Raw genomic sequence first — 57,671 nt, forward strand, 5'->3', positions numbered from 1 at the left:
ACGGGTCAGAGATACATGCCGGTGCGCTCGGCGCGGCTGACGCCCTTGTCGCCCTCGCCGAAGAACCGCTTGCCGCCGAAGTCGCCCTGCAGCCGGTCGTCCAGCTCGTCCGCCAGCCGCGTCATGACCTGCAGCGCGAGCAGCAGGTGGGTCGGCTGGAAGTCTCGCCCGAACACCGGCACCGAGGCCCACACGGTGCTCTCGGTGCAGTACAGCCGGCCGATCGGCATCCGCTGGGTCAGCTGGGAGAGCCGCTCGTAGAGCCGCTCGTCCGGCTCGACCTCGGTCAGTATCGGCGAGTACACATCGACCAGGCGCGGGTTGTCGTTGATCTTGACGAACACCATCGCGGAGCCGGCCCGCACGCTGAACTCACCGTCGTCGTCCGGGTTCAGCGCGTCGGGGTCGGTCTTCGACAGGCTCGCCACGACCGTGCGGACCTGCTCCTCCAGCGGGATGTCGTACGCCGCCACCGCCGACGACGGGGTGTGCGCGGCGAGCACCGTACCGGCGGCGACCGGACGGGCCGACCCCAGCGCGGGCAGCACGTCGTCGCCGCTCACCGTGTATGTCAGGAACGCCGGGTGCGGTGCCCCGTACACGTCGCGCAGGGTGCGGGTGACCACGCTCGCGACGCCCGGCGCCTCGTCCATCGGCACCCGAAGGCCGAACCGGTCCGCGGTCTCCTCGACCACACCCGGCGGCGACCAGCCGAGCGCCACCAGGTCGCCCACCGCGACCCGGTCCAGCCGGTACTCCTCCGGCAGGCCCGCGTTGCCCACCGCGTCGGCGTGCACCACCGACTGCGGCAGCACCCGCAGGACCACGTCGTACACCGCCTCGCCGGTACCGGTGGCGGTCGGGTCCAGGGTCACGGTGAGCCGGCTGCCGACCGGCATCGCCGGCAACGCCGCCTCCAGCGCGGTCCGGAAGTCGGACCAGGCGCCATCGACCTTGCCACGCAGGTCGACGGTGGCCGGATCGCCGATCACCGTGCGCTGGGTCAGCGTCGCGCGCGCCGCACGCGCAGCTTCGGGCCGCTCGCTCACGTGGCTCTCCCCTCCCCGGGTCGACCCGCCACCGAGCGCCGCCGGCGGGCCTCACGCGCCCACCCTATCCACTCGCCTCCGCCCCGCAGTCGGCTCGGTGCCACCCGGACGATCACGGCGATATCGGACGCCAGCCCGCCGCGCCGCCACGCGGACGGGTTCGGATCACCGGCCCGACTCGGCCGGCCCCGGCCGGTTCGGCCGGGCACCGCGCAGCGTGGCAGCGGCGCGGGCGGCGGCATCGGGGGTGTCGCAGTCGTACCAGGGCGGGGGATCGGCGGAGGCAACGACCGGCACGTGTCGCAGCGGGGCCAGCAGTGCCCGGACCGAGCTGCCGGCAAGCGCTTTCCCTGCTACCCCGCCGGCCTCGGCGCAGCGCCGCACCAGCGCCGGCAGTCGCCACACGCCGCACAGCAGTTGCGGGCGACCGTCGTCGACGTAGACCGCACCAGCGATGCCGGCCGGGGCGGACCGCAGCGCGTCGAGCAACACGGTCACGGCCTGCTCCGACAGCAGCGGCTGGTCACCCGCGAGCACCGCGACGCAGGAGGGCCCGTCCCCTGGTCGACGGGAGCGGCCGCCGTGGCGGACCGCGGCCAGCACCGCACCGGCGCCGGCGGCGATCGCCGCAGCCGGGCCACCGAGCGGCGGGTCCTCCCGCACCACCACGACGTCGTGGGGGACCGCCTGATCGGGACCGACCACGACTCGGGGCCAGGCCCGGGGCACCGCGGCCAGCACCCGGTCGAGCATCGGGGTGCCCGCCACCGGGATCGCCGGCTTGTGCCGGCCACCCCACCGCCGGGCGGCGCCACCGGCGAGCACGATCGCCGCAAGGTCCAGGCTCACGCCCCGAGCCTATGGCCCGGACCGCAGGCTCGTCCGGTGTCGGCGTGCGGGGTGTTCGGGAGTCGATCCGGGGGTGGGGAAGCCGACGCCGAGGGCCGGGTGTGCGGGATCGCGGGGGACGACCCTCGGCGTCGGGGCTGGTGCGACCGGACGGCGCGGGCCGCCCGGCGGCCGGTGGGCCCGCCAGGACGGTGTGGCCGCCAGGCCGGTGTGGCCGCCAGGCCGGTGTGGCCGCCAGGCCGGTGTCGGCCGCGCGGGCAAGGTGGCAGGGCGAGGCGATGCGGTCTAGCGTCTGGTGGGTGGGCAGGATGACGGACCGGCGGCCGACCGTGCGGATCGTCGACGACCGGGAATCGCACCGACCGGACACGTTGGTGGTCGAGGAGCCGCTGGAGATCAGGGTGGACGCAAGTCCGCTCGCGGTCACCATGCGGACGCCTGGGGACGACGTCGATCTCGCGGTTGGTTTCCTGTGCACCGAAGGCGTGGTGCGAAACAGGGACGACGTGCGCACCGCACGGCACTGCTCGGGCAACGTCGTCGGCGAGGCGAACGCCGGCAACGTGCTGGACGTGACACTCGCTCCCGACACCCCGGTGCCCAGCGTCGATCCGACCCGGAACTTCTACACCACGAGCAGCTGCGGGCTGTGTGGCAAGGCGAGCATCGACGCGGTGCGCACCCGCACCGCGTACCCGGTCGCGGACGACGACCTGCGGGTGTCGGTGGAGACCCTCGCCGCGCTGCCGGACCGGCTGCGGGAGGCGCAGCGGATCTTCGATCGCACCGGCGGGCTGCACGCGGCCGGCCTGTTCGCCCCGGGCGGTGCCGCGTGGTGCGTGCGCGAGGACGTCGGCCGGCACAACGCCGTCGACAAGGTGATCGGCTGGGCGCTGCGCAACGACCGGCTGCCGCTGCGCGGCAGCGTGCTGCTGGTCAGCGGTCGGGCGAGCTTCGAGCTGGTGCAGAAGGCGTCGATGGCGGGGATCCCGATGCTCGCCGCGGTGTCCGCGCCGAGCACGCTGGCGGTCGACCTCGCCGCCGAGGTCGGCATGACCCTGGTGGGCTTCCTGCGCGGTAACCGGATGAACGTCTACACCGGAGCCGAGCGGGTCGTGGCCGATCACGAGTCGACCCCGTCCGACGTGGAGGTCGGCGTGGGCCGCCAGGCGGTGGGCGGCAGGCCACCGGCCAGCGCCTGAGCCAGCAGTAGCGCCATCGAGTAGCTCGGATCCACCGCGAGGGCCCGGCCGAGCGCCATCATGCCGACCGCGCCGTCGCCCTGCTGCCAGCAGACGAATCCGGTCAGCGCGGCCGGCGCCGCCAGGTACTCGTCGGTGACCCTGCGCAGCACGTCCGTCCACAGTGCCCGGTGACCGGCCAGGTCGCCCTCGGCGAGCAGCCACGCCTCGTCTCGAACCTGGGTGGCGGCGAGCACGATGCCGAGCCAGGCGACCTCGTCGTCGGTCAGCCGGACGGCCGGGTCGGTGCCGTACCGCCGGGCGGCGTCGCGCACCGCGGCCAACCCGTCGGCGAGCATCCGCTCGGCCGCGGCGGCCGGGGTCGGTGCGGTGTCGAGCAGCGACTGCAGGCGCAGTTCGGCCCGGTGCGTGGCGCGCTCCATCGCCACCCGGGCAGGGCCGGTGACCGGCGCGAGCTGGGCGGCCAGCGCGTCGCGGGACGGCAGGGCGACGAGGCCGGCGAGCGTGGCCTCGGCGGCGACCCGGGACGGCACACCGAGCGGCTGCCCGTCCGGCGGGCAGCAGTCGGACCGGCGGCAGGAGTCGGACCAGAACCGCCCTGCCTCCGTACGCAGCCGGTCCAGCACCGGTCGGCCCGCGTCGGCGAGCGCGGCCGCGACGGGTTCGCTGATCGGGTCGACCCGCTCGGCCGGCCCGTAGCCGATGATGATGACACCGGTCAGCGACTGCGCCGAGAGCATGGCGGCGATCCGGTGCGGCGCGGGTGGGTCGGCGAGGTCGGCTCGGAAGCAGAACGCGATCCTGCCTTCCCGCAGGCCGACCACGACCAGGCTGTCGGTGGGGTGGAAGCCCAGCAGGTAGGGGATGACCGCGAGCAGGTCGGCCGGTCCGGCGAGGCGGATGGCCGGCGCGGTGTGTGGTGCGCCGGGCGGGGTGGTGTCGGGTGCGCGGGTCATGCGGCCCAGCGTCCGGCGGCGGCGCGGGCCCGGCCAGCGAGCACCGTGACCTGTGGACAAACTGTCCACAGGTCGCACCGTCCGTGACCGCGATGACCGCTGCGCCAGCGTGGAGCGGCGCAGTCAGCTACCGCCGGTCACTACCTCCATCGTCCACTGTGGACGATCAGTACCGGAAGCGGAGGTCGTGCAGGTCGATGCCGTCGCGCCAGGCCCGGCCGGACTCGGTCAGGTCCAGCGTCAGCGTCAGGTGCGCCAGCACGTCGTACCCGGCGCGATGGAAGGAACGGATCGCGTCCAGGTTGCGGGTCGACGGCGAGATGGACAGCTCGCTCAGCCGGCGCCGGCGCGCCTCCGCGGCCACCCGGTCCAGCAGCGCCCGCCCCACCCCGGCACCCCGGTACGGGCCGGCCACCACGATCGGGTCGACCTCGCCGCGGCGGCCGTGCAGGATCAGCCCGGTGAAGCCGATGACACCCGCCTCGGCATGGTCGGCGACCCACATTCCGGACAGTTCCAGCCGCGCCATGAAGTGTTCGAACCCGGCGCCCGGGTCGTCCTGGCGGGGCGCGTCGTAGCGGCGCCGGTCGTCGTCGGTCAGTTCGGCCCACAGGTCACGGCAGGCCCGATGGTCCAGCGGGCGGAAGGACCGGATCGTGGTCTGCGCGTTGATCGGGGTTCCCGTCGCGGTCTCTGCCATTACTTCTGCATACTCCCCCGCGGCCGTTCCCGCCTGTCGTTGCCCGTCCGCACCGGACAGCGAATTCGGCCGGCACAGCAGGGCGAACCGGATTCCTGGGTACCCTTCCGGCGTGGACCTCGGTTATCTGCGCGAGCATCCGAACCAGCTCGCGACGTTCCTCAAGCACCAGCGCATCCGCACCACACCGGTCGCCGGCGGCTCGATCTGCCAGGCCGAACGGCTCACCCTCGACGACGGTACGGACGTGTTCGCGAAGAGCCGCCCGGGCGCGCCCGACGACTTCTTCGCCATCGAGGCCGCCGGACTGCGCTGGCTGCGCGACGCCGCCGGCGCACCCGTCCCGGAGGTCCTCGCCAGCACCGCGGACATGCTGGTGCTGACCTGGGTCCAGCCGGCCGAACCGACCCCCGCGGCGGCCGAACGGTTCGGCCGGGAACTCGCCGCGACGCACCGGGCCGGGGCGCCGTCGTTCGGCGCCGAGCGCGACGGATACCTGGGCACGCTGCCGCTGGACAACACGACCGGCAGCGCCTGGCCGGCGTGGTTCGCCGAGCACCGGCTCCGCCCGTACCTGCGGCGGTCGGTCGACAACGGCGCGCTGGACGGCACCGACGCCGGCCGGATCGACGCGGTACTGGACCGCATCGAGACGCTCGCCGGCCCACCGGAGCCGCCGGCCCGGGTGCACGGCGACCTGTGGCCGGGCAACGTGCTGTGGTCGGCCGGCCGGGCCTGGCTGGTCGATCCGGCCGTGCACGGCGGCCACCGGGAGACCGACCTCGCCCTGCTCCGGCTGTGGGGCGGGCTGCCCCACCTGGACCGGGTGCTCGCCGCCTACCAGGAGGCGTTTCCGCTGGCCCCCGGCGCCGCCGACCGGGTGCCGCTGCACCAGCTGTACCTGCTGCTCGCGCACACCGCACTGTTCGGCGCGGCGTACCGCGGCGAGGTCCTCACCGCCGCCACCGCGCTCCTGTAGCGAGGCACATCTCGCCGCGGCGGTGGCGGTGAGTTCGTTGCCTGGGCGTGACCGGTGAGCCACCTTCGAATATCTATCGTGCGGCATGCGCAGGTTCACGGGGATTCTGCTGGTCACGGTGGCACTGCTCGCCGGCTGCGGTACGGCGAGCGGGGATGGCGGCCCGAGCCGGTCGCCGCGCGCCGCGCCGAGCCCGAAGGTGAGCTGCCCGGAGGCGGGCGGCCGGCGGATCAGCTTCGGCGCCGACCACGCCACCGGCCCGCTGTACGGGTCGGGCAGCAGCGGCGTGGTGCTGGTCAACCAGAGCGACCTGGACTGGTGCGGCTGGTTCCCGCTGCCGAAGGCGATCGCCGGCAAGGGCCGGATGTACCTGGGCTTCGACACCGCCAAGGACGGTACCGTCGCCGACATCGGCAACGCGGTCGCCGAGTTGCGGCGGCGCGGCGCGAAGCACGTCGTGGTGGTGGGCGCCTCGGCCGGGGCGCGCGACTCGCTGGTGGCCGCCTCGAAGATCACGCCGCGGGTGGACGCGGTGATCGCGCTCTCGCCGGAGCGGCGCGACTACGTGCTGGCCGCGGTGCCGAAGCTGCGGGTACCGACGTTGATCGCGTCGGCGCGGCAGGACAGCTGGGTACCGGCCGCCGACGCCAAGGCGATCGCCGCGGCGGTGCCCGCCCGGTACCGGCATCAGGCGCTGATCGACGGGTCCCGGCACGGCATCGACATGGCCACCTACGACGCGCCGAAGTCGGTGCTGCGCACGATCTCGGCGTTCTTCGCCAGGTACGCCCCGGCCGGCTGACCGCCACCCGGGGCCAGGTTCAGCTGGGCTGGGTGCGCAGGTAGCGGGCGAAGTGCGGCACGGTGAAGGCGACCGTGCCGCGCTCGCCGGAGTAGATCAGCCCCTTCTTGATCAGCGAGTCGCGTGCCGGGGACAGGCTGGACGGCTTGCGCCCCAACGACTTCGCGATCTCGGCGGTGGCCACCGGCGCGTCGGCGTCGGCGAGCTCGGCCATGCTGCGCATGTACTCCCGCTCGGCCGGGGTGGCCCGGTCGTAGCGGGAGCCGAAGAAGCCGACGGCGAGTTCGCTCTCCGCCGCGGGCCCCGCGACCCGGACGTCGGCCGCGGTGATCGGCGAGATCGGCGCGTGGTCCCAGGTCGCCTTCCCGTACGCCTGGACGAAGTACGGGTAGCCGCCGGACAACTGGTACAGCTCGGCCAGCGCGGCGGGCTCGAAGTCGACGTCCTCCCGGTCGGCCGGCGCGGTGAGCGCGCGGTCGGCGGCCTCGCGCTCCAGCCGGTCGATCCGGGTGTACCGGAACAGCCGCTCCGAGTACGACTTCGACGCGGACAGCACCGCCGGCAGGTGCGGCAGGCCGGCGCCGACCACGATCAGCGGCCCGCCCAGCTGGGACAGTTCGTGGCAGGCGGCGCACAGCGCGGATGCGTCGGCCGGCCCCACGTCCTGCATCTCGTCGATGAACAGCGCGATCCCGGTACCGACGTCGGTGGCGATCGCGGCCGCGTCGGTGAACAGCTCGACCAGGTCGATCTCGATGTCGCCGGAGTCGGCCCGCCCGGTCGCCGCCGGTACGTCGATGCCGGGCTGCCAGCGGTCCCGCAGCTTCGCGCCGGCCGGGTTCGACCGCAGCGCGAACGCCTTGAGTACGCCGACGAACTCGTCGATGCGATCCGGGGCGCGGTGCCGCGACGCGAGTTCGCGGACCGCCATGTGCAGCGCGGCGGACAGCGGCCGGCGCAGCTGCTGGTCGGGGCGGGCCTCGATCTTGCCGGTGCCCCAGAGCCGGCCGATCGCCTGGCTGCGCAGCGCGTTGAGCAGGACCGTCTTGCCGACGCCGCGCAGGCCGGTCAGCACCAGGCTGCGCTCCGGCCGCCCGCGGGCGACCCGCTCCAGCACCACGTCGAAGGCGGTGACCTCGGTGTCGCGGCCGGCGAGTTCGGGCGGTCGCTGGCCGGCGCCGGGCGCGTACGGGTTCCGGATCGGATCCACGTCTCGCACCGTATCGCATCATCTAGCCCTGACACTAGATTCCGCTAGATGGGCCTATCGGACCCGGTCGGCGGGGTGTCGGTGCCCGTCCGTGCCCACCTCCTGGACACGTCGCGCAGGCCGGCGGTGAGGGTGTCGATCAGGACCTGGTAGCTGTCGTCGAGCTTCTCCGGCAGGCCGAACCCGCCGCCGATCTCCAGCAGGACGAACCCGTGCGCGGCGGCCCGCAGCCCGCGGGTGACGTGGATCGCGTCGGCGCCGTCCAACCCGTACCCGCGCAGCACGGCGAGGAAGACCGCCACCGCGCGGTCGCCGGCCCGGGCCAGTTCCGGCTCGTCCGCCGGCTGCTGCGGCAGGGCGGCGTAGCGGTGCGGGTGCTCCTGCCCGTACCGCCGGTACGCGTGCAGCACGGCGGCCAGTGCGGCGTCGGTACTGCGGCCCATCGCCGCCTGCTCGCAGTTCGTGGCGAGCTCGTCCAGTACCCGGACGGCGACCAGGTCGCGGAGCGCGCCGAGCCCCTTGACGTGCTTGTACAGCGAGGGGGTGGCGACGCCGGCGTGCACGGCGACGGCGGCCAGGGTCAGCCCGTCGACGCCGGCCTCGTCGAGGACCGCCAGCGCGGCGTCGACGACCGCGGTCGGGTTGAGGCCGGCCCTAGGCATCGAACGCCTCCTTCAGCAGCTGCAGCGTGGCCGGCGCGACGACGTCCGGCGCCTCGGTGGCCGGGTAGTGCTTCACCCCGTCCACGATCTGCACGGTGGCGTGCGGGAGCAGTTCCTGGGCCCGCTTCGCCTGCGCGGCCAGGTCCGGGAAGTCGGGGTCCTTCGACCCGTACAGGACCAGGGTCGGCACCGTCACCCGGGGCAGCGACGCGTTCGCCTCGGTCTTGTCCGCGTCGCCCATCGCCCGCACCGCGGCCATGCCGGTCCGGCCGAAGCTGCGCTCGACCAGCTCGCGGTTGGCGGCGAAGTCGGCGGGGACCGTCGTGAACAGCGACTTCCAGTACATCAGCCAGAGCGCCCGGCGGCTCATCACCTGGCCGCTGACCAGCCGCATCACCGGGTTCATCGTCGGGTTGTCGGTGAACATGCTGAGCAGCACCAGCCCGGCGACCTGCGCCGGCGCCTGCACGGCCGCCCAGGCCGCCGCGCTGGGCGAGAACGACGTCGCGACCAGCACGGCCGGCCCACCGAGGTGCTCGATCAGCGCCAGCACGTCGGCGCCGACCGCCTCGGGCCGGTAGCTGTCCCAGCCGGTACTCGACTCGCCCTGGCCGCGCAGGTCGACGCTGGCCACCCGGTAGCCGGCGTCGGCCAGCCGCGGGGCCAGGAACCGGTAGCTCTGCCGCAGGTCGCCCATCCCCGGCAGGGCGATCACCAGCGGGCCGTCGACCGGCCCGACCACCTCGTACGCCAGCTGTCCGCCCGGCACGTCAAGAAACTCTGTGTTCGCCATAGCCAATAAGCTAATGCTATTAGCTTCACTTGTCAACCGTGGGTCAGCAGGTGCACGTTGATGTCGGCCACCTCGGCCGCGAGCTCCGGCAGCTGGAGCACCGTCACGCCGGCGTCGGCCAGCACCCGGGCACCGTCGCCGGCGACGAAGATCGCCGGCTCCCGCCAGGCGAACACCACCCGCGCCACCGCGGCGGTACTGATCAGCTCGGCGCAGGTGTGCGGCCGGGACGCCCGCTGCGAACACGGCTCCAGCGAGCTGAAGACGGTGCTCCCCGGTGGCACCCGGCCGACCCGCTGGCCACCGGACAGCTGCACCGCGGCCGCCGGGTCGGCGTCGGCGAGCTTCGCCAGCGCCGACTCCTCGGCGTGCACCTTCTCGTCGCCCTCCCGCGAGTACCCGCGGGCCAGCTCCGCGCCGTCCGGCCCGACCACGATCGCGCCCACCGAGAACGCGGTCGCCGACGGCGGGCAGCGCCGCGACTCCTCGATCGCCGCGGCCAGCCAGTCCCGATCAGTCACCGTCGTCTCCCAGCAGGTAGCGCAGCAGCACCACGTCGTCGAGCTGGCGCACCTCCGCGAGCCGCATCCGGTGTTCGGCGTCCCACCGGTACCGGCCGGGGCCGGCGAACCGTGGCGCCGACTCGGCGCCGACGAACAGCGGCGCCACCACCAGCTGCAACTCGTCCGCCAGCCCGGCGGTCAGGAACGCCGTGTGCACCTCGCCACCGCCCTCCACCAGCAGCCGGCCGATGCCGCGGTCGGCCAGGTCGGCGAGCAGGGCAGGGAGTTCGACCGAGGCGCCGGTGTCGATCACGGTGGTGGAGCCGTGCAGCCGGTCGGCGAGCGCGGCGGCCGCCCCGCTCGGCGCGTACACCAGCTTCGAGGCGGGGCCGAACGTGAAGAACCGCGACTCCGGCGGCAGGTCGCCGGAGCCGGTCAGGGTCACCTTGACCGGCTGCGCGGGGCGCCCCTCGGCGGTGCGGTGCTCGGCCCGTACCGCGCCGACGACCAGGCGCGGGTCGTCGGCCCGGACGGTACCCGCGCCGACCAGGATCGCGTCGCATTCCGCCCGTACCGCGTCGACCCGGTCCAGATCGGCCGGACCGGACAGGATGAGCCGGTCGTCGCTGGTGTCGTCCAGGAAGCCGTCGACCGACATCGCCGCGCTGAGAATCACGTACGGCCGTGAATCAGGCATCCCGCCGCCCCCCGACGGCCGCCGCCGGCCCGCCGCGCCGGACCCCCGACAAACTCGGGGTCGATTCAGGGTGCCAGCACCATGGCGAAGCCGCCTCGAGCACGCACACTGGAGTCATGGGTACCATCATCGACCTCATCGCCACGGTCGTTGCCGTTGTCGGACTGCTCGTCGCGCTCGGCCACGACGGTTACCTGCTGTTGCTCGGTTCTGCCGCGAAGAAGCGGGCCGGCGGTGAACCGGTGAGCCGGTTCGTCCGGGGACGCGTGCCGATCGCCGTGCTCGCCACCCTCGGCGCGCTGATCGCCCTCGCCTTCACCGGCGGCGGCGCGTTCGCCGACATCGTCGGCCTGCTGATCGGCGCCGGCAGCGGGTACGCCGCTGCCAAGTCGCTGCAGAAGACCAGGAAGAAGTTCCTCGACGGCCCGGGATACCCCGAACTGCCGGGTCGGTGACCCGACCCGACACCGAGCCGCCCGGCCGTCGAGGCCGAGCGGCTCGATGCCTGTCGGGCCGCGCCCGCCAGGCACGCCGTACGGTCGGGCCGGCGACGGGCGCGCAGCCGTTGCGATGCGCCAGCCAGCTGCGGCGCTGCGGTCAGCCGAGGCGCCAGGGGGCGCCGGCCGGTTCCCGACGGCTGGCCGGCAGGAACCAGGACGACTCGCGGACCGCGCGCATCGCCTTGCGGCGCTCGGTCGCGTCCAACCGGTCCAGATAGAGCAGGCCGTCCAGGTGGTCCGTCTCGTGCTGCAGGCACTGGGCGAGCACGCCGGTACCGCTGACCACCACCGGCTCGTTGCGCAGGTCGACGCCGCGGCACACCGCCCGCACCGCGCGCACCGTCGGGAACCACAGATCCGGTACCGACAGGCAGCCCTCGTCGATCTCCTGCCGCTCCTCGGACAGCTCCACGATCTCCGGGTTCAGCACGTACCCGAACTGGTCGTCCACGTTGTAGCTGAACGCGCGCAGGCTCACCCCGATCTGGTTCGCGGCGAGGCCGGCCCGGCCGGGCAGCTCCACCGTCTCCAGCAGGTCGGTGACGAGCTCCGCGGTACGCGGGCCGAAGTCGGTGACCGGGTCGCAGATCGTCTTCAGCACCGGATCGCCGAAGTGGCGCAACTCCTGAACGCTCATGAATGCTGGTCCTTCGTCTCGGGCGGCAGTGGGGTCTCGGGTAGCAGCGGGAACAGCCGCAGGACGGAGCCGACCGGCCCGGCGCCGGCGGGGCGGGCGGCCGGGTCGTGTTCCCGCCCGGTGTACCGGTGCAGCACCGTACGGATCTCCCCGGCCAGGGCCTGCAACTCGGCCGGGGTCAGGTAGAGGACCGCGCTGTCGGCGGCGTCGACCCGCCACTCCGGCGGCGCGTCGGCGCGCTGCGCGAGCCAGCGCCGGTACCCCTCGTCTTCCAGCTCCCGGGACAGCTCGCCGAGCCCGGTCACCGCGCTCGGCTCGGGGGCCGGCTCCGCGCCGCGCAGCCGCCACGGCCGCACCCGGCCGCGGGCGGGCGCCGCTTCGAGGTAGCCGTACCGGGCGAGTTGACGCAGGTGGAACGAGCAGAGACCGCTGCTGTGACCGAGCCGGCGGGCCGCCTCGGTCGAGGTCACGGTGCCGAGCTCGCGCACCAGGTCGAGCAGCTGGGCCCGGATCGGATGGCGGAGTGCCGCGCCGTCGACGCGCCGGGCCTGCTCCTCCTCCGCCATGCTTTGCAAAGCTACCAGCTTTGCAAAGAACCCTCGATGCGGGGCCGATCAGGCCCGGTCGAACGTCGTCAGCAGGTGCAGGTCCTTCGCCGGTCCGGTGACCGTCCAGTCCTGGACGAACGTGTCGGCCGAGGTCACCCGGAACTCACCGGCGTAGCCGTCCGCCCGGCACGGGTGCGTCACCGACCAACCGCCGCCCCGCAGATCGAGGTCGTGGAAGAACCGGCCGTCGTCGAACTCGACCCGAACCAGCTCGCCGTCACTGCGGTACCGCAGCCGCCGCCACGCCGGCCCCCGGTGCGGGCCGAACGTCAGCTCGCCGCGTTCGGCGTAGTCGAGCCCGCCGGGCACCGGCACGAACTCGCCGACCCCGGTGAACGTGCCGGTCTGACCGGCGCGAGCGTCGGTGAGCCGGCGATCCAGCCGCCACCGGCCGGTCAGGTAGCCGAGCGTGTCCGGCACCGGGTAACGCACGTCGTTCACCGTTCCAGCGTCGCACCCGGCCCGGCCGCCAGCGGCCCCGGCACCGGGTATCGGGCCCGGCCGGCGGGCCCGATACCCGGTCATGCGGCCCGGCCGGCGTGCCTGGCACCGGGTCATGCGGCCCGGTCGTCGTCCAGCACGGCGGACGACGCCGCCGGCAGGTTCCGTACCGACCGGCTCAGCAACCCGGCCGCCACCGTCACGGCGACCACCACCGCACCGAGCCCGGTCACCGCCCGGGCCGGGAACGCGGCAGCGAGCCAGCCGGCCGCCACCTGGCCCACCGGCAGCGCGACGAACGAGCCCAGCGCGTCGTACGAGGAGACCCGAGACAGCGCGGTCAGCGGCACGTGGGTGACGAGCGAGGTCTCCCAGGCGACCTCGAACAGCCCGATACCGAACCCGCCGGCCAGCGCCAACACCAGCAGCAACGGCCAGCCGTGCGGCCAGACTCCCAGCGCCGCCATCGCCGGTACCAGCCCGAACACCCCGACCATGCCGACCAGCAGCGGCCGGCGCGGCCGGTACCGCAGCATCACCAGCATCGCCACCAGCAGCCCGGCCGACTGTGCGGAGACCGCGAGCCCCCACACCCGCCGGCCGAACGACTCGTCCGCGATCACCGGGCCGAGCGTCGTCCAGGCGCCCGCCTCGATCGCGTTGATGACGCCGAACGCCAGCACCACCACCCACAGCCAGGTCCGGGAGGCGAACTCGCGCCAGCCGTCCCGCAGGTCGCGCAGTACCGAGGTGACCTCGGCCCGGTCCGCCGCCGGCAACCGGAGCCCGATCAGCAGCAGCGCACTGACCGCGAACGAGGCGGCGTCGACGGCGAGACCCCAGCCGGAGCCGAACGCGGCCACCGCGACACCGCCGAGCGCCGCACCGGCGACGCTGCCGCCGTTCTGCGCGAACCCGCCGAGCGCGCTCGCCTGCTGCAACTGCTCCCGCGGTACCAGCTGGGGCAGCACCCCGGTCATCGCCGGCATGATGAACGCGACGGCCGTACCGTTGACCGCCTCGATCACCGCGAGCTGCCAGATCTGCGCCGCGCCGGTGAGCACCAGTACGGCGGCGACCGCCTGAGTGGCGAACGAGACAAGGTTGGCCGCGACCATCACCAGATGGCGCGGCAGCCGGTCCGCGAACACGCCGCCCAGCAGCAGGAACACCACCAGCGGGAGGCTGCGGGCGGCGAGCACCAGGCCGAGGTCGGCGGACGAGCCGGTCAGGTCGAGTACCGCGAAGGCGACCGCGATGGTGGCGAACCCGCTGCCGAGCACCGACACCAGCCGGGCGCCCAGGTAACGCCGGAACCCGGTGCTGCGCAGCGGCCCGAGGCCGTGGAGCGACCCGGGACCGCGGGTCGACCCGGGCTCCCCCATGGAGCGCAAGGCTAAGCCGCCCGCCGGGGGAGCACCATCCGATTACGGGGCGGTCACTTCTGGGTGGCGAGGCACAGCACGAACGACTTCTTGCTGTCCGAGTAGGACGTGAACTTGTACGTGTAGTTCGTCTGCGGCTTCGGGCACTTGGCGTCGTTGGTGGTGCCGTTGATCCGGTCGATGACCTTCAACGCGCCCTTGGCCGAGCACTTCGCCGGGGTGACGCTGTTGCCGGTCTTGGGCGGCACCACGCAGTCGCCCTTCTGCACGCCGGCCGCCTTCACCTCGCCGCTCGGGCTGGTGGACGGGCTCGCCGAGCCCTTGCCCTTGTCGCCCTTCGCGTCGGTGGTGGAGTGCGACTTGCCCGGGCCGAGGAAGAAGTACCAGCCGGCTCCGCCGCCGCCCAGCAGCACCACCACGATCAGCACGATGACCAGGACCAGCGGGCCCTTGCCCTTCTTGGGCGGCTGCGGCGGCGCCGACATCGGCACGCCACCACCGTCCCACGGCGGCGGGCCACCGGCCGGGTTCGGCTCGAAGCCGCCGAAGCCGCCCTCCGGCGGCGGAGCTCCGAAGCCGGGGCCTGCCGGAGCGCCGCCGAAACCGGGGTCCGGCGGCGGGGCGCCGAACCCGCCCTGCGGTGGGGTCGGCGGCGGGCCGCCGAACGGGTTCGCCTCGTCCGGCATCGGCCCGGGCGGACCGGCCGGCGGGGGACCGCCGAAACCGCCACCGGGCTGCCCACCGAACGGGGACTGCTCCGGCGGGCCGGGGGGTGGCCCGGGCCAGGACCCGTCCGGCTGCCCGTACGGTCGGTCACCACCTGGCGGCCCGTAGTGCGACATCGATCCTCCTCGACAACATCCGCCTCCGCGCGAACTGGACAGCAACGGTAACCGGCGCTGTCAGGTCTCCCGGTGCCGGTACGCACACCACACCGCCCGTCGGGAACGATGCTCGACGGACGGTGATGGTGCTGCTATTCAGCGTGTGGTCGCAGGTTCAGTCCTGCTTCTGCAGGCAGAGCACGAAGTCCAGGCTGGACAGGTCGCTGCCGAACTTCTGGTAGTAGCTGCTGTCCGAGCCGGCCACGTCGTTGCACTTGTCGGTGTCGTGGGTGCCGCGGAACCTCTTCAGGACCTTGTACGTGCCCTTGGCGCAGTCGACGATCTTCAGGTTCGGCTTCGAGTCGGTGCCCTCGTTCTTGACGCACTGGCCCTCCTGGACCGAGTACGCGTCGCCGCCCGGCAGCGTCGCCGACGGCGTCGGTGACTCGGACGGGCTGGGGCTCTCCGAACTCGGCGACGGGCTCGCACTGCTGCGCTCCGCGGTCGGGGTCGGTTTCGGGTCGGGGCTGCCACCGCGCCCGGCGATCGCCCAGGCGCCGACGCCGACCACCGCGAGGAGCACCACCGCGACCACGACGATGATCGCGATCATCGGTCCCTTGCTCTTCTTCGGCGGCTGGTTGAACCCGCCGGGGCCCCAGCCGCCGCCCCCGCCGTACGGCGGGGGTCCGCCACCGGGCGGCATGCCCGGACCGCCGGGGCCGGGCGGCATCGGCGACGTCTGCCCGTACGGATCCTGACCGTACGGGCCTGGTTGCCCGTATCCGGGCCCGCTGGGCTGGCCGTAGCCGGCGCCGCTGGACGGATCCTGCCCGTACCCGGGTGGCCCGCCCGGCTGCCCGCCGTAGCCGGGGCCGCCGGACTGCCCGCCATAGCCCGGGCCGGACGGCTGCCCGCCATAGCTCGGGCCGGACGGCTGCCCGCCGTAGCCGGGGCCGGACGGCTGCCCGTACGGCGGCTGCCCGGGCGGGTTCGCAGCCGGATCGGGCGGCCCGTACGGCGAGGAACCGCCGGGCTGGTCGCCACCCTGCTGCCACGGGTCCTGCGGCGCTCCCGGGTAGCCGCCGGGCGGTCCGTAGTTCGACATCGTTCCTCCTCGCCACGGTCGCCGGCCCGAGGCGCCCCGCCGCACCCCGCGTCGGTCGCCACACCAGCGCGAGGCATGCGACCGTTGTCCACGTCACGGTAACCGGCCCGCACCGCCCGGCCGGAGGCTGTTGGCGATCTCATGGTCGGCGCGGCTCGGCCCGTCCGCCCGGCCGGCCGGGGCCCGCCGCCGCGAAGCTGGTCGGAGAGCCCGGCCCGAGCGGAGCCCCCAACCGGCTCAGATGAGCCGGAGTTGACGCGCCTGCGGCTTTGCCGGCTCGGGGTCGTCGCCGAGCCGGTCGTACAGCCGGTGGTCGATCGCGGCGAGGAACGGTGAGGCGGCCACCGGACGCGGTTCGGTGTCGCCGCGACGCTGCCGCCGGGCCGCGTGCGAGAGGTACAGCCGGTCCTTCGCCCGGGTGATCCCGACGAACAGCAGCCGGCGCTCCTCGGCGAGCTGCTCGTCGGTCGGCGGCCGGCCGGGCAGCCGGTGCGGCAGCAGCCCGTCCTCGCAGCCGACCAGGAACACCACCGGGAACTCCAGCCCCTTGCTGGCGTGCAGGGTCAGCAGCGTGACCCGGTCGGCGCGCGGGTCCCAGGTGTCGACCTCGGCGCCGGTCGCCAGCTCGGCCAGGAACGTCTCCAGGTCGGCGCCGCAGCGGGCGGCGAGCGGCATCAGCAGCTCGACCGCCGTGTGGATGTCGGCGTCGGTCAGCTGCGGGTCGGGCAGGTCACCGCGACCGACCAGTACCTGCGCGGTGAGCCGGACCCGGGCCGCGATCGCGCCGTCGATGCCCGTCGCGTACCGCAGCTCGTCGACGATGGCGGCCACCCCGGGGCGATCCAGCAGCCGGTCGTGCGAGCGCTTCTGTACCGGCACCCCGGAGCGGGACAGTGCGTCGATGATCGGCCCGGCCTGCGCGTCGGTGCGGTACAGCACGGCGATGTCGGCGAACGACACCCCGCCCAGCGGGCCGTGCTCGCGCGAGTCGACCCGCCCGGAGTCCAGCGCGTGGAACGACGAGCCACCGACCAGTGCGTCGATGGTACGGGCGACGAAGTCGGCCTCGTCCGCCGGCGACGACGCCGAGTACCGGGTGATCCGGGCGCCGTTGATCGCGCCGCGCCGGGCCGGCGCCAGGCTGCGCCCGGCGACGAGGGTGTCCGGCGCGATCGCCTGCACGGCGGCGGCCAGGATCGGCGCGGTGGACCGGTAGTTGCGGGTCAGCCGGACCACCGTCGCGGTCGGGAAGTCCGCCGCGAACCGCAGGAAGTAGCCGACCTCGGCGCCCCGGAACGAGTAGATCGACTGGTCCGGGTCGCCGATCGCACACAGGTTGCCGTCCGGCGGGCAGAGCAGCCGCAGCAGCCCGTACTGGGTGTCGTCGACGTCCTGGTACTCGTCGACGAACACGTGCGTGTACCGCTGCCGGTAGGCGGCCACCAGCGCCGGCTCCTTGCCTAGCAGCTGCACCGGCAGCCGCACCAGTTCGTCCAGGTCGACCAGATCGCGGGCGCGCAGCGCCGCGGTGTAGTCCTTGACCAGGTCGGTCAGATCGTCGGCGGGCTCGGGGCGCGCGGTGTCGGCGGTCGCCGGATCGGGCCGGCCGGCCGCCGCCTCACCGGGGGCATCGGCGCGCAGCCGCCCGGCGGTACGGCGGAACTCCTGGAGCTGGCGCAGCAGCCGCCGAGCCTGGGCGGTCTCGTCGTCCGGCAACCCCGCCGCCTCACCGACCGCGTCGAGCTGCTCGTCCGCGTCCGCGATCCGGAACCCGGCGGTCAGCCCGAACCGGTCCGCGTGCTCGCGCACGATCGACAGCCCGAGCGCGTGGAACGTACTGACCGTCGCGCCGGCGCCGGTGGCCGCGTCGCGCTGCTCCGGCTGCGCCGCCGCCAGCAGGAACCGCAGCCGCTCGCCCATCTCGTCCGCCGCGCGCCGGGTGAACGTGATGGCCAGGCACCGCTCGGCGGGCACCCCGCACTCGGCGATCAGGTGGCCGAGCCGCTGGATCAGCGTCCGGGTCTTGCCCGTGCCGGGGCCGGCGATGATCAGCACCGGACCATCGGTGACCTGCGCGGCCGCCTTCTGATCGGGGTCGAGCAGGTCGAGCAGCCCGGTGCCGAGCCGCTCCATCCCGGTGATCACCGGCTCCACGTGGTCGAGCCCGGCGAGCGCCTCGGGCGGCGCCGTCCCGTCCGCGGCGAGCAGCTCGTCCTGCGCCGGCACGGCGCGCTGCCGCGGCACCGACCGCGCCCTGGTACTCCCGGCGGGACGTTTGCGCGGCGCCGCGTTCGGGTCCGGCGCCAGGTCGAACAGCGCGCCCGCGGACCGGTCGGCCAGCTCGCCCGGCTCGAACAGCTTCACCGTGCCGTACTCCCCGTCGTACCCGCCCTCCCGGCACACCTCGCCGCGGCGCAGCCGGGCCACGGCCTCGCCCAGCTCGGCGCCGCCGGCCCGGGTCACCTCGTCGATCGGTACCTCGGTGAGGATGGACAGCTCCGAGCCCAGCTCGGCCACCAGCGCCACGACCTTGCCGTCCACGGTCTTGCTCTTCGGCCCGACACCGTGGATCTCGCCGAGGATCTCGGGCAGCGGTACCAGGTTGCGGAACGGCGCCGCCCGCTCCGGCCGGTGCCCGTCGGGCCGGTCGGCGAGCGCCTCCACCCGGTGCAGCACGCCGACGGTGAGCGGCTTGTCGCAGGTCGGGCAGCGGCCGTCGAGCTTGCGGGTCTGCTCCGGCTCCAGCCGTACCGCGCACTTGCGGTGCCCGTCGAGGTGGTACTTGCCCTCCTCGGGGAAGAACTCGACCGTGCCGGCGAGCCCGTCCCGGGTGCGCAGCGCGTCGCGTATCGCGAAGAAGTCGTACGGGGTGGCGAACATCGTCGCCTCGCGGCCCAACGCCGGCGGCGAGTGCGCGTCCGAGTTCGACACCAGCGCGTACCGGTCCAGCGCGGACACCCGCCAGTTCATCGGCGGATCCGACGACAGCCCGGTCTCGATCGCGAAGATGTGGTCGGCCAGATCGGCGTAGCAGTCGGCGATCGCGTCGAAGCCGGACTTCGAACCGAGCGCGGCGAACCACGGCGTCCACACGTGCGCCGGCACCAGGTAGCCGTCCGGCGACGCCTCCAGCGTGATCTCCAGCAGGTCCCGGGAGTCCAGGCCGAGGATCGGACGGCCGTCCGAGCCGAGGTTGCCGATCCGGCCCAGCGCCGCGTTGAACCGGCCCACCGCGGCCAGGTCCGGCAGGTACACCAGGTGGTGCACCTTGCGGGTGGCGCCGTCGCGCTTGTAGATCGTGGAGATCTCCACGCTCAGCATGAACCGGGTGGTGCCCCGGCAGGACGGCGCGAGCTTCTGGTCGACCGCCCGCTCCAGCTCCGGCCGCAGCCGGTACAGCCCGGGCTCGGCCTCGACGAGCTGCTCGGTCAGCGCCGCGTACCACGCCGGGTGAGTGAAGTCACCGGTGCCGACGACGGCGACGCCCTTGCGCCGGGCCCACCACGCCAGGTGTTCCAGATCGCAGTCCCGGCTGCACGCCCGCGAGTACTTCGAATGCACGTGCAGGTCTGCGACCAGCGCCCTCGCGCTGGTCGCAGACGCGGCGGTCCGGCGCTGGGGCTCGCCCTGGGACGGTGCCGGGGAGGCCGCTGTGGTGGGCAGGGTGATCCGGGGGATCGGGTCGCCCGAGGCGGGGGCACTGTCGTGCGGCACGCCCGGCATCCTGCCATGAAACTCTGCGTCACCTACCGGGGCTCGCCGGTACGGCACCGCCGGGCGGGCCGGACGCTCGTTTCCCTCGGTACCGGGCCGGGCGCCGTCGTCACGCCGGGCGGGTGGCTGCCGGCGGTGTGGGGCCGGTACGAGAGCATGGGTGAGGTGGATGTGCTGGTGGACGGGGACCTGGCGGTACGGCCGATGGGCGAGGGCGACTTCGCCACGATGGCCGGCTGGCTGTCGGACCCGCGCGTACTGAGCTGGTTCGGCGGCCGGGACCGCCCGATGTCGCTGCTCGACATCACCGCGAAGTACACGCCGCGGCTCGCCGGCACCGTGCCGATCCACTGCCTGATCGCCGAGTACCACGGGATGCCGGTGGGCTACCTGCAGTTCTACCGCTGGCGTGACTTCGCCTCGGACGCCGCGGTACTACGACTGTCCACTCTGGACAATCCGTACGGGGTGGATCTGTTCGTCGGCCGACCCGAGCTGTGGGGCGCCGGACTCGGCACCCGGATGCTGCGGCTCACCCTCGACCACCTGTTCGGCACCCTCGGCGCCCGGCGCGTCGCGCTGTCCGCGATGTCACACAACTACCGGGCCCAACGGGCCTACCAGAAGGCCGGCTTCCGGCGCGTCCGCCTGGTCCCCGACGCCGAGGTGCACGAGGGCATCGCCCGGGACGAGTGGCTCATGGTCGCCGACCGCAACTCCTACGCCGCGCCGGACCGGCCGCAGACGTGACCCGGTGACGACCGGTCAGTCGCAGTCGAGGAGGTTGCGGGCGGCGGGTGGGGCGGTGCTCAGCGCGTGACACGGGTACGAGCCGACCGCCACCGCGCGCCAGCCGCCGGTGCCGTGCTGCAGCACCACCCGGATGGTGCCCACCTTCGGCGCCGACAGGTCCGCCACCAGGTACTCGTCGGCGCACCGGCGGGCCGCCACCGTGGTACCGGTGGGCAGCCCGTCCGTCGCCTTCAGCGCGGCGAGGGTGAGGATCGTCCGGTCGCTCGGCGCGTACGCGGGGCACGCCGTCACCGCGGGGGCCGGCGCACCGCCGATCGGCCCGGTGCCGGTGGGCAGCGGAACCGTGGGGTCCGACGGCAGGCCGGTGCCCGGCTGGCTGGGTGTCGGCGATGCGCTCGGGCAGCCGGTCTCGCCGGGCACGCCGGGGTTGGGGGTACCGATGCCACCGCCGGTCGGCGCCCCGGGCGTCGTCGTGGTACCGCCCGGCGGGCGGTAGGTGCCGGTCGGGTACGGCGGGGCGGTGGCGGTCGGCGGCACCGGTCCGTCGGTCTCCCCGCCGCCGGCGCCCGGCTGCGCCCCGGCCGTCGGCAGGACGCCCCCGGGCGTGCCGCCGTCCGCCCCAGGTGTCGAGGCGCCAGGTGTCGAGGCGCCAGGTGTCGAGGCGCCGGGAACCGAGCCGTCGGGGGTCGAGCCGTCGGGGGTGACGCCGAGGCCGGGCATGCCGGTCGGTGCGGCGCCGCAGCTGCTGCCCGCCGGCGCCGGCGACTTGCTGATGACCGGCGACTCGGGCAGGTAGGTACGCACGCAGCCGGTGGCGGCGAACAGCACGGCGGCCAGCGGCACCGCGCACAGTGCCGCCCGCCGGACGCCGCCTCCCATGCCCTGTGTGTACCGCAATCCACGCCGAGCCGAAAAGACCGCCCCGATCTCATTCCGATAAGAGCCGTTCTCACCCACCCAGTAGGTCAGGTACAGGTGTTCCAGCGGTGCGCGTCGAGGCCGGCACAGATCTGGGGGCGGGCGCTGTTGTAGCCGCCCCGGGCGGTGCCGCTGGCGGACACGGTACGGCCGGCGTCGGTCAGGGTGATCGTGCAGCTGACGTGGCCGCTGCCGGCCAGCTGCGCGGTGATCGAGTAGTACCGCGCCGAGGCCGTGAGCCGCTCGTGCGCGGTGAAGGGCAGGCTGGTCGCCTGCGATCCGCCGGTGGACGGGCCGTAGGAGATGTCGATCCCGGTGGGCGCCGAGCCGGTGCACCGGTAGGTCACGCCGTCGGGCGCCGTCCCGGTCGCCGACGGCGATGCCGCGCTCGGCTCGGCGGGCCCGGCGCGGGTCGTCCCGGCGGTCGGCGTCCGGGACGCGGTGGAACGGTCGGAGGGCGACGCGCCGACGGACCCGGGCGCGGCCTCGGATCCGCGCCGCTGCACCAGCGCGACCGTGATCGTGCTCGCCGCCCCGATCAGGGCCGCCGCGATCGCGCCGATCAGCGCGATCTTGGCACCGGTGATCGTCGGATCCGGTTTGGCCGGGTATCGCGCCTTCGCACCAGTCGAGCGGCTCATCGACCAATTGTCCTGCCGCGTGGGCGGTACCGACGGCTCCGGAGCCGGATAAGAAAAGCCCGGCCGGGCTGTGGGCGTCCACCAACGCGCGGCGGGCGCCCACGGCTCGATGCGGTCGTACGGAGGCGCCCGCGGTGGCCGCGGCCGGCGGGTCAGCGGTCGACGACCACGACCAGGCGCGCGGTGTCGGTCTTGCCCTGCTCCCGGCCGGCGACGCCGACCTGCTCGTTCGCCTTCACCGCGGACGCCTCGGCGCGCTCCCGGTGGGCGCGGACCCGGGTCGCGTCGGTCAGCCGCCACGTCTCGGTGAAGCCGTCCGAGGACTTCACGGTCAGTTCGGTCGAGGTCACCGACACGACGGTGCCCCGCTGTACCGCTACTGTCTGTGGGCCCTTCTTGGTCTGCACCGTCACGCTGCCGTGCAGGGTGTGCTTGCGCAGGTACCGGCGCAGCCGCGGGTGCCGTTGCCGGGGGTGTTGCCCGTCCGGCGAGGCCGACGCGCTGGCACCCGTCGTGGACACGTCCGAGGTGTCCGTCGTCGAGATGCCGAGGGCGGACATCGCCTGCTGGTCGACCGAGTCCGGGTCGGTGCCGGTCGCCGCCGCGCCGCAGCCGGTGAGGACGACCAACCCGGCCACGCCCGCCGTCGCGGCGAGTGCCCAGCGCCGACCCGTACGATTCCTGTCCCGCACCGTTCCTCCTTCGCCCGGTGCCGACCGGAAGGGCTGTCGGCACCGTGTAGCCGAACACGACAGCGACAGCCTGCCGCCCGCCGACCCGGCTGGCGTCAGGCGAATGTTCGGATCAGGTAAGGATCGGCAGCGTCACGGTGAAGGCGGCGCCACCCTCGGCGGCGTGGCCGGCGGCGATCCGGCCGCCGAGCCGGGCCACCAGCCGGGCCGCGAGCGCCAGCCCCAGCCCGGTGCCTACGCGACGGACCCCGCGGTACTTCCGGTAGAGCCGGCCTCGCTCGAAGGCGGTCGCCAGGTCGTCGTCGGACAACCCCGGCCCGCCGTCCCGCACCTCCAGCACCGCCGACCGGCCGTCGGTGCGTAGCGCGAGCACCACCGGTCCGCCAGCCGGTACCACCCGGAGCGCGTTCTCCATCAGGCCGTCCAGCACCTGCCGCAGCCGGCCCGGATCGGTGCGCACGCCGACCGGACCCGGCGGTACCTCCGTGCGCAGCTCCAGGCCGCTGGTCCGGCACCGCGGGACCCAGGCGGCGGCCGCGGCGGTGACCAGGTCGACCAGGTCGACGTCGACCAGTTCGATCGGGAAGTCCTGCGCGGCCAGCCGGGCCAGCGCGAGCAGGTCGGTCACCAGCCGGTCCAGCCGGGCCGACTCGGCGAGCACGGTGGCGCCGGCGGAGCGCACGGCCGCCTCGTCCGGCAGCACGCCGTCGGCGAGCGCCTCGCCGTAGCCGCGGATCGCGGTCAGCGGGGTACGCAGCTCGTGCGACACCGACAGCAGGAACTCGCGCTGCCGCCCCTCGCTCGCCGCCAGCGCGCCGGCCAGCTGGTTCAGCGCCGACGACAGCTCCGCCACCTCGGCCGGATCCTCCACCGGCAGCCGTACGCTCCGGTCCCCGGCGGACATCCGCCGCGCCGCACCGGCCGCCCGCCGGATCGGGCCGGACAGCCGCCGGGCCAGCAGCACCCCGGCGAGCAGACCCGCGATCAGCCCGGCGACCAGCGCCAACGCCAACGGCAGGACGGCCGCGCCCGGGAGCAGCCGCGGTACCGGCTGGGCCAGTACGACGCCCTCGCCGGCGCCGGTGGGCCGGCCGGCGAGCAGCAGGCGCCGCCCGCCGCGCCGCGCCGAGGTGTCCACCGCCTCGCCGCGGCCGAGCCGGCGCGCCACCCGGGACGGCACCCAGTCGCGATCCGCCGTGCCGTGCGTGACCACGGCGAGTTCCACCCCGGCCGCCCGCAACCGGCGCACCAGCACCGCGGTACGCACCGGGCGCTCGGTTCGCTTCGCCACCAGCGCGGCGACCACGTCGGCCTGCTGGCCGAGCCCACGCCGCTCGGCCCGGGCGCCGGCCGCGCGCGCCAGCGGTACCGCGACGGCCGCCGTCACCAGCACCGAGATCACCGCGACCGCGCAGGTCACCAGCATCGACCGCCCGACGATCCCGCGCCGTCCCACCGCCCGATCCTCCGGCCCGGGCCCACCGGCCGATCCGGCCACCGAAGGCGGTCCGGACGCCGGCGGCGGCGGCCCCGGCGGCGAGGGCGGTCGCAACGCACCCGGCGGAACGGGCGGACCCGGAGGACCCGGCGGAGAGGGCGGCCCCGGCGCCCCCGGCGGACCCGGAGGATCCGGCGGCGACGGCGGAAGCGGCGGGCGCGGCGGGTCCGGCGGAGAGGGTGGCGGCTGGGTCATGACGGGCTCTCCGCGGCGTAGCCGACGCCCCGGACCGTACGGATCGGGCTGGCCGCGCCGAGCTTGCCGCGCACCTGGGCCACGTGCACGTCGACGGTACGGGTGCCGGCCTGCGCGGCGTAGCCCCACACCGCGGCGAGCAGCTCGTCCCGGGTGAAGACCCGCCCGGGGCGCGCCATCAGGTGCGCCAGCAGATCGAACTCGGTGGCCGTGAACGGCACCGGCGCGTCGTCCAGGCTGACCCGGCGCCGCTCGGTGTCGACGCTGACCCGACCCAGCCGGTACACCCGGTGGGTCGCCGGGCCGGCGGTGCGGCGCAGCACCGCGTGCAGCCGGGCGACCAGCTCGCGCGGGCTGAACGGCTTGGTCAGGTAGTCGTCCGCGCCCAGCTCCAGCCCGACCACCCGGTCCACCTCGTCGTCCGCGGCGGTCAGGAACAGCACCGGGGTCCAGTCGTCCGCGGCCCGCAGCCGCCGGCACACCTCCGTACCGTCGATGCCGGGCAGCCGGATGTCGAGCACCACGGCGACCGGTCGCTCCCGTCGTACCGCGGCCAGGCCGGCCTCGCCGTCGCCGTGACAGCTCACCCCGAACCCGTCCCGGACCAGGTACATCCGGACCAGGTCGCTGATCGCCGGCTCGTCCTCGACGACCACGACCAGCCCGCGACGCTGCGTCTCGGTCAGCACGTCCTCCCCGGCAGTACGGCCCGCGCCGGCTCGGCCGCCGGCGCACACACCCCGGTCATCATCCGCCGAACCGCGGCCGAAGGATCCTCGCCGAACCGGATGACGATCCGGTCACGAGTGCGTACGAGCCAGGTCAGCTCGCGCGTACGGTGCCGCGGTCCGGCGCCGGGACGGTGCTGCGACCAGGCGCCGGGACGGTGCTGCGGTCAGGCGGGACGGTGCCGCGGTCAGGCGCCGGCGACGGTGGCGGGGCCGGCGACCCGGTTCCGGCGGGCCCGGACCGCGTCGGCCAGCCGGTGCAGCACCGGTACGGTCGACTCCCAGCCCAGGCACGCGTCGGTGACGCTCTGCCCGTAGGTGAGCTCGCCGGAGCCGCCCTCGATGCCGAGCGACTGCTTCCCGTCCACCAGGAAGCTCTCCAGCATCACGCCGACGATGCCGCGCTGGCCGGCCGCCAGCTGGCCGGCGATGTCCGCGGCGACCAGCGGTTGGCGGGTGTGGTCCTTGCCGCTGTTGCCGTGCGAGCAGTCGACGATCACCCGCTCCGGCAGCCGCGCCTCGCGCAGCTGAGCCAGCGCCGCGCCGACCGGCTCGGCGGCGTAGTTCGGGCCGGACCGGCCGCCGCGCAGGATGACGTGGCAGTCCGGGTTGCCGGCCGTCTGCATGATCGCCGCCACGCCGTGTTCGGTCACGCCCGGGAACACGTGCGGTACCGCCGCGGCCCGCACCGCGTCGATCGCCACCCCGACGCCCCCGTCGGTACCGTTCTTGATCCCGATCGGCATCGACAGGCCGGACGCGAGCTGCCGGTGCACCTGGCTCTCCGCGGTCCGGGCGCCGATCGCGCCCCAGCTCACCGTGTCCGCGAGGTACTGCGGCAGGATCGGGTCGAGGTACTCGCAGCCCACCGGCAGGCCGAGCGCGCCGATGTCCAGCAGCAGCCGCCGGCCGATCCGCAGCCCCTCGTTCGCCTCGAAGGAGCCGTCCAGCCGCGGGTCGTTGAGCAGGCCCTTCCAGCCGACCACGGTGCGCGGCTTCTCGAAGTACACCCGCATCACGATCGCCAGGTCGTCGCGCAGCTCGCCGGCCGCGCCGGCCAGCCGCCGGGCGTACTCCAGCGCGGCCGCCGGGTCGTGCACCGAGCACGGGCCGACGATCACCAGCAGCCGGTCGTCGGCACCGGACAGCACGTCGGTCACGGCGCGCCGGCCGGCCCGTACGGTGGCGGCGACGGGTTCGGTGATCGGCAGCTCCTCGGCGAGCAACGCCGGTTGCACCAGCGGGCGGACCGAGGCGATGCGGCGATCGCGGAGCGGTTCCATGTACTGACCTTTCCGCAGGCCGCACGCGGTCCCATCCGGCCGGCCTGCTGCGGGAAACAGGAAAGGCAGGGGAGAATCCCCTGCCTTTGCCGGCTCTGGATGGTTGTCGAGGCGTCAGTGCACGGTGGCCCGCCCGACCCCACCCAGGGCCGGCGATGTAAACCACCGATACAGACGCGTCACGACGGCGACTCTACCAGCAGCCCTCAGCGCTGCCGGGGGATGTTCCGGCCCGGCGCGTGCCGGCGCGCGGCCAGCTCGTCGGTGCCGGCGGCGAAGGTACGGCCGAACACGCTCACCAGGTGCCCGAGCTGCTGCCGGTGCGGTGCCCGGACCCACAGGTGGTGCCGGTCACCGTCGACGGCGAACCGCAGGTCGAGCAGCCCGATCCGGTCCCGCGGCGTCCAGTCGATCTCTGCCAGTTCGGTCAGATCCGCGCTGATCAGCGGCCGAACCCGGTCGAACAGCCGGCTCTGCCGGGTGACCACCAGCCGCCGCCGGGTCAGCAGCAGGACCAGCCCGGCGTTGATGAAACGGTTCGGGTCGACGCACTGCGCGACCGCGAGCGTCGTGTCGTGCCGCCCGACGTCACGCCGGAACACCGGTACGTGCCGGCTGACGGTCAACGTGTCCAGGCCGGCATCGGCCGCGGCGGGCAGCAGGGAGAGCGAGAACGTGTCCATGAAGATCCTCCGGCCGTTACAACGCGGCGGCCGAGGGTCCCGTCACGCGGGTCGACCGATCCGGTGACGGACACGCCGCGGGCCCCGCACGTCGTGTACGGGGCCCGCGGTCGTGCTGCGCTCGCGCGCTCAGGTCAGCTTGTCGAGCGTGCCCTTCGCGCTCTCGATGGCCTGGTCCCGCACCTTGTCCAGGTCGGAGTCGGACCACTTGCTGTCGTCCGAGTGGAACACCATCGGGCTCATCTGCAGCATGAAGTTGCCCTTCAGCACCTGCACGTACAGGATGGCGCCGCCGTCCGAGCCGTCGCTCGACTCGCTGACGTACGAGCAGGCCTGGTCGCCGATGTCGGCGTCCTTCATCGAGCCGCTCTTGACGTTGCTGGCGTCGTCGCCGCAGTAGTACTTGAACAGGTTGCTCGCGTCGCTCGCGGTGTCGAAGTACAGCCCGGCGACCGACACCGAGGCGTACGTGGAGCCGCTGTAGCTGCCGAACGTCTGGGTGGCGCGCACCTGCGTCATGGTGTCGTCGCTGGACTTGCTGTTCGACACCGAGCCGGACGACTTCCCGTACGCGTCCTCGAACGGCGACCAGTCGACCTTGTCGTCGATCTTGTCCGGCGGCTCGCCGGTCGAGCCGCTGTCGTCGCCGCTGTCGCTGTCGCTCGGGGCCGGCGACGCCGACGCCGACGCCGAGGTGCTGTCCTTGGCGACCGGCGGGTTGTCGTCCTTGCCGGACTTCGTCACCAGCAGCACGGTGACGACCACGATCGCCACCAGCACCAGCACGCCGCCGCCGATGATCCCGCCGATCAGCGGGCCCTTGTTGCCGCCGGAGCCACCGGTGGGCGGCGGCGGGTAGCCCTGGGCGCCGTAGCCGGGCGCGCTGGGCTGCCCGTACGCCGGACCGCTCGCCGGGTTGGCCTGGTAGCTCGCGTACGGATCCGGGCCGTAGCCGCCGGACACCGGCGCGCCCGAGTTCGGCACCCCCGAGTAGGGAGCGCCGTCCGGCTGCTGCCAGCCGGGGTCGGGCTGGCCGTACCCGGTCTGGTCGTACGACTGGGGTTGCTGACCGTACCCGGGCTGCTGCTGACCGTATCCGGGCTGCTGCTGACCATAGTCGGGCTGCTGACCGTAGCCCGGCTGGTTCCCGTAGCCGGAGTACGGATCGTAGGGGGGCTGCGTCACGGCGATACCTGAGCTTTCGGACGGGTGGTACGCGATGGGGGTCTGGCGCGCCGCGGCCAGAGGGCCAATGGCCCCGACGGCGGCACCGCCGGAGGCCCCGTGCGGACTCACCCTAGACAATCCGCGCCACTACCACATCATCGGCAGGCCGAGCCGGGACCAAGGACCCGGGATCAAATCGGGCGTCGATCACGCGAAGAGCGGAAACTGCGCCGCTGCGGGCCCCAGCACGTCACGCTCCGTCGCGCTCAGCGGAGTTCGGCCGGTGCCCTTCAACACATAGTCACGATCCACCCAGCCGGGGCGCCGCACGCCGGCACCGAGCAGCCCGTCCAGCGTGCGCCGGGTCAACGCCAGCGGCAGCGGGTCGGGCTTCGGCGCGTCGGCCAGCTCCACCGTCATGTCCAGCCCGTGCACGCAGGCCTCCACCGCCAGCGTGGCGAGCAGGTCGGGCAGCATCAGCACGTGCTGCTGGGTACTGAGCCGCAGGTCGGCATCGGCGGCCCGGGCGGCGTGCACCGCGGCCGTCGCCGTCTCCTGCCAGAGCTGCACCAGGGTGCGCGGGCGAAACGCGGACGCGGCGATCCGGACCGCCCGGGCGTGCTCGTTCGCACCGATCCGCGGGGACGCCGGGAACGACCGCCAGTACGAGATGTAGTCGGTGTCGGCGACCCGCTCGTCCGGGGTGGCCAGCGCGATCAGCGCCCGCTGCGCGTCGAGCAGCACGTGGTAGAGCACGTCGAGCACCGACCAGCCGGTACACCGGGTGGGCCGGATCAGGTCGGCGTCGGGCCGGCCCTGGACGACCGCGGTGAGCTGCCGGTAGGCGACGGCCAGCGCGGCGAGCGCCTGTTCTCGGGTCACCGCGGTGGGCTCCGCCGCCGGTACCGGGTCGGAAGGACCGGGCGGTCGGTGGTCGGCGGGCGCGTCGGCAGGACGCTGCGTGTCGTTTCCATCGTGCGGGGCCCCGGCCGCTCTCCTACCGTGCATGCGAACCAGCCCCGTTAGAGTTGACAACGACCGATATGGGAAGAATATCCAGCCAGCGGTACCGCTCGACTTTCGCACACCCGACCGGGCGGCGATGTCATCGGCATGACAGATCCGTCGCGCCCGGGGTCAGCGTGATCGGGCAGGGAAGCTTACCGTTACCGAGGTCGAGGCGGGACCAAGCGAGGCGCCGAGGCGGAGCCCGCCGTACGGAGGGGCATCATGTCACGCATGCCGGAAACATACCGTCGTTACCGATATCAGCTCCACACTGGGGTGGAAACCGCGGACGTGCTCTGGCGTGTGCGTTGTGGCCCGGTTGGTCGATCGGGCACCCTTGAGCCGTGACGACGCAGCGAGACAGCGGCGTCGCGCCAGCCGGGGGGCGACGGTTCACCGAGACAGGTCGGCAGCCTGACGAGCCAGGCGACAACCGCCCGACGGACACCACGGAACCGACCGGTTCCACGCATCGACCGTACCCACCCGAGCCGGCGCGCGCCGAGCGCCGGGAACCGACGGAGCACCATGCCCCGCCGGCCGCCCCGGACGACCTCGGTAACCAGGTGCTCGGCGAGGCGCTGCAGCAACTGCGGACCGCCGTCGCCGGCGCCCGGTTCAGCCTGGCCACGGCCGGCGCCGCGGAGGCCCGGCAGCTGGCCCGGCGGCTCGCCGGCACGCTCGACGACTACCTGTCCCCGCGGCTCGCCGAACTGGCCGGGCCACTGCTCGTCGTCGTCTGCGGCCCCACCGGCGCAGGCAAGTCGACGCTGGTCAACAGCCTGGTCCGAGCGCCGGTCAGCCAGGCCGGCGTGCTCCGGCCGACCACCCGGGCGCCGGTCCTGGTGGCCAACCCGGCGGACGCGTCCTGGTTCGGCCGGCCGCGGCTGCTCGCCACCTTCGCCCGCACCGGCGGTACCCCGCCGCAGGGCCGGCACCTGCAGGTGGTGGCCGCCCCCGCGCTGCCGCCCGGGCTGGCGCTGCTGGACGCGCCGGACATCGACTCGGTCGCCGCGGACAACCGGGAGCTGGCCGACGAACTGATGGGCGCCGCGGACGCCTGGCTGTTCGTCACCACCGCCAACCGCTACGCGGACGAGACGCCCTGGCAGCTGCTGCGCACCGCCCGCGACCGCAACGCCGGACTCGCCGTCGTCCTGGACCGGATGCCGGTCGGCGAGGCCCGCCGGATCCGCAGCCACCTCAGCCGGCTGCTGGCCGAGGACGGGCTGGCCGACGTGCCACTGTTCGAGCTGGCCGAGTCCGCCATGGACCACGAGCGGCTGCTGCCCGCCGAACAGGTCGCCGCGCTGCGCGACTGGCTCGAACGGCTCGCCGCCGACGGCGCCGCTCGCGCCGCGGTCGCCCGGCAGACCCTGGACGGCGCGATCGCCACCCTGCCGGCGAAGCTCGCCGAGTTGACCACCGAACTCGCCGCGCAGCACCGCGAGTCCGACGCGCTGCGCGCCGAGGTGCGTACCGCACACGCCCACGCGCTGTCCACAGTGGACGATGCGGTCCGGGGCGGCGGACTGCTCGGCGGCGAGCTCGCCGCCCGATGGCAGGAGCTGGTCGGCGGCGGCGAGCTGGTCCGCGCCGTACAGTCCCGCTCCGGGCGGCTGCGCGACCAGCTGCTGGTCTCGCTGGCCGGACGCGCTCTGCCCGGCCGGCAGTTCGTCCCGGCAGCCAGGGCGGCCCTGCACAGCCTGGTCGACGAGACGCTCGCCGACTCGGCCCGCCGGATCGCCGATGCCTGGCAGCGCGGCCCGGCCGGCACCGCACTACTGTCCGATGTGGACAGCTACACCGGGCCGGACCTGGTCGGACAGTGGTTCGACGATCTGGACGAGTGGATCCGGACCGACGACGGGCAACGCTCGGTGGCCCGCCAGACCGAGTACACGATCGCCGCGGTACGGCTGCTCGTGCTGGTCGCGGTGCTCGTCGCGCCGGCGCGCACCGATGCCACCGGCTCCGAGCGCGCCATGCTCGACACCGTCCTCGCCGACCCGGTGGTACGGCGCATCGCCGGTACCGCCCGGGACGCGCTGGTCGGCCGGCTCCGCGAGCTCGCCGACCAGCAGCGCCGGCGGTACGACGCCGCGCTCAACCGGGTCGCGGTGGACGACACCGCGGTGGTTGCGCTGAGTACCGCGGCCGCGGCGCTGGTGCCGGCCCGTACCGCGGCCGCGCTGGTCACCGAGCGCCGCTCGCTGCCACCGGCGACACCGCCCGTACCCCCGGCGTCGGCACCGACGACCGGCCCGCTCCCCGGCCCGGACAGTCCGCTGTTCCACCCGGCGACCGAGTCCACCGGTACTGACGGGGTCGCCCCGGCCGCCGCCGGGTCCATCGACACCGGTACCGGGGCCGCCGAGTCCACCAGCACCGCGACGACCCGACCCACCGACCCAAGGGCGATCGAACTCACCGGCACCGACGGGCCCACCGACACCGAGCCTGTCGAGTTCACCAGCACCGAGACGACCGGACTCACCGACAGGGAAACGGTCGGACCCACCGCCACCGAAGCTGTCGAGTCCACTCACACCGAGGCGACCGGACCCTCCGACAGGGGAACGGTCGAGCAGACCGACACCGACGGGCCCGCGAGCACCGAGTCCGCCGAGTCCACCGGCGCCGAAGCGAACGGAGTCCCCGGCGCCGAGGAGACCGAGACCCCGCGCACCGAGGAGGTCCGAACCGGCGGCGCCGGAACGGCGCCCGACGCCACCACCGATCGTGCCGGCGCCACCCCACCGGCAGCCGGCGCCGCGGCTGCGCCGGACGCTGCCGCACCCGTCGATGCGGGACCGGGCGGTACGGCACCGGGCGACGAGGTACCGGGCGACGGGGTACCGGGCGACGCGGTACTGGGCGACGCAGTACCGGGCGAGACCGCCTCGGGCGAGCCCACATCCATCGACGCCGGCTTCGCCGAACCCGCCCCGTCCGGCGCCGGGTCGATCGAGGCGGGTGCCGCCACGGCAGCCGGCGGCGCGATCGATGACGGTACAACGGACCGAGCCGTCGCCGACCCGACGGCGGACGCCTCGGGTCCGGCGAGCCCGGCGGCGGTAGGCGAGGGTACGGCCGAGACCACCGAGGCGACGACCGAGGCCGGGGCGGAATCCGTCCCGCCGCTGGACGACGCCGTATCGCCGGACGAAGGCGCCTCCGGCCCTGCGTCGGAACATGCCGAGGCCGCGCCGGCCGACGCCGCACCGGGCCACACCGACAGCGAGCAGAGCGAGTCCGACAGCGAGCAGGGGCGGTCCGTCCGCCAGTCGGGTACCGACACGGAACCCCGTGCGGACGCCCGCGAGCAGCGGCAGGACGGGACCGAGTCGCTGCACGCCGCGGCCACGGTCGCGGCGGCCCGGGCCGGCGGCGAGTCGACCGGCCCCGACGCCACCGAGCCGGCCCCAGGCGACACGACACCAGGCGCCGCACCGACCGGCGAACCAACGACCGACGGCCGTGCCGCGCCGATCGACCACATCGCGGCGCCCACGGCCAGCGACCCGACCGAGGACGGGGCGAGCGGCCCCGCGGCCGAACCAGTCCCTGGCGTACCGGCGAACGTCGAGGCCACTGGCCCCGGCAGCACGACGAACAACGAGGCCAGTGCCGCAGGCAGCACGACGAACAACGAGGCCAGTGCCGCAGGCAGCACGACCAACGACGAGGGCACCGAACCGGCCCCCGACGACGTGACGAACGAGCACGTCACCGGACCGGACAACGACGTCACCATGCCCGACGTGGCTGGAGAGAGCGGCGATGCGGCGACCGGGCCGATCGACGACATCGCGACATCCCCGGCCAGCGAGCCACGCGAGGACGCGGCGAATGAGGACGCGACCGGGCCGGCCCATGGGTTCGCGATGCCCGAGGCTGCGGCCGAGGGGACGAGCGGAGGCGGTACCGAGGGGCTGGGCGCCGAGACGACGTCCGGCCTCGGGGATTCGATCGACGCCGAGGCGACGGACGGGGCACCCGGCGGCAAGACGACGGCCAAGGCCCGCGGCAAGGCGACGGACCGGGCACCCGGCAGCAAGACGACGGCCAGGGCCGGCGGCAAGACGACGGCCAGGGCCGGCGGCAAGACGACGAACAAGGCCGACGGCAAGACGACCGACAGGGCCGGAAGCACGGCGACGGGCACGGCGGGCGGCAAGACGACGAACAAGGCCGACAGCAAGACGACCGACAGGGCCGGAAGCACGGCGACGGGCACGGCGGGCGGCAAGACGACGAACAAGGCCGACAGCAAGACGACCGACAAGGCCGACGGCAAGGCGACGGACAAGGCCGACAGCAAGACGACGAACAAGGCCGACAGCAAGACGACCGACAAGGCCGACGGCAAGGCGACGGACAAGGCCGACAGCAAGACGACGAACAAGGCCGACAGCAAGACGACCGACAAGGCCGACGGCAAGACGACGGACAAGGCCGACAGCAAGACGACGGGCACGGCGGGCGGCAGGACGAGGGACGGGCAACCCGGCGGCAAGACGACGGACAGGGCCCCCGAGGACGCGCTTGGCGACGACGACGCGGAGGGTACGGACGGCACGGGCGCGGGGGACGGCGACGCCGGGCCGAGCGGCGCAACGGATGGCGCGACCCCCGGCGAGCGGCCGGCCACCGACGACGAGACCGCGACGGGCGGCGGGCGGGTGGCCGAGGACGGGCGTACCGACCGGGCGGGCGTAGCGGACGAGACCACCGACGGCACCGGCCAGGAGGACACGTGAGCCGGCCAGAAGCCGCGCGAACCGGCGCGGACGACGACGCCGATCCCGAGATGACCGCCTGGATCCAGCAGCTCGCCTCGGACGAACCACTGCCGGACCCGCACCGGCCGGCGGCCGACGCGGCAGCGGAGCCGGCAGCCACGCCGGCGCCGGACGCGGTCGAGCCGACCGCGGTACCGGACCGTGCCGGCCGGGCACACCGGGGCTCGCACCGCCGCGGCGGTAGGACCAGGGCGGCGGCCAGCGGCGCCACACGCCCCGACGGCATCCCGACCGAAGCAACGGCCGGCGATGGGCCCGCGGCGCCGACCGCCGGCACCGTGACCGACCACGGCACCGACCGGCCGACTCCCGACGGTGGAGAGCCCGCTGCCACCGGCGCAGCGGACGGCTCCATCGCGGTCGAACCGCAGCATCCCGCCGACCGCGCCCACCACCCGGCCGGCCCCGCGCGGTACCCGACAGGCACCGCCCAGCACCCAACCGACACCCGGCAGCGCCCGGACAACACCGCCCAGCACCCAACCGGCACCCCGCAGCACCCGACCAGCGCCGCGCAGCACCCGGCTGCTACCGCACCGCATTCAGACGACGCCGCGCAGCGCCCGGCCTACGACGCGATGCACCGCGCCTCCGGCGCCGCGCCGCATCCCGCCGGCCTCACGGAACACCACCTCGCCGGCCCGAGGGGCGCGGACAGCGAGACCGGTTCGGCGTCCGACGGCTCGGCGCGGCATCCGGTCGATCCGGCGACGCAGGGGGCGACCGAAACCACGTGGGCGGCGTCCGCGCTCGACGGCGGGTCCGAGCCGAGCCTGCCCGTACCGACCGATCCGGCGCAGCCGGCCACGCCCGGCGGCGGCGCGGCCGGGCGTGCGGCCACCGGCGATCCGGCAACGCACCACGGCCCCGCCGGGCAGACCCGGCACCAGGCAGGCATCGCAGCGGCCGGGCGCCAGGCCACCGCCGAGCCGGCCGAGCGCACGGACGACATCGGACCAGCCGCCCAGGTCACCGCAAGGCAGACCCGGAACCCGGCAGGCATCGACGCGGCCAGGGACAAGGCCACCGCCGAGCCGGCCCAGCGCGGGGACGGCACAGCCGAGCAGCAGATCGTCGCCGGGCAGATCCGGCACCAGGCAGGCATCGCAGCGGCCGGGCACGAGGTCACCGCCGAGCCGGCCCAGCGCAGGGACGGCATCGACGCAGCACCGCACCAGGGCCCGGCCGGGCAGCCCCGGTACCAGGGAGGCATCGCAGCGACCGGGCAGCAGGTCACCGCCGAGGCAGGCGGGCACCGGCGCGGTACCGGCGCGGTCGACCCGACGACGCAGCCCACCAGCGACGGCGATGCGGGACCGGAGACGACCCAGGATCCGGCGGTGCCCCAGGAGGTTCCGCTCGGTGACCTGCCGGCGCGACTGCGTGCGCTGGGTGAGTTCGCCGCAGCGACCGGGACGCGGGTGGACGCCGACCGGCTCGCCCCGGTACACGCGCTGCTGGCCCGCGCCGACGAGCGGCTGGCGCTGTCCGAGCGACACACGGTCGTGGTGCTGGCCGGTACCACCGGGAGCGGGAAGTCGCGGCTGTTCAACGCGCTGACCGGGCTGGACCTGTCCCGGGTCGGTGCCCGCCGGCCGACCACCGCCGATCCGCACGCCTGCATCTGGGAACCGGCGGGTACGGGGCCGTTGCTCGACTGGCTCGGCGTGCCGCCGGAGAACCGTACCGAGCGGGAGAGCGTGCTCGACGGTGACGCGCAGCGGGCGCTGCACGGGCTGGTACTGATCGACATGCCCGACTTCGACTCGATCGAGCGCGGGCACCGGCCGATGGTGGAGCGGCTGATCGGCTCCGCCGACATGGTGCTGTGGGTGCTCGACCCGCAGAAGTACGCGGATCGCACCGTGCACGAGCGCTACCTGTCGTCGCTGGCGGACCGGGACGCCGCGCTCACCGTCGTCCTGAACCAGGTGGACCGGTTGCCGGAATCCGATGTCGACCAGCTGGCCGCCGATCTGCGCCGGCTGCTCGCCGAGGACGGCCTGGCCGCCGTGCCGGTGCACCTGGCCTCGGCACGGACCGGTCTCGGCGTGGCGGCGCTGCGGTCCGCGCTCGCGGACGCGGTCGCCAGCCGGCAGGCCGCGACGGTACGGATAGCGGCCGACCTCACCGCGACCGCCGACGGCCTGGTCGACCTGACCGACACCGAGCCGCCGGCCGGCGTGGCCGTGGACGAGCTGGCCGATCGGCTGGCCGCGCACGTCGGGGTGGCCGGCCTGGTCGACGCTGCGGAGCAGGACATGCGCCGCCGCGGCCGGCGGGCGACCGGCTGGCTGTTCGTCCGGCGGGCGCTGGGTGGTCGCAATCCCGACCGCATCCTGGCGCAGGAGCGCTACGACCTGGAGTGGCTCGACGACACCACACCGGCCGACCCGACCGCGGCCGGCACCGCAGGCGCGATGGCCGGCGTAGCGACCGCAGGGGCAGCAGCCTCCGGCGGCACCGGAGGCCCCGCGCACGCCGATCGCGGAACCGCCGGCACCGCCGAGCCGCCCGCGGCGAAGGCCGGAGCGGCCAGGACGGCGGGGCCCGGCACCGGCGCTGCCGGAGCGGCCGACACCCGCGGCGCCCAGGCTGGAAGCGCTCCGGCCGCAGCCGCCAACGCCGGCGCCGGCACGACCGGACCCGCCAACTCCGGCGGCGCCCCGGCCGGAGCTGCCGCAGAGCTGGCGGTGGACCGTGGCCCCGCGGTGCGGCCGAGCGGGGCCGGCGGGCGGCACGAGGCGAACGACGACGCGACCCGGCCGGTACCGGACCGGGAGGCGCCGCGGCGGATCGGCCTCGGCGGCGTGCTGCGCGCCAGCCTCGGGCCGGTGCTCGAGCGGCTGCCGGCGCCCTGGCGCGACTCGCTGCGCGCCGTGCTGACCGAGCAGGTACCGACGCTCGCCGGGCGGCTCGCGGCGCTGCCGGCCCAGGCCGCCCGCGGTACCCGGCCGGCCTGGTGGACGGTGCTCGGTGTGCTGCAGTGGGTCTTCGGGGTCGGCGCGGTGGCCGGCGCCGCCTGGTTGATCGCCGCGGCGGTCTCCGCCTCGGTACCGGATCCGGGACTGGCGGCGCTGTGGCTGCTGGCCGGCGGCGTGCTCGCCGGCGTACTGGCGTCGCTGGTGGCGGTGCCGCTGGTGCGCCGGGCGGCGCGGAACGAGCGGTCCGGGGTGGACGCGGCACTGCGCGCCGCGGTCGCCGCCGCCGCGCGCGACTGCGTGCAGGCACCGGTCGAGGGGGAGCTGACCGCCTATCGCGCCGCGCACGCGGCCCTCGCCGCCGCCCGCGGCCACCGCTGAGCACCGCCGCCCCAAAGGGTGCCGGTGAGCACCCGCCGCCCGAAGCCACTGCCGAGCACCGCCGCCTGCGGGCGCTGGTGAGCATCGTCGCCCGAAGCCACCGCTGAGTACCGCCGCCGGCCGCCGCCGCTGAGCGGCGCGGTCCCGGGGCCGCGCCGCTCGGCCGCGTTCGGCGGCGCCGCTCGACGACGGTGCGGGGGTACCGGCGCGGGTGCACGTAGGCTGGGCGGATGTCCGTCTCGGGGAAGCAGCAGGAATTCTTCGCGCCGATCCTGGCCGCGTGCGCGCCGATCGCCGCCGTGGACACCGCATTGGACGCCGAGTTCGCGGTCTCCGCGCTGCTCGGCGGGGCGTACGCGGCGGCCGACGAGCAGCGTGCCGCCGCGGTCGCCCGGTTCGCCGAGGACCTGGTAGAGGTGCTGGACGGTCGGGAGGACGCGCTGGCCGGTGCGCTGCTGGCCGGGCTGGCCGGGGTGGCGCCGGCCGAGGTGGCCGATCGTGCCCGGGCCGCGTCGAACGCCGGGACCCAGCCGGTCTGGGCCGCCGAGATCGGTACCGCCCGGTGCACGGACGCCTGGGCGATGAGCGACGTCTACGGCGATCAGACGGAGTTCGTCCTGGTCTTCGAGTTCTCGGACCGGGATCGTGGCGGCGCACCGCACGCCTGCTGCGTGTTGACCGACGCGAATCTCGGCGTGGTGAAGGACTGCTGGACCTCCACCGAACCCGAGCGGGTGCTGGCGGACTGCCGGCGCAGCGCGGCGAGCAACGACGACCTGCAGCTCGCCGAGGTCGCACCGAGTACCGCCCGGGCCGCGATCGAGCCGCTGCTTGCCCGCACCGACGAGCTGCTCGAACTGCCCGACTCGACCGAGTTCGCCGAGGACCGGGCGTTGCTGCTGGCCCGGCTGGCCACGCTGCCGACCGCGTCGGCCGAGGACGCCGGCGCCGGCGTCGATCCGGTGGCGGAGTTCCTGGCCGCGCCGGAGGCGGAGATCGACGACGCGCCGGACGGCGTGGTCGAGGCGTGCGCCCGGCTGATCGCCGAGTACGCGGCGGCCGACCCGTACCGGTGGAGCCCGACCGCGGCCGAACGGTTCCTGGTCGACTGGGTACCGACCTCGGCAGTGCTGGACCCCGAGTGCGTCGACTGGCTGCCCACCGTGCTGCTGGCCTTCGTCACGTACGCCGGGCGACGGCGCGGCCTGCCGGAGGACGCCGTGATGGCGACCCAGGAGGCCATCCGCGAAGACCTGGACGACTTCGCCGCCGCGATGGCGGACACGGCCGGCAACGCGGTCACCGCCGCGCAGGTGGCGCGGGCGATGCTCACCGACGGCGTCGACCCCACCGATCAGAACGCCGTGCGTACCTGGCTGGCCAGCAACCTGCCCCGCTGACGCGACCAGGCACCACCCGCGTCCGACCAGAACGCCGTCCCCTGCCTGGCCGCAATCCGCCCCGACACGACCGGGCGCGCATCGACATCCGGTCAGAACATCGTCGCCACCTGCCTGGCCGGCAACCGCTCCGGGCAGCGGGTTCGCACCGGCATCGAGCGGGCGCGGGCGGTCAGCGTGGGCTGTGGTCGCTGGGGCCGATCCCCTAGGGTCTGTGCCCCGGGGCGGCCGGCCCACTGGTAACAGCAGTCGGGGGTTGTTCGGCGCTCGGCCGGTGGGCGGCGTCCGGCTGGCTCGGCGCGGTGGGCTGGTGTGCCGGTTCCGACCGGGTCGTCGGTGGGGTCACCGTCGCCGGCTGACGGCCGGCGGTACCGACGCCATCGTTGCTCGCCGCCGCGCCCGCCTGGTCGCCCGCCGTACTCTCGGGCGCCCTGGCCGCGGTGTGCTGTTGACCGCCGGTGGCCGAGCTCCCGGCACCGGCGTCGCCGCCCGGCACCGACGCCTCGCGGCCGCCGGCGCCGTTGCCGCCGCTGCCGCCGGGCATCGACGCCTGGCTGCCACCGCTGTCGCGGTCGTAGCCGCTCCCGCCGCCGCTGTTGCTGCCGTCTCCGGGGTGTGCACCGGTCCGCGTCGTGGCCGCGCCGGGCCGGGTCGCGGCCGTCGCTCCGGCCGGGGCCGTGGCGCCCGCGCCCGCGCCGGCACGGGGCGGCGCGGCGTCCGCCCCGTTGCCGGCGACGGCGGCCGGTCCGCTCGCGGCACCGTCCACGGCGCCCCGGGCGGCATTCGTACCGCCGGCCCCGGTGGCGTTCCCGGCGAACGGGCTGGCGCCGGCGAGCGCCGGGGCGGCGGGTGAGTCGTCGAGAGCCGGCCCCGCAGTGCGGGAGCCGCCCGGTGACGTGACCGTGGCCGGGCCCGTGGTCGCCGACCGGGTGACCGCGGGCGGCTGCACGACGGCCGGCGAGGTCGGCTGCGACGAATCGGTGGCCGCCGGAGCCGCGGTGGCACCGAGCGCAGCCGGCGTCGCGGTGCCCCACGGAGCCGCGGTGGCACCGGGCGCAGCTGTAGGTGCGGTGCCCCACGGAGCTGTGGTGGCGCCGAGCGCAGACGGCGTCGCGGCGGCCCGCGGAGCCGCGGTGGCGCCGGACGCGATGGCAGCCGGGGCAGGGGCCGCCGGCGCGATGACGCCGGGCGCGGCGGCTCCCGGCGCGGCGGCCCGGGTCTCGGCGGTCGCGGGTCCGGCGAGTTTCGGCGAGGTCGCCGCGGGCGTGCTGGCGGCCGGCGCGGACAGGGTCCATGCGGCGCCGGACGGGTCCAGCACGGTCCAGGTCGCGCCGCCCGGGTCGGTGCCGGCGGGGCCGGTCGGCGCGGCGGGCCGCGCCGCGAACCAGGTGGGGTCGGTCTGGCTGGCCGCCGGCGCCGCACTGCGGGCGCCGGTGCGCGCCGGGCCGTCGTCGCCGGCGGGGAGCAGGGACACCGGGGTGGCGCGGTTGCCGCTGAGTACGAATCCGGTCAGCGCGACGGGTTCGGGGCCGGGCTGCCCGCCGGTCCGGGCCGCCGGCGCCAGCGGGGCGAACACGATCGGCCCCGCGGTCTGCGGCGCCGGGGCCACGGTGATCGGGCCGGCGGTGTGCCCGATGGGCGTCACCGGCCCGAACACGATCGGCAGGGTGGCGGCCTGCGTCAGCGGCGGCAGCACGATCCGGAGGCCGTCGTACCGGATGATCGTGGTGCCGTCGGGGCCGGGTTCGACGACGGGCTGGCGGGGACCGGTCGGAGCGGTGCGGTCGCTGTGGTCGCTCTCCCGCTCCCGGTCGGTCGGTGAGCCGGCACGCCGTCCGTGCTCGTCGCGGCGGTCGTGGGCGCCCCTACCGTCGGGCCGCGCCGCCCCACCGTGGTGGGTGCGGCCGCGCGCGTCGCCGTGCCCGGACGGGGCGGTGGCGCCGTCGTGATCGGGTGCGGCGCCGGAGTCACCGTGGGGTTGCGTCGGGTCGGCGCCCTTGGCGTCGGGGTCGGGTACGACGACGGGCGCGTTGCCGGGGCTCTTGAGGAACGGTGTGGTCTCGGCGAGCGGCGCGCTGCGCAGCCGGTCGGCGCCGGCGGCCATCAGCACGGTCGAGGCGGCGACGGTGACGGCGACGAGGCTCACCAGCACGAGGGTGATCTTGCGGCCGGCGATCGTGCGGGCGGCGGCCCGGTACCGAGCCCGCAACCCCGCGGCGATCCGCCCCATCAATCCGGAAATATGGGCACGCAGACCGCCGGCCAGGGCCGGGGTTCCGTTGCCGCGCACAAGGTGCGGCGTCTCGGTCCGCTCGGCCACGCCGTGCAGGTTAGTCCCCTCGGCACCTGCCCCGGCAGCCCCGGAACGGCCATTCGTCGCGGGACGCGCGTCGGAAGTGGTGACGGTCACTCGCATACCGTTCGCCTCCTCGCCTCCGTACCGTGTCCGCGCCGTGCCGGAGCGCCGTCGAGCGGTGCGAGCAAGGTGCCTCGCTGTGCCGTACGTCGGCTAGGACCGGTACGAGCGGCTACTCCCGTTCCTGCCGCGCTACCGGAGTATTGTTGCACTTCGTGAGCTCTGTGTATACACACAGTTGTTTTCCCTGTACGCAGCGCCCTCCCGCACCGCCCCGGCCCTGAACGCTGGTAAAGGCTGGTTACGGTCGCGTAGGTTCCCGGTGGACCCCTGGAGAGCCGCGCCTGGGCGACGGTTCGCCGCTGCGACAGGCACGAGCGCGGGGGTCGCGGGGCCGCCCCACAGCCGACCGGCTGGTGCCCTCGCGACCACCGGAGCCCGTACGATGGCGGCACGGGATGTGGCGGCCATCACCCTCGATGGACTCGCATCCGAGCTGACATGCTGTTGGGCAATCGGCAACGGGGCCGATGATCGCGCACACCCGCGATCCGGCCCCTGCGCCGACGCTCCCGCCGGGCGAACCCCCAACCGGGGTCCGCGCGGCACGACGGAGACGCCGACCGGTGCGGTAACCCCACACCGGCGGCGCAAGCAGAGGGAGAGGGATCGGACATGGGTGACAAGCCCGCGACGAAGGGGCGGCCCGCCACCAAGGCCCGGTCCGGTGCCCGGCGGTCACGCCCGGCACCGACACCAGCCGAGGAGGCGGCGCTCCAGGGGTCCGTGCCGGAGCCGGAGTTCGTACAGCTGCTCACCCCGGACGGGGAGCGGGTCGAGCACCCGGACTACTCGGTCGACTTCACCGACGAGCAGCTGCAGGGGCTCTACCGCGACCTGGTGATCGTGCGGCGGCTCGACCTGGAGTCGACCGCGCTGCAGCGCCAGGGGCACCTGGCGATCTGGGCCAGCCTGGAAGGCCAGGAGGCGGCGCAGATCGGCTCCGGCCGGGCGCTGCGCAAGCAGGACATGGCGTTCCCGACGTACCGCGAGCACGGCGTGCTGTGGTGCCGGGGCGTCGACCCGACCGCGCCGCACGGGCTGTTCCGCGGCAACGACCACGGTGACTGGGATCCGGCCGAGCACAACGCCAACCTGTACACGCTGGTCATCGGCGCGCAGACGCTGCACGCGGTGGGCTACGCGATGGGCATCAACTACGACGGCAAGGTGGGCACCGACGACGGCGAGGCCGCCATCGTCTACTTCGGCGACGGGGCGTCCAGCCAGGGCGACGTGCACGAGGCGTGCGTGTTCGCCGGCGTTTACCACGCGCCGGTCGTGTTCTTCTGCCAGAACAACCAGTACGCGATCTCCGAGCCGGTCGAGCGGCAGACCCGCACCCCGATCTACCAGCGCGCGGCCGGGTACGGCTTCCCCGGCGTGCGGGTGGACGGCAACGACGTGCTGGCCTGCTACGCGGTCGCCCGCCACGCGCTGGACCAGGCCCGGCACGGCCAGGGCCCCACGCTGATCGAGGCCTACACGTACCGGATGGGTGCGCACACCACGACCGACGACCCGACCCGGTACCGCACCGGCAGCGAGGTCGAGTCGTGGAAGCAGCGCGATCCGATCTCCCGGATGCGCAGCTACCTGACGAAGGCGGGCATCGGCGACGACGACTTCTTCGCCTCGGTCGACGCGGACGCGGACCGCATCACCGGCCGGCTGCGCGAGTTCGTGATCGGCATGCCCGACCCGGACCCGAGCCGGCTGTTCGAGCACGTGTACGCGGAGGAGTCGCCGCTGCAGGACGCCGAGCGCGCCTGGTTCGAGCAGTACCAGAGCAGTTTCGTCGGGGAGGGGGCGCACTGATGGCCAAGCAGCAGGGACCGTTGACCGGTACGCAGACGTTGACCATCGGCAAGGCGCTCAACCTCGGCCTGCGCCGGGCGCTGGAGGACGACCCGAAGGTACTGCTGATGGGCGAGGACGTCGGCCGGCTCGGCGGCGTCTTCCGGATCACCGACGGGCTGCAGAAGGACTTCGGCGAGGATCGCGTGCTCGACTCGCCGCTCGCCGAGGCCGGCATCGTCGGTACCGCGATCGGCCTGGCCATGCGCGGCTACCGGCCGGTCTGCGAGATGCAGTTCGACGGGTTCTCCTACCCGGCGTTCGACCAGGTCACGAACCAGCTGGCGAAGATGCACTACCGCTCCCGCGGGCGCATCACGCTGCCGGTCGTGATCCGGATCCCGTTCGGCGGTGGCATCGGCTCGGTGGAGCACCACTCCGAGTCGCCGGAGACCTACTACATGCACACCGCGGGGTTGAAGGTCGTCACCCCGTCGTCCGCGGTCGACGCGTACTTCATGATCCAGCAGGCGATCCGGTCGAACGACCCGGTGATCTTCCTGGAGCCGAAGGCGCGCTACTACGAGAAGGGCGAGGTCGACCTGGACGCCTCGCTCGCGAGCGCCGAGCCGCTGCACCGCTCCCGGGTCGTACGGGCCGGCAGCGACGCCACCGTGGTCGGCTACGGCCCGACCATGCGGGTACTACGCGACTCCGCCGACGCGGCGGCCGAGGACGGCCGCTTGCTGGAGCTGATCGACCTGCGCACGCTCTCCCCGCTCGACCTCGATCCGGTGTACGAGTCGGTCAAGCGCACCGGCCGGCTGATCGTCGTGCACGAGGCGCCGACGAACGCCGGGCCGGCCGCGGAAATCGCCGCGCGGGTACAGAACGAGTGCTTCTATTCGCTGGAGGCGCCGGTGCAGCGAGTGACCGGCTTCGACACGCCCTACCCGGCGTCGAAGCTGGAAGAGCACTTCCTGCCCGACCTGGACCGGGTGCTCGACGCCGTCGACCGCACCTTCAGTTACTAGGAGCCGCCCGGATGACGCGCGTCAAGCAGTTCCCCCTGCCCGATCTCGGTGAGGGACTCACCGAGGGCGAGATCCTGAAGTGGTTCGTCGGGCCGGGCGACCGGGTCACGCTGAACCAGCCGATCGTCGAGGTGGAGACCGCCAAGGCGGCGGTCGAGATCCCCTGCCCGTACACCGGCGCGGTGGTGGAGATCTTCCACGGCGAGGGCGAGACCGTCGACGTCGGTGCGCCGATCGTCTCGTTCGACACCGACCCGGACGCCGGCCCGCTGCCCGAGCCGGGTTCCGGCGGTCCGGCCGAGGTGACCGGGCCGCTGATCGGCGAGCAGAGCGCCGACGGCCGCACCGCGGTGCTGGTCGGGTACGGGCCGAAGGAGTCCGGCGGCAAGCGCCGGGCCCGCCGTCCCGTCAACGGCGCCACCGCCCCGGCACCTGCCGCCCCGGCCGCGGCGGCGCCCACCGCTCCGGTCGTACCCGCCGCGCCGGTCGTACCCGCCCCGGCGCCGGCCCCGGTGGTACCGGCACAGCCGGCGCCGGTGAACGTCCGGGTGCTGGCCAAGCCGCCGGTCCGCAAGCTGGCCAAGGACCTCGGCGTCGACCTGACGACGCTGACCCCGACCGGCCCGAACGGCTCGATCAGCCGGGACGACGTGCTGGCGGCGCAGTCCGCGGCGGCCGCCCCGGCACCGGCGGCGGTGTCCGCACCGTCGTTCGGCCCCGACCGGGAGCAGCGGATCCCGATCAAGGGGGTCCGGAAGCTCACCGCGGCGAACATGGTGGCCAGCGCGTTCACCGCGCCGCACGTGACGGAGTTCCTCACCGTCGACGCCACCCGTACCGTCAAGGCGGTCGAGCGGCTGCGCGCCATGCGCGACTGGCGGGACGTGCGGATCTCGCCGTTGCTGCTGGTCGCCAAGGCGGTGCTGGTCGCCGTCCGGCGTCATCCGCTGGTCAACTCGACCTGGGACGAGGCCAACGGCGACATCGTGGTCAAGGAGTACGTGAACCTCGGCATCGCGGCGGCCACCGAGCGCGGCCTGATCGTGCCGAACATCGCCGACGCCGGCCGGCTGTCCCTGCGCGAGCTGGCCGACGCGATGAACGAGCTGGTCGCGACCGCGAAGGCGGGGAAGACGGCGCCGGCCGCGATGCAGGGCGGCACGTTCACGATCACCAACGTCGGCGTGTTCGGGGTGGACACCGGTACCCCGATCCTGCCGCCGGGGGAGACCGCGATCCTCGCCTTCGGCGCGATCAAGCAGCAGCCGTGGGTGCACAACGGCAAGGTCAAGCCGCGGTACGTGACGACGCTGGGCCTCTCGTTCGACCACCGCATCGTGGACGGCGAGCTGGGGTCCCGGTTCCTGGCGGACATCGGGGCGTTCCTGACCGATCCGGAGGCGGCGCTGCTCGCCTGGGGCTGATCTTCCGTACGACGTGTGACGGCCGCGACCCGATCCGGGTCGCGGCCGTTACCGTTTCCGGACGTGACCGTCGACACCACGGTGATTTCCCTTGTCACGCCGAAGGATCTTAGGCATGTAAGCGCCCTCACCATGGATTCTTTTGCAGTCAACCGGTCATCTGCGCTCTAATGGAGTCACCGGAGAGACATCCAGCAGAGGTGAGGCACTGATGAACAACCTGCTCCAGAAGTACCGGGAGCGTCGCACGGTGGTCCGTCGGACTCGCGCCATCGAGCGGGCGCTGTCGCGCTGCCCGTCCCGCGCGATGCGCGACGAGCTGCTCTCGATCGCCAACCGCGACTGACCTCCCTTACTCCCGCGACCGGTGGCCGCCCCACCACCGTCGCCGTCCAGACACCGCCCTCCTCGGCCCGATCGAGGGGGGCGGCAGTGTGTCGGCCCCCTGGCACCACGACGGGTACGGCCGACGCGCAAGGCGTCCGTGCGTCGGCCCCACCGAGCCCACGCCGGTACGGCCGGCAGTGCCAGGACGCGAGTGTTCCGGCGCCGGACCCGATCGGCCGGGGGTGACGGTTCCGGGTAGCGTGAGACGCCCGCGGCCCGGGACGGTCCGGGCGACGGCGATGCGACGGAGGTGGCGCGGTGCAGCCGGACGGCACCCGACGCGGCGCATCCTCACCCGGCCGGGACCCCCGCCCCGGTGACGCACCACCGCCCGCCCATCCGGACCAGCCCCCCGCCGACACCCCGGCGTACCCGGGTCAGCCGCCCGCCGGCACCCCGGCGTACCCGGAGCAGCCCGCCGGCACCCCGGTACACGCGGACCAGCCGCCGGCCGGGCCGGCGGCGTACCCGGGTCAGGGCGGTGCGGTGCCGCCGGCGTGGACGATGCCGGTCCCGGTCAAACCGCCGCCGCAGCCCAAGCGCACCCTCACGCTGATCATCGTCGGCGCGGTGGTCGTGGCCGCGGCGGTGATCTCGGCGCTGATCCTCAACGGCCGGCACGGCGAGTCGTTCCCGGTCGGGTCGTGCATCACCGCGCAGGGCGGCAAGGCCGTCGCGGTCTCCTGCGGCAAGCCCGGGGCGTACAAGATCACCAAGGTGACGTCGAGCCGGGCGAAATGCCCCGACCCGACCGGGCCGGCGGTCGAGCTGCAGGGCTCGGCCGGTGACCGGTTCCGCTGCCTGGCCCCGGCGCGGTAGCGCTGTCGCGTTCGCCACGCTGCCGGCCGGGCCGGCGCCGCGGAGAATGGTGGTCATGGCCTACCACCAGGATGATCGTCGTGCCCGGGTTCGCGCGCCGGAGCTGCGCGGCCGGCGCTGGCTGAACACCGGCGGGCGCGAGCTGAGCCTCGCCGACCTGCGCGGCCGGATCGTCCTGCTGGACTTCTGGACGTTCTGCTGCATCAACTGCCTGCACGTCATCGACGAGCTGCGGCCGATCGAGGAGAAGTACGCCGACTCGCTCGTGGTGATCGGGGTGCACTCGCCGAAGTTCGAGCACGAGAAGGCGCCGGACGCGGTGACCGCCGCCGTCGAGCGGTACGGCGTGCAGCATCCGGTTCTGGACGACCCGGACCTGTCCACCTGGCAGCAGTACGCGGCGCGCGCCTGGCCGACGCTCGCCGTCATCGACCCGCAGGGGTACGTGGTGGCGAGCATGGCCGGCGAGGGCCACGGCGACGGGCTGGACCGGCTGCTCGCCGAGCTGGTCGCCAAGCACACCGCGGACGGCACCCTGGTTCGCGGCCAGGGGCCGTACGTGCCGCCGCCGCCGGCGCCGAGCGTGCTGCGATACCCGGGCAAGGCGGTGCGGCTGCCCGGCGGCACGCTGCTGGCCAGCGACTCGTCCCGGCACCAGCTGGCCGAGCTCGCCGACGACGGCCGTAGCGTGCTGCGCCGGATCGGCAGCGGCGAGCGCGGCGCGGCGGACGGGCCGGCCGACGAGGCGTCGTTCAGCGAGCCGCAGGGCGTGCTGGTGCTGCCGGCCGAGGTCGCCGACCGGGTCGGGTACGACGTGCTGGTCGCCGACACGGTCAACCACCTGCTGCGCGGGGTGCGGCTGGCGGACGGCGCGGTGCGCACCGTCGCCGGCACCGGCGCGCCCTGGCGCGCCGACCACCGCACCGATGCCACCGCGGCCAGCGCCGGTGCTGCCCGCGCGGTCGACCTGTCCTCGCCGTGGGACCTGGCCTGGTACGAGGGTGCCGCGGTGATCGCGATGGCCGGCATCCACCAGCTGTGGCGGTTCGACCCGGTCGGCGGCACCGTGTCGCGCTGGGCCGGTACCACCACGGAGAGCCTGCGGGACGGGCCGGTCGGCGACGCGTTCCTGGCCCAGCCGTCCGGGCTGGCCGCCGACGGCGACCGGCTCTGGGTGGCCGACTCCGAATCGTCCGCCCTGCGCTACGTGCAGGGCGGCGAGCTGCACACGGTCATCGGTACCGGGCTGTTCGACTTCGGCCACGCCGACGTGCCGGGTGGCGAGCCCGCCGGCGATGGGGTCCCGCGGCCGGCGCTGGACGCGCTGCTGCAGCACCCCCTCGGGGTCGCGGTGGCGGCGAACGGCGCGGTGCTCGTCGCCGACACGTACAACGGGGCGATCCGGCGGTACGAGCCGGCGACCGGCGCGGTGACCACGCTCGCCCGCGGGCTGTCCGAGCCGTCCGACGTGCTGCCCGACCTCGATGGGCCGGGCTTCCTCGTCGTGGAGTCCGGGGCGCACCGGCTGACCCGGCCGGACCTGGCCGCCGCCGCGGCGCCGGCGGCCAGGTACCGCACCGAGCGGCCGGTCACGCCGGTCGGCGAGGGCGCGGTCACGCTGGACGTGGTGTTCGAGACCCCTCCTGGCGCGAAGCTGGACGAGAGCTACGGGCCGGCGACCCGGCTGGAGGTCACCGCGACCCCGCCGTCGCTGCTGGTCGAGGGCGCCGGGGTGGGCACCGACCTGTCCCGGCGGCTGGTGTTCGCGCCGGGCGCGAGCGGCGTGCTGTCGGTGATGGCGCAGGCGGCCACCTGCGACGCCGAGGCCGAGAACCCGGCCTGCCACCTCACCCGGCAGGACTGGGGTGTTCCGGTCACGGTCACCCCCGGCGCCGACGACACCCTCGCCCTCGTCCTCCGCGGCTGACCAGCCCCGACCCGTCCCACCCCGTCGATCACGGTACGGGCCGGCGGTACGAGTCGTGATCGACGCGCGGTGCGGCGTGGTCAGTCGTGGTGCACGCGGTAGCGGAGGTAGGCGAAGCCGTTGTCGCGGGACAGCTCGGTGAGGGTGAGCGAGCGGGAGGTCAGCCGGCGCGGCAACACCGGGGCGCCGGCGCCGAGCAGTACCGGGGCGACGCCGAGGATGATCTCGTCCAGCAGGCCCAGGTCGGCGAACTCGCCGACCAGACCCCCGCCGCCGACCAGCCAGATGTTGCGGCCGGCGGCGGCCTCGACCATCGCCGCGTGCGTACCGACGACGTCGTCGGCCACGAACCGCAGCGGGATGCCCGGCACCGGGGTCAGCTCGCGGTGGGTGAAGACCCACACCGGCGTGTCCCCGTAGTACCGCTGCCACTTCTCCGGGTGCGCGGCCATCTGCTCGTGTTCGAGCATCCACTCGTACGTGGTGGCGCCGAGCGCCATCGCGCCGACGCCCGCGAAGAACTCGGCGAACCGGTCGCCGGCCGGCTCCTCCGCCGCGCCGTCGGAACGGGCCTCCTCGCTGGAACCGTCCGCCTCGAACAACCAGTCCAGGCTGTTGTGCTCGTCCGCGATGTAGCCGTCGATGCTGGTCGCGGTGAAGTACTGGGTCAGTGTCATACGGTCAGCGTGCCGCGCCGCCCTGACAACCCATGTCAGTTCGCCGGAACGGGTCGCCAGGAGCGGCCCACGACCGAGCCCGCCGGACCGTCCCGGCGAGCTACGTGCCGCCCGAGACCGCCGGTGCGGGTCAGGGGCGGAGCAGGTCGCCGGGCGCGAACGGGGCGAGCGCCAGGCCGGCCTCGGTCAGCGCCGTGCGCAGCCGGGAGGCCAGCGCCACCGCGCCCGGCGTGTCACCGTGCACGCACAGCGAGTCGATCGCGATCGGCAGCGAGGCGCCGTTGACCGCCACCACCTCGCCGCCCACCGCCATCCGCAGCGCCCGGGCGACCACCTCGTCCGGGTCGGTGACGAGCGCGCCCGGGTCCCGCCGGGACACCAGCGTGCCGTCCGGGGCGTACCCGCGGTCCGCGAACCCCTCCGCCACGGTGCGCAGCCCGACCTCGGCCGCGCAGCGCAGCAGCGCCGAGCCGGGCAGCCCCAGTACCGGCAGGGTCGGGTCGTACTCGGCCACCGCCCGGGCCACGGCCGCCGCCTGCGCCTCGTCGCGTACCGCGGTGTTGTAGAGCGCGCCGTGCGGCTTGACGTAGGTGACGCGGGTACCGGCGACCCGGCAGAAGCCGTCCAGCGCGGCGAGCTGGTAGAGCACGTCGTCGGTCAGCTCGCCCGGGTCGTAGTCGATCCGCCGCCGGCCGAAGCCGGCGAGATCCCGGTAGCCGACCTGGGCGCCGACGGCGACACCCTGCGCGGCCGCGCCGGCACACACCCGGCGCATCGTCGTCGGGTCCCCGGCGTGGAACCCGCAGGCCACGTTCGCGCTGGTCACGATCGCGAGCAGGGCGTCGTCGTCGCCGAGCGTCCAGCGTCCGAACCCCTCGCCGAGGTCACTGTTCAGGTCCATCCGGGCACTCCTTCGGACTCGAACCGGACCGGCGTACCGGGCCGGGCCTGCGCGGCGCGCGGCACGTCGTCGGGGTCCACGACCGCGATCACCGGGTAGCCGCCGGTGGTGGGATGGTCGGCCAGGAACACCAGCGGTTCGCCGCCCGCCGGTACCTGGACCGCACCGAGGACGACGCCCTCGCTGGGCAGTTCCGCGTCGACCGCCCGCGCCAGCGCCGGCCCGGCCAACCGCATGCCGACCCGGTTGCTCGTCGGCGAGACCCGGTAGTCCGCGGAGAGCAACGTCCGCACCGCCGCCGGGGTGAACCAGTCCACCCGCGGCCCCGGATGCACCCGCAACACCACCGCTGCCGCGCCACCCGCGCCGGCCCGGCCCGCGTCGCCGTGGCCTGCGTCCCCGTCCGGGCCGGCACCAGTTCGGCCGGTGCCGGTCCGGGCCGCGTCGATGCCGCCGGCGCCGGTGTGGCCGGTGCCGGTCCGGGCCGCGTCGATGCTGCCGGTGCCGGTGTGGCCGGTGCCGGTCCGGGCCGCGTCGGTGCCGCCGGCGCCGGTCGGTGCGGCGGCGATCGCCTCGTCGTCGGCGGCGCGGACCGCGCGTGGCGGGCCGATCGGAATCGCGTCGCCCTTCCGCAGCGGGGCCGGGCCGAGGCCGGACAGGGTGTCGGTGGCGCGGCTGCCGAGCACCGGCGGGACCGCGACGCCGCCGCCGACGGCGAGGTAACTGCGCAGCCCGGTACGGGCGGTGCCGACGGCGAGCTCCGCACCGGCCGGCACCCGTACCGCCGCGCCGTGCGGCACCTCGGCCCCGGCGACCCGCACCGGGGCCGGCGCACCGGTGACCGCGACGAGCAGTGGCTCCTCGGCCCGCAGTACCGCGCCGGTGACGGTGAACTCCAACCCGGCCGCGCCCGGCTCGTTGCCCACCAGCCGGTTCGCCAGCTCCAGCGCCGGCAGGTCGGCGGCGCCCGAGCGGGGCACGCCGAGGTACGCGAGGCCCGGCCGGCCCCGGTCCTGCACCGTGGTCAGCAGCCCCGGCTTGAGCACCGTCAACGCCCTCATCCGCGGACCGCCCGGAACGTCACCCGGGTACCGGGGGTCAGCAGCGCCGGCGGCGACGCGTCCGGGTCGAACAGCACCCGGTCGGTACGGCCGATCAGCCGCCACCCGCCCGGCGACGGCGACGGGTAGACGCCGGAGTACTCGCCGGCCAGGCCGACCGAGCCGGCCGGCACCCGGGGCCGCGGGCTGTCCCGGCGCGGCACCGCCAGCTCGGCCGGCAGCCCGGTCAGGTAGCCGAAGCCCGGCGAGAAGCCGCAGAACGCCACCCGGAACTCGGTGCCGGTGTGCCGGGCGACCACCCCGTCGACGCTGGTACCCCACAACTCGGCGACCTCGGCGAGGTCGGGCCCGTCGTACACGCAGTCGAGCTCGACGTGCGCCGCCCCGACCGGCGGGATCCGGGGCCTGGCAGGGCGTTCGGCCGCCTCGTCGGAACGGTTCTCGACCGTCCCGCCGCCGCTGCCGGCCTGCTCGCCGGAGGGAAACGCGGCGGCCCCGCCGGCAGGGCTGCCGGTCGGCGCGGCGGGGAAACCGTCCGCCAGGCTCGCGGCCAGCGCGGCGGGGTCGGGGACACCGTCCACCAGCACCGTACGGGCGGCCGGGACCAGGTCGGTCGCGGCCAGCGCACCGCTGGCCCGGCGCCGCTGCACCTCGGCGTGCCAGGCGGCGACCTCGGCCGCGTCCGCACACTCCAGCAGCACCGCGTGCGGCCCCGCCGGTCGGATCCTCATGCTCCGGTCCGATCGTCGATGCCGGCGGCCGTCGGCCGCGTCGTGGAGTCCCGTGAGCCGCGGGTGCCACGACACGGTCTGACCGAATCGACGGACGTCACGCTGCTCACCCTACGTCCGACCGGGCGCGGCGCGCCGGCCCGACGCGACCGTCCGGTCTCCACTGGTCGCGGCCCGGCCCGCGGCGCCGGCACGTTACCGTGGACCGATGCGGATCCGCATGTTCTCCCTGGTCACGGCCGCCGCGCTGGCAGCTGTCGGGCTGGCCGGCTGCGGCGAATCGGGTTCCGACGACCCGGCGAAGGCCGATGCCAGGGCCGCCTGCGGCCTGCTCGACCGGATGGGCGCCATCCGCATGTCGGACCGGAAGAACCCCGCCTTCTACGAGCTGAGCGCCGCCGTCAGCCTGGCGATGGGTGCCGCGGAGCGGGACGCCAGCTACCGGCCGCTGCGCGACGCACTGCGGAAGGCGAGCGACGGCATCGCGCAGAAGTTCACCGCGGACAACCCGATCACCCGGGACAACCTGAAGAAGGCCAGGGACATCTGCGCCGACCTGTGAGCGCGTTCAGCGCGGGGTGAGCACCACGTGCGTGTCGACCCGCTGGTACCCGAGGCGGCGGTAGATCCGGGCCGGCCCGTCCTCGGCGTGCAGCCACACCGGTCCGTCGGTCAGCCCGGTCGCCGCCACCGTCGCCGCCACCGAGAGCGCGGCGCCGATGCCACGCCGGCGGTACTCCGGCCGTACCGTCACCGCTGACACGTACGCCGTGTCCCCGGCGCGCTGCGCGAGCGCGCACCCCACCGGCTCGCCGTCGATCCGGCCCACCAGGAACCGGTACCGCGGGCTGGCCAGGTGTCGCGCCGTCGCCAGCGGCGCGAGCTGCGCCCCGTAGACGGCGAGGAATTCGGCCGGATCGCGGGGCGCGCCGATCGACAGGCCCGGCACCGGCGCCGCGCCGACCGGGTCGGCCAGCGCGTACACCGGCAGTACCAGCCACTCGGAAAGGCCGCGGTACGCCGGTGCGGCGGTGTCGGCCGCCGACACCTTCACCGACCAGGGCCCGCCGTGGCCGGCCAGCCAGTCGGCCACCGGAGTCAGGTCGTCGGGTGGCGTCACCGGGCGCGCCCAGGTCGCCCACGGCTGGTCGATTCCGTAGCTGGCGCAGGCGATCCCGGCCACGGTCGCCGAGTCGCCGCCGACCTCGGCCAGATCGGCCATCGCGGCCTCACCGCGCGTCAACCGCGCCCGCAGCGCCGCGGTCACGCCGGCCAGCCCGACACGTACCGCCAGCCGTCCGCGTTGTACTCGGCCACCGCGACGTCGCCGTCGGCGAGCGGCGCGGCGTGCACCCGGACCGGCGACAGGCCGGCGCACAGCGCCGCGAGCGGCAGCTCCAGCCCGCCGGCGACCACCGCGACGGTCTGCCCGCGATGGCGTTCGGCGATCTCCGCCAGTGTCGCGCCGAACCGGTCCAGGACCTGCTGCCCGCTTTCCCCGTTCGCCGCGGGCGCCGACATGTCGCCGGCCAGCAGCCATCGGTCGCGCGGCGCAGCCCCGGGGTCGGCCAGCCCGGCCCGCTCCTCCACCGGCACCTCGACCGCGCCGGTGAGCCGCGGCCCGTCCGGCGCCACGTAGACCCGCACCGGCCGGTGCGCAGTCAGCACCGCGGCGTCCCCGCCGGCCAGGCAGAGCACCCGGGCCACGCACATCATGTCCGCCACACCACGACCCTACGGCGCCCGGCCGCACGCCGGCCATCACCTTTCGTCGCGACCGGGTCGCCGCCCCGGACGACCGGCGCCGACCGGCCGGACTTCCGGCGACCGGGTGCATCGGCGACCGAGTGGCACAGCGACCGAGTGGCACAGCGACCGAGTGGCACAGCGACCGGGTGGCACAGCGACCGACCCCCGTCGCGCGAGGCGCGGCGGGGGTCGGCGGGGCGGGAGGACAGGCCCGGTCAGAACGCTTCTTCGGGGAGGTCCATCGGCTCCAGGGTGGCGGCCTCGACGACGGCGCGGTCGCCGGCCAGCCGGGGCAGCACCTCGGCGGCGAAGAAGCTCGCCGTGGCGACCTTGCCCTGGTAGAACAGCCGGTCGTCGGCGGAGACCTCGCCGTCCAGCTTGGTCAGCGCGACCTCGGCCTGACGGGCCAGCAGCCAGCCGATGACCAGGTCGCCCATGCCGAGGAGCAGCCGGCGCAGGTGCAGTGCCGCCTTGTAAATCGAGCGCGGCTCGCCCTGCTGGGCGGCACCGGCGTACTCGAAGATCTTGCCGAGCATGCCCTGCACGTTCTCCAGGGCGGTGTTCAGCGAGGCGCGGACCTCCTTGAGCCGGCCGTTGCCGGCCTCGGCGTCGATGAACGCCTTGATGTCGCCGGCCACCTGCATCAGCGCCTTGCCCTGGTCCTTCACGATCTTGCGGAAGAACAGGTCCTGGGACTGGATCGCCGTGGTGCCCTCGTACAGGGTGTCGATCTTCGAATCGCGGATGTACTGCTCCAGCGGGTAGTCCTGCAGGAAGCCGGACCCGCCGAAGGTCTGCAGCGACTCCGAACCGAGCAGCTCGTACCCGCGCTCCGAGCCGCAGCCCTTGACGATCGGCAGCAGCAGGTCGTTGACCCGGCGGGCCAGCTTCGCCGCCTTCTCGTCGCCCTCGGCCTCGGCGACGATCGCCGCGTCCTGCCAGTTCGCGGTGTAGGCGACGAGCGCCCGCAGCCCCTCCGCGTACGACTTCTGCAGCAGCAGCGAGCGCCGCACGTCCGGGTGGTGGGTGACGGTGACCCGCGGCGCGTGGCTGCCGGGGTTGGTCAGGTCGGCGCCCTGCACCCGGGACCTGGCGTAGTCGAGCGCGTTCAGGTAGCCGGTGGACAGCGCCGACATGGCCTTGGTGCCGACCATCATCCGGGCGTACTCGATGATGTGGAACATCTGCTTGATGCCCTCGTGCACCTCACCGAGCAGCCAGCCCTTGGCCGGCGTGCCGTCGCCGAGGGTCAGCTCGCAGGTGGTGGAGACCTTCAGCCCCATCTTGTGCTCGACGTTGGTCACGTAGGCGCCGTTGCGCTCGCCCAGCTCGCCGGTCTTCGGGTCGAACAGGAACTTCGGCACCACGAACAGCGACAGCCCCTTGGTACCGGGTCCGCCCGCACCCTCGACGCCTTCATGGCCCCGAGTCGCTGCTTGGCCGCCGGGTTGGCGACTCGGCGCCATGACCGGCCGGGCCAGCACGTAGTGGATGATGTTGTCGGCCATGTCGTGCTCGGCGGACGTGATGAACCGCTTCACGCCCTCGATGTGCCACGACCCGTCGTCCTGCCGGTACGCCTTGGTGCGGCCGGCGCCGACGTCGGAGCCGGCGTCGGGCTCGGTGAGCACCATCGTCGCGCCCCAGCGCTTGTCGGCGAACAGCTTCGCCCACTCCTGCTGCTCGGGCGTGCCCAGGTTGTACAGCGTGCCGGCGAAGCTCGGGCCCGCGGCGTACATGAACGCGGCCGGGTTGGCACCGAGGATCAGCTCGGAGGTGGACCACCAGAGCGCGCGCGGCACCGGGGTGCCGCCCATCCCCTCCGGGATGTCCATCCGCCAGTACTCGGCCTCCATCATCTGCTTGAACGGCTTGGCGAACGCCTCCGGCACGTGCACCGAGTGCGTCTGCGGGTCGAACACCGGCGGGGTCCGGTCACCGATGGCGAACGACTCGGCGAGGTCCTCCCGGGCGAACCGGTCGATCTCGGCCAGCAGGCCGCGCGCGGTGTCCGCGTCGATCTCCGGGAACGGCTGCTTGCCCAGCCGGTCCGCGGTCCCGAACATCTCGAACAGGTTGAATTCGAGGTCCCGCAGGTTGCTCTTGTAGTGCCCCATGTGTGCACGCTCCCGGACTGTGCTCGGCCCGGTCGACGCCGCCATCACCGCCGACCCGTACTCTTCGGTAACCAACTGTATTACTCATCGGTAACCGCGGGCAAGCCGATCTCGCCTTGGCGCCCCACCGTGACCCGCGTCACCGCGTCCCGAATGCCTCGTTGGTACCGGTGGAGTGCCGGGTCGGTTCGCCGAACCGTCCGCCGAGCCGCGGAGCCCGCGCAGGTCCACCGACGCACGCCGCCCGCCGGCCCCCTCCGGCGATCTGCGGCCGGCCGGGAGGAGGCCAGGACGATGTTGACCATCCTGCTGAACAGGCTCCGCCGAAACCGCTACATCGGCCGGCACCGCGCCGGCACCGTCGCCCTCGGCCTGCGCTCGAGCTGATCGCGAGGTCCAGCAACCGGAAGGTGCCGGCACACCGCCCGCTCAGGCGTCCCGTGCTCCGGGGTTGGCGACGTCGCCGACCTCCCAGGACGGTGTCGCGGTGCGCGCCTCGCCGGCCAGCCCGGCGCCGGTGTACTCGAGCAGCACCAGGGCGATGTCGTCATCCAGCATGCCGTTGACCCACTCCAGCAGCGCGGCCTCCAGCGAGGCCAGGCCGTCCTGCACGGTGCCGTGCCCGAGCAGGCCCCAGGCGCGGTCCTCGATCGGGAAGAACTCGCCGTCCCGCCGCGCCTCGGCCAGCCCGTCGGTGTAGAGCAGGATCCGGTCGCCCGGCTCCAGCCGCCGCACCAGCGGGCGGGCCATCGGCATGAACCCCAGCGGCGGCGCTGGTGCCGGCGGGGCGAGCGGGATGACCCGGCCCTGCCGCATCAACAACGGCGCCGGATGGCCGCAGTTGAGCACGGTGAGCGTGCCGCCGCGCTCCTCGACCAGTGCGGCGGTCACGAAGTCCTCCAGCCCGACCGAGCGGGCCACCGCCCGGTCCAGGTCGGCGAGGATCGCCCGCAGGTCGGCCCGCTCGTACGCGACGTGCCGGTACGAGCCGAGCACGACGCTGGCCAGCCGCACGGCGTCGAGGCCCTTGCCCCGCACGTCACCGATCAGCAGCCGCACCCCGTACGTGGTGTCGACCGCCTCGTACAGGTCGCCGCCGATGTCGGCCTCGGCGCTGGCCGACACGTACCGCGCGGCCAGCGGCAGGTCGCCGACCCGCGGCCCGAGCGGGCCGAGGATCGCCTTCTGTGCCACCGAGGCCAGCCGGGACAGCGCGGCGAACCGCTCCACCTGCCGCTGCCGGATCGCGCCGACCGCCGCGGCGATCGCGGCGGCGATCACGACCGCACCCACGTTGACCGCCACCGCCGTCTGCGGCCCGCTCGGTGAGGTCACCCAGAACAGCGCGGCGAGCAGCACGGACAGCACGCCGACCGGCAGCACCGTGCGCCAGGACCCGAACGCCGCCGCGATGAACGGCGGCACCGCGAGCAGTCCGACGTAGCTCGGTGCCCGGCCGTCGGCCACCTCCACCGCGCAGACCATCGCCAGCAGCACCAGGGCGGCGACAAGGCCGGCGCGCGCGTCGGGGCGCATCATGCGTCGGGCCTTGCTTCGTGGCATCGTCTTCAGGTCCCCGGGACAGAAATGGGCGCCGCGGTGGGTCGCAGCGCTCCTGGAGTGCGGTGTTCCCAGGATGCAGTGCACCGTTGGGAAGAATCTCTACACCTGAGAATGCTGCACCTTAGAGGATGCACTGCGGCGGGTCGTCAGGCGAGCCGCCTCGGCGCGGCGTCCCGGCCGGGGTTTGGGCCGGTCACGCACAAAGCGGTCAGTACAGCACCTGGTAGTTGACCGTGGTCGCATCGCTGGACAGCGACGCGATCTTCGCGTAGGCGCCCGAGGTGAGCTGGAAGCAACGATCATTGGCGTACGGCCCGCGGTCGTTGATCTTGACGGTCACCGACTTGCCGTTGCTCGGGTTGGTGAGCTGCACCTT

Annotated in this window: 50 protein-coding genes (1 of these 50 only partly in view); 15 read left to right on the top strand and 35 right to left on the bottom strand. The window is 74.5% G+C overall.

The features are described from left to right. Nucleotides 1–5: 5 nt before the first annotated feature. Together Asera_RS05075 and mobA are read right to left on the bottom strand one after the other, a co-directional pair. On the bottom strand, nt 6–1,049 hold the full coding sequence (locus Asera_RS05075) for a YbjN domain-containing protein (RefSeq protein ID WP_244843749.1): 1,044 nt from the start codon (nt 1,047–1,049) through the stop codon (nt 6–8). 165 nt (nt 1,050–1,214) lie between these two features. Then, a complete protein-coding gene (gene mobA, locus Asera_RS05080; protein WP_244843751.1) occupies nt 1,215–1,898 on the bottom strand; it encodes a molybdenum cofactor guanylyltransferase in 684 nt (227 codons plus the stop codon). Between the two features lie 299 nt (nt 1,899–2,197). Between mobA and fdhD the strand changes: the two genes are divergently transcribed. Continuing rightward, nucleotides 2,198–3,100, top strand: a complete 903-nt coding sequence (gene fdhD / locus Asera_RS05085) for a formate dehydrogenase accessory sulfurtransferase FdhD (protein WP_084131046.1) — start codon at nt 2,198–2,200, stop codon at nt 3,098–3,100. Here fdhD and Asera_RS05090 read toward each other — a convergent pair. After that, on the bottom strand, nt 3,022–4,056 hold the full coding sequence (locus Asera_RS05090) for a DUF4192 domain-containing protein (RefSeq protein WP_051801952.1): 1,035 nt from the start codon (nt 4,054–4,056) through the stop codon (nt 3,022–3,024). The two genes, fdhD and Asera_RS05090, sit on opposite strands and share 79 nt — an antisense overlap. A 166-nt stretch (nt 4,057–4,222) precedes the next feature. Continuing rightward, nucleotides 4,223–4,756, bottom strand: a complete 534-nt coding sequence (locus Asera_RS05095) for a GNAT family N-acetyltransferase (RefSeq protein WP_084131047.1) — start codon at nt 4,754–4,756, stop codon at nt 4,223–4,225. 112 nt (nt 4,757–4,868) lie between these two features. On the opposite strand from Asera_RS05095, the gene Asera_RS05100 reads away from it, so the two are divergent. Together Asera_RS05100 and Asera_RS05105 are read left to right on the top strand one after the other, a co-directional pair. Then, nucleotides 4,869–5,735: a fructosamine kinase family protein gene (locus Asera_RS05100; protein WP_030445170.1), complete on the top strand. Its 867-nt coding sequence runs from the start codon at nt 4,869–4,871 to the stop codon at nt 5,733–5,735. Between the two features lie 85 nt (nt 5,736–5,820). After that, nucleotides 5,821–6,537: an alpha/beta hydrolase gene (locus Asera_RS05105; protein ID WP_035295867.1), complete on the top strand. Its 717-nt coding sequence runs from the start codon at nt 5,821–5,823 to the stop codon at nt 6,535–6,537. A 19-nt stretch (nt 6,538–6,556) separates the two neighbouring features. On the opposite strand, the gene Asera_RS05110 is transcribed toward Asera_RS05105, so the two are convergent. From Asera_RS05110 to Asera_RS05130, 5 genes are read right to left on the bottom strand one after another with little or no spacing between them, the layout of a single operon-like run. Next, nucleotides 6,557–7,747, bottom strand: a complete 1,191-nt coding sequence (locus tag Asera_RS05110) for an ATP-binding protein (protein ID WP_030445171.1) — start codon at nt 7,745–7,747, stop codon at nt 6,557–6,559. A gap of 44 nt (nt 7,748–7,791) precedes the next feature. Then, a complete protein-coding gene (locus Asera_RS05115; RefSeq protein ID WP_051801953.1) occupies nt 7,792–8,409 on the bottom strand; it encodes a TetR/AcrR family transcriptional regulator in 618 nt (205 codons plus the stop codon). Next, nucleotides 8,402–9,202 (bottom strand): alpha/beta fold hydrolase, encoded by an 801-nt coding sequence (locus Asera_RS05120; RefSeq protein WP_035295870.1) that lies wholly within the window; start codon nt 9,200–9,202, stop codon nt 8,402–8,404. The genes Asera_RS05115 and Asera_RS05120 overlap by 8 nt, the downstream gene beginning before the upstream one ends. A 32-nt stretch (nt 9,203–9,234) precedes the next feature. Next, nucleotides 9,235–9,723 (bottom strand): cytidine/deoxycytidylate deaminase family protein, encoded by a 489-nt coding sequence (locus Asera_RS05125; protein ID WP_030445174.1) that lies wholly within the window; start codon nt 9,721–9,723, stop codon nt 9,235–9,237. Next, the gene (locus Asera_RS05130) at nt 9,716–10,402 is read right to left on the bottom strand and encodes a RibD family protein (protein ID WP_030445175.1); all 687 of its coding nucleotides are present in this window, start codon (nt 10,400–10,402) and stop codon (nt 9,716–9,718) included. The genes Asera_RS05125 and Asera_RS05130 overlap by 8 nt, the downstream gene beginning before the upstream one ends. A gap of 116 nt (nt 10,403–10,518) precedes the next feature. On the opposite strand from Asera_RS05130, the gene Asera_RS05135 reads away from it, so the two are divergent. Next, nucleotides 10,519–10,857, top strand: a complete 339-nt coding sequence (locus Asera_RS05135) for a hypothetical protein (protein WP_211255513.1) — start codon at nt 10,519–10,521, stop codon at nt 10,855–10,857. Nucleotides 10,858–10,999: 142 nt separating this feature from the next. On the opposite strand, the gene def is transcribed toward Asera_RS05135, so the two are convergent. The 7 genes from def to Asera_RS05170 form a co-directional block, all read right to left on the bottom strand. Then, nucleotides 11,000–11,539, bottom strand: coding sequence for a peptide deformylase (def, locus tag Asera_RS05140; RefSeq protein WP_030445177.1), 540 nt, complete (start codon nt 11,537–11,539; stop codon nt 11,000–11,002). After that, nucleotides 11,536–12,105, bottom strand: a complete 570-nt coding sequence (locus Asera_RS05145; protein ID WP_030445178.1) for a winged helix-turn-helix domain-containing protein — start codon at nt 12,103–12,105, stop codon at nt 11,536–11,538. Before Asera_RS05145 ends, def begins: the two co-directional genes overlap by 4 nt. A gap of 48 nt (nt 12,106–12,153) precedes the next feature. Next, on the bottom strand, nt 12,154–12,588 hold the full coding sequence (locus Asera_RS05150; RefSeq protein ID WP_051801955.1) for a DUF6314 family protein: 435 nt from the start codon (nt 12,586–12,588) through the stop codon (nt 12,154–12,156). Nucleotides 12,589–12,701: 113 nt separating this feature from the next. After that, a complete protein-coding gene (locus Asera_RS05155) occupies nt 12,702–13,973 on the bottom strand; it encodes an MFS transporter (RefSeq protein ID WP_084131049.1) in 1,272 nt (423 codons plus the stop codon). Between the two features lie 53 nt (nt 13,974–14,026). Next, nucleotides 14,027–14,815: an LppU/SCO3897 family protein gene (locus Asera_RS05160; protein WP_157034697.1), complete on the bottom strand. Its 789-nt coding sequence runs from the start codon at nt 14,813–14,815 to the stop codon at nt 14,027–14,029. Between the two features lie 157 nt (nt 14,816–14,972). Then, nucleotides 14,973–15,905 carry an LppU/SCO3897 family protein gene (locus Asera_RS33520; protein WP_051801956.1) on the bottom strand — a complete coding sequence of 311 codons (933 nt, stop codon included), beginning with the start codon at nt 15,903–15,905 and terminating at the stop codon, nt 14,973–14,975. A gap of 237 nt (nt 15,906–16,142) precedes the next feature. Next, nucleotides 16,143–19,484: a UvrD-helicase domain-containing protein gene (locus Asera_RS05170; RefSeq protein ID WP_030445183.1), complete on the bottom strand. Its 3,342-nt coding sequence runs from the start codon at nt 19,482–19,484 to the stop codon at nt 16,143–16,145. Nucleotides 19,485–19,634: 150 nt separating this feature from the next. Here Asera_RS05170 and Asera_RS05175 point away from each other — a divergent pair, with 150 nt between their 5' ends. Further along, nucleotides 19,635–20,369: a GNAT family N-acetyltransferase gene (locus tag Asera_RS05175; protein WP_030445184.1), complete on the top strand. Its 735-nt coding sequence runs from the start codon at nt 19,635–19,637 to the stop codon at nt 20,367–20,369. 15 nt (nt 20,370–20,384) lie between these two features. Here the strand turns inward: Asera_RS05175 and Asera_RS05180 are convergent, their stop codons facing one another. The 9 genes from Asera_RS05180 to Asera_RS05220 all read right to left on the bottom strand — a co-directional run bounded on the left by Asera_RS05180 (nt 20,385) and on the right by Asera_RS05220 (nt 29,059). Beyond that, nucleotides 20,385–21,251 (bottom strand): hypothetical protein, encoded by an 867-nt coding sequence (locus Asera_RS05180; protein WP_030445185.1) that lies wholly within the window; start codon nt 21,249–21,251, stop codon nt 20,385–20,387. Between the two features lie 86 nt (nt 21,252–21,337). Further along, nucleotides 21,338–21,931 (bottom strand): hypothetical protein, encoded by a 594-nt coding sequence (locus tag Asera_RS05185; protein ID WP_030445186.1) that lies wholly within the window; start codon nt 21,929–21,931, stop codon nt 21,338–21,340. Between the two features lie 152 nt (nt 21,932–22,083). Beyond that, a complete protein-coding gene (locus Asera_RS05190) occupies nt 22,084–22,623 on the bottom strand; it encodes a hypothetical protein (RefSeq protein ID WP_030445187.1) in 540 nt (179 codons plus the stop codon). A gap of 112 nt (nt 22,624–22,735) precedes the next feature. Next, entirely contained in the window at nt 22,736–24,049 is a 1,314-nt protein-coding gene (locus tag Asera_RS05195) for a HAMP domain-containing sensor histidine kinase (protein ID WP_157034730.1), read from the bottom strand. Nucleotides 24,050–24,312: 263 nt separating this feature from the next. Further along, the gene (locus Asera_RS05200; RefSeq protein WP_030445189.1) at nt 24,313–25,005 is read right to left on the bottom strand and encodes a response regulator transcription factor; all 693 of its coding nucleotides are present in this window, start codon (nt 25,003–25,005) and stop codon (nt 24,313–24,315) included. Between the two features lie 227 nt (nt 25,006–25,232). Next, a complete protein-coding gene (locus Asera_RS05205) occupies nt 25,233–26,327 on the bottom strand; it encodes a 3-deoxy-7-phosphoheptulonate synthase (protein WP_030445190.1) in 1,095 nt (364 codons plus the stop codon). A gap of 206 nt (nt 26,328–26,533) precedes the next feature. Next, on the bottom strand, nt 26,534–27,010 hold the full coding sequence (locus Asera_RS05210; protein WP_051801958.1) for a hypothetical protein: 477 nt from the start codon (nt 27,008–27,010) through the stop codon (nt 26,534–26,536). 129 nt (nt 27,011–27,139) lie between these two features. After that, the gene (locus tag Asera_RS05215; RefSeq protein ID WP_051801959.1) at nt 27,140–28,195 is read right to left on the bottom strand and encodes a hypothetical protein; all 1,056 of its coding nucleotides are present in this window, start codon (nt 28,193–28,195) and stop codon (nt 27,140–27,142) included. Nucleotides 28,196–28,384: 189 nt separating this feature from the next. Continuing rightward, nucleotides 28,385–29,059: a maleylpyruvate isomerase N-terminal domain-containing protein gene (locus Asera_RS05220; RefSeq protein WP_051801960.1), complete on the bottom strand. Its 675-nt coding sequence runs from the start codon at nt 29,057–29,059 to the stop codon at nt 28,385–28,387. Between the two features lie 692 nt (nt 29,060–29,751). Here Asera_RS05220 and Asera_RS05225 point away from each other — a divergent pair. The 3 genes from Asera_RS05225 (at nt 29,752) to Asera_RS05235 (ending at nt 38,692) form a co-directional block, all read left to right on the top strand. Beyond that, the gene (locus Asera_RS05225; protein WP_212804515.1) at nt 29,752–33,948 is read left to right on the top strand and encodes a hypothetical protein; all 4,197 of its coding nucleotides are present in this window, start codon (nt 29,752–29,754) and stop codon (nt 33,946–33,948) included. Continuing rightward, nucleotides 33,945–37,292, top strand: a complete 3,348-nt coding sequence (locus Asera_RS05230; protein ID WP_051801962.1) for a GTPase — start codon at nt 33,945–33,947, stop codon at nt 37,290–37,292. The genes Asera_RS05225 and Asera_RS05230 overlap by 4 nt, the downstream gene beginning before the upstream one ends. 230 nt (nt 37,293–37,522) lie before the next feature. After that, a complete protein-coding gene (locus tag Asera_RS05235; RefSeq protein WP_030445196.1) occupies nt 37,523–38,692 on the top strand; it encodes a hypothetical protein in 1,170 nt (389 codons plus the stop codon). A gap of 205 nt (nt 38,693–38,897) precedes the next feature. Here the strand turns inward: Asera_RS05235 and Asera_RS05240 are convergent, their stop codons facing one another. Beyond that, a complete protein-coding gene (locus tag Asera_RS05240; RefSeq protein WP_157034698.1) occupies nt 38,898–41,012 on the bottom strand; it encodes a hypothetical protein in 2,115 nt (704 codons plus the stop codon). A gap of 711 nt (nt 41,013–41,723) precedes the next feature. Between Asera_RS05240 and pdhA the strand changes: the two genes are divergently transcribed. The 6 genes from pdhA to Asera_RS05265 all read left to right on the top strand — a co-directional run bounded on the left by pdhA (nt 41,724) and on the right by Asera_RS05265 (nt 48,496). Next, the gene (gene pdhA, locus Asera_RS05245; RefSeq protein ID WP_030445198.1) at nt 41,724–42,926 is read left to right on the top strand and encodes a pyruvate dehydrogenase (acetyl-transferring) E1 component subunit alpha; all 1,203 of its coding nucleotides are present in this window, start codon (nt 41,724–41,726) and stop codon (nt 42,924–42,926) included. After that, nucleotides 42,926–43,939: an alpha-ketoacid dehydrogenase subunit beta gene (locus Asera_RS05250; protein ID WP_030445199.1), complete on the top strand. Its 1,014-nt coding sequence runs from the start codon at nt 42,926–42,928 to the stop codon at nt 43,937–43,939. Before pdhA ends, Asera_RS05250 begins: the two co-directional genes overlap by 1 nt. An 11-nt stretch (nt 43,940–43,950) precedes the next feature. Beyond that, on the top strand, nt 43,951–45,363 hold the full coding sequence (locus Asera_RS05255) for a dihydrolipoamide acetyltransferase family protein (RefSeq protein WP_030445200.1): 1,413 nt from the start codon (nt 43,951–43,953) through the stop codon (nt 45,361–45,363). Nucleotides 45,364–45,574: 211 nt separating this feature from the next. Next, nucleotides 45,575–45,709: a hypothetical protein gene (locus Asera_RS33525; RefSeq protein ID WP_280529701.1), complete on the top strand. Its 135-nt coding sequence runs from the start codon at nt 45,575–45,577 to the stop codon at nt 45,707–45,709. 299 nt (nt 45,710–46,008) lie between these two features. After that, the gene (locus Asera_RS05260; RefSeq protein ID WP_035295873.1) at nt 46,009–46,569 is read left to right on the top strand and encodes a hypothetical protein; all 561 of its coding nucleotides are present in this window, start codon (nt 46,009–46,011) and stop codon (nt 46,567–46,569) included. A gap of 55 nt (nt 46,570–46,624) precedes the next feature. Then, nucleotides 46,625–48,496, top strand: coding sequence for an NHL domain-containing thioredoxin family protein (locus Asera_RS05265; RefSeq protein ID WP_030445201.1), 1,872 nt, complete (start codon nt 46,625–46,627; stop codon nt 48,494–48,496). Nucleotides 48,497–48,576: 80 nt separating this feature from the next. Here Asera_RS05265 and Asera_RS05270 read toward each other — a convergent pair whose 3' ends face one another. The 4 genes from Asera_RS05270 to Asera_RS05285 all read right to left on the bottom strand — a co-directional run bounded on the left by Asera_RS05270 (nt 48,577) and on the right by Asera_RS05285 (nt 51,866). Next, complete coding sequence (locus tag Asera_RS05270) at nt 48,577–49,173, bottom strand: dihydrofolate reductase family protein (protein ID WP_030445202.1); 597 nt, start codon at nt 49,171–49,173, stop codon at nt 48,577–48,579. A 130-nt stretch (nt 49,174–49,303) separates the two neighbouring features. After that, entirely contained in the window at nt 49,304–50,074 is a 771-nt protein-coding gene (locus tag Asera_RS05275; protein WP_030445203.1) for a LamB/YcsF family protein, read from the bottom strand. Then, complete coding sequence (locus Asera_RS05280) at nt 50,065–51,135, bottom strand: 5-oxoprolinase subunit C family protein (RefSeq protein WP_030445204.1); 1,071 nt, start codon at nt 51,133–51,135, stop codon at nt 50,065–50,067. The genes Asera_RS05275 and Asera_RS05280 overlap by 10 nt, the downstream gene beginning before the upstream one ends. Continuing rightward, a complete protein-coding gene (locus tag Asera_RS05285) occupies nt 51,132–51,866 on the bottom strand; it encodes a 5-oxoprolinase subunit B family protein (protein ID WP_030445205.1) in 735 nt (244 codons plus the stop codon). Before Asera_RS05285 ends, Asera_RS05280 begins: the two co-directional genes overlap by 4 nt. Before the next feature lie 208 nt (nt 51,867–52,074). Here Asera_RS05285 and Asera_RS05290 point away from each other — a divergent pair, with 208 nt between their 5' ends. Continuing rightward, entirely contained in the window at nt 52,075–52,428 is a 354-nt protein-coding gene (locus Asera_RS05290; protein WP_157034699.1) for a hypothetical protein, read from the top strand. 6 nt (nt 52,429–52,434) lie between these two features. On the opposite strand, the gene Asera_RS05295 is transcribed toward Asera_RS05290, so the two are convergent. From Asera_RS05295 to Asera_RS05315, 5 genes are all read right to left on the bottom strand, one after another. Further along, nucleotides 52,435–53,133, bottom strand: coding sequence for a GNAT family N-acetyltransferase (locus Asera_RS05295; protein ID WP_030445207.1), 699 nt, complete (start codon nt 53,131–53,133; stop codon nt 52,435–52,437). After that, complete coding sequence (locus Asera_RS05300; protein ID WP_244844150.1) at nt 53,130–53,582, bottom strand: histidine phosphatase family protein; 453 nt, start codon at nt 53,580–53,582, stop codon at nt 53,130–53,132. The genes Asera_RS05295 and Asera_RS05300 overlap by 4 nt, the downstream gene beginning before the upstream one ends. A 248-nt stretch (nt 53,583–53,830) precedes the next feature. Further along, nucleotides 53,831–55,732, bottom strand: a complete 1,902-nt coding sequence (locus tag Asera_RS05305; protein WP_030445209.1) for an acyl-CoA dehydrogenase — start codon at nt 55,730–55,732, stop codon at nt 53,831–53,833. 429 nt (nt 55,733–56,161) lie between these two features. Next, entirely contained in the window at nt 56,162–57,295 is a 1,134-nt protein-coding gene (locus Asera_RS05310) for a PP2C family protein-serine/threonine phosphatase (protein ID WP_084131054.1), read from the bottom strand. A gap of 208 nt (nt 57,296–57,503) precedes the next feature. Next, nucleotides 57,504–57,671 carry the 3' end of a septal ring lytic transglycosylase RlpA family protein gene (locus Asera_RS05315; RefSeq protein ID WP_157034700.1) on the bottom strand. 339 nt of this gene lie beyond the right edge of the window, so 168 of the gene's 507 nt are visible here — the last part of the coding sequence; the start codon falls outside the window, past its right edge; it ends in the stop codon at nt 57,504–57,506.

Source organism: Actinocatenispora sera (genome assembly GCF_018324685.1).
GTDB classification, from domain to species: Bacteria; Actinomycetota; Actinomycetes; order Mycobacteriales; family Micromonosporaceae; genus Actinocatenispora; species Actinocatenispora sera.

What these genes read in the sequence shown, in the direction of transcription:
- def (WP_030445177.1), bottom strand. Translation starts at nt 11,539, where the DNA reads ATGAGCGTTCAGGAGTTGCGCCACTTCGGCGATCCGGTGCTGAAGACG.
- Asera_RS05195 (WP_157034730.1), bottom strand. Translation starts at nt 24,049, where the DNA reads ATGCTGGTGACCTGCGCGGTCGCGGTGATCTCGGTGCTGGTGACGGCG.
- Asera_RS05255 (WP_030445200.1), top strand. Translation starts at nt 43,951, where the DNA reads ATGACGCGCGTCAAGCAGTTCCCCCTGCCCGATCTCGGTGAGGGACTC.
- Asera_RS05280 (WP_030445204.1), bottom strand. Translation starts at nt 51,135, where the DNA reads ATGAGGGCGTTGACGGTGCTCAAGCCGGGGCTGCTGACCACGGTGCAG.
- Asera_RS05130 (WP_030445175.1), bottom strand. Translation starts at nt 10,402, where the DNA reads ATGCCTGATTCACGGCCGTACGTGATTCTCAGCGCGGCGATGTCGGTC.
- Asera_RS05235 (WP_030445196.1), top strand. Translation starts at nt 37,523, where the DNA reads ATGTCCGTCTCGGGGAAGCAGCAGGAATTCTTCGCGCCGATCCTGGCC.
- Asera_RS05180 (WP_030445185.1), bottom strand. Translation starts at nt 21,251, where the DNA reads ATGGGAGGCGGCGTCCGGCGGGCGGCACTGTGCGCGGTGCCGCTGGCC.
- Asera_RS05120 (WP_035295870.1), bottom strand. Translation starts at nt 9,202, where the DNA reads ATGGCGAACACAGAGTTTCTTGACGTGCCGGGCGGACAGCTGGCGTAC.
- Asera_RS05265 (WP_030445201.1), top strand. Translation starts at nt 46,625, where the DNA reads ATGGCCTACCACCAGGATGATCGTCGTGCCCGGGTTCGCGCGCCGGAG.
- Asera_RS33520 (WP_051801956.1), bottom strand. Translation starts at nt 15,905, where the DNA reads ATGTCGAACTACGGACCGCCCGGCGGCTACCCGGGAGCGCCGCAGGAC.
- Asera_RS05145 (WP_030445178.1), bottom strand. Translation starts at nt 12,105, where the DNA reads ATGGCGGAGGAGGAGCAGGCCCGGCGCGTCGACGGCGCGGCACTCCGC.
- Asera_RS05185 (WP_030445186.1), bottom strand. Translation starts at nt 21,931, where the DNA reads ATGAGCCGCTCGACTGGTGCGAAGGCGCGATACCCGGCCAAACCGGAT.
- Asera_RS05155 (WP_084131049.1), bottom strand. Translation starts at nt 13,973, where the DNA reads ATGGGGGAGCCCGGGTCGACCCGCGGTCCCGGGTCGCTCCACGGCCTC.
- Asera_RS05160 (WP_157034697.1), bottom strand. Translation starts at nt 14,815, where the DNA reads ATGTCGCACTACGGGCCGCCAGGTGGTGACCGACCGTACGGGCAGCCG.
- Asera_RS05275 (WP_030445203.1), bottom strand. Translation starts at nt 50,074, where the DNA reads ATGGACCTGAACAGTGACCTCGGCGAGGGGTTCGGACGCTGGACGCTC.
- Asera_RS05115 (WP_051801953.1), bottom strand. Translation starts at nt 8,409, where the DNA reads ATGCCTAGGGCCGGCCTCAACCCGACCGCGGTCGTCGACGCCGCGCTG.
- Asera_RS05285 (WP_030445205.1), bottom strand. Translation starts at nt 51,866, where the DNA reads ATGAGGATCCGACCGGCGGGGCCGCACGCGGTGCTGCTGGAGTGTGCG.
- Asera_RS05300 (WP_244844150.1), bottom strand. Translation starts at nt 53,582, where the DNA reads ATGATGTGCGTGGCCCGGGTGCTCTGCCTGGCCGGCGGGGACGCCGCG.
- Asera_RS33525 (WP_280529701.1), top strand. Translation starts at nt 45,575, where the DNA reads ATGAACAACCTGCTCCAGAAGTACCGGGAGCGTCGCACGGTGGTCCGT.
- Asera_RS05305 (WP_030445209.1), bottom strand. Translation starts at nt 55,732, where the DNA reads ATGGGGCACTACAAGAGCAACCTGCGGGACCTCGAATTCAACCTGTTC.
- pdhA (WP_030445198.1), top strand. Translation starts at nt 41,724, where the DNA reads ATGGGTGACAAGCCCGCGACGAAGGGGCGGCCCGCCACCAAGGCCCGG.
- Asera_RS05250 (WP_030445199.1), top strand. Translation starts at nt 42,926, where the DNA reads ATGGCCAAGCAGCAGGGACCGTTGACCGGTACGCAGACGTTGACCATC.
- Asera_RS05105 (WP_035295867.1), top strand. Translation starts at nt 5,821, where the DNA reads ATGCGCAGGTTCACGGGGATTCTGCTGGTCACGGTGGCACTGCTCGCC.
- Asera_RS05205 (WP_030445190.1), bottom strand. Translation starts at nt 26,327, where the DNA reads ATGGAACCGCTCCGCGATCGCCGCATCGCCTCGGTCCGCCCGCTGGTG.
- Asera_RS05210 (WP_051801958.1), bottom strand. Translation starts at nt 27,010, where the DNA reads ATGGACACGTTCTCGCTCTCCCTGCTGCCCGCCGCGGCCGATGCCGGC.
- Asera_RS05135 (WP_211255513.1), top strand. Translation starts at nt 10,519, where the DNA reads ATGGGTACCATCATCGACCTCATCGCCACGGTCGTTGCCGTTGTCGGA.
- Asera_RS05270 (WP_030445202.1), bottom strand. Translation starts at nt 49,173, where the DNA reads ATGACACTGACCCAGTACTTCACCGCGACCAGCATCGACGGCTACATC.
- Asera_RS05290 (WP_157034699.1), top strand. Translation starts at nt 52,075, where the DNA reads ATGCGGATCCGCATGTTCTCCCTGGTCACGGCCGCCGCGCTGGCAGCT.
- Asera_RS05175 (WP_030445184.1), top strand. Translation starts at nt 19,635, where the DNA reads ATGAAACTCTGCGTCACCTACCGGGGCTCGCCGGTACGGCACCGCCGG.
- Asera_RS05310 (WP_084131054.1), bottom strand. Translation starts at nt 57,295, where the DNA reads ATGCCACGAAGCAAGGCCCGACGCATGATGCGCCCCGACGCGCGCGCC.
- Asera_RS05095 (WP_084131047.1), bottom strand. Translation starts at nt 4,756, where the DNA reads ATGGCAGAGACCGCGACGGGAACCCCGATCAACGCGCAGACCACGATC.
- Asera_RS05090 (WP_051801952.1), bottom strand. Translation starts at nt 4,056, where the DNA reads ATGACCCGCGCACCCGACACCACCCCGCCCGGCGCACCACACACCGCG.